Below are 41,853 nucleotides of genomic sequence, written 5' to 3' on the forward strand. Positions count from 1 at the left end.
GCCCAAGCCGGCGCCCAAGCCCGAACCCAAGCCGGCGCCCAAGCCCGATACCCGCTCGGACGACGGCGCGCGGGCCCTGGCCCTGCTGGAAGGACGTCAGGCGCCAGCCGCGTCGGCGCCCGCGCCCAAGCCGGCCGCGAAGGGCAATTTCGTATTGCAGATCGCCTCCTACACCGCGTCCGAGGACGCCCAGTCGCGGCGCAGCAAGCTGCACCAGGCCGGGGTGACCAACGCATTCGTCGAACAGGCCACCGTCAATGGCCAGAAGCAGTATCGTCTGCGGGTGGGGCCGTTCCCCTCGCGCGAGGCGGCGCAGGCGGCCCAGGCGCGGTTGCGCACCCTGGGCTATGACAATGGTTTCATCGCCGCCCAATAGTGACCGGTTTCGACTTCGTCGTGCTGGCCATCCTGGCGGTTTCGGGTGTGCTGGGCCTGGTGCGCGGCCTGCTCAAAGAGGTGCTGTCGCTGGTCGCCTATCTGCTGGCCTTCGTGGCCGCGATATGGTGGGGCCCCACGGTCTATGCCTGGCTGGAGCCCTATATTGAAACGACGCTGCTGCGCATGGGAGTTTCGTACGCCGCGGTGTTCATCATCGTGCTGCTCGGCGTGGGGTTGGTCAACATGACGCTTGCTGCCTTGATCCGCAGCACCGGACTGAGTCCCGCCGACCACGGACTGGGCGGGATGTTCGGGCTGGCCCGTGGCCTGCTGATCGTGCTGGCGCTGGTCGCCGCCGCAGGCTACACGCCGTTGCCGCAAGAGCCGTGGTGGAAGGACGCCATGTTTTCGCATTCGGCCATCGAGGCCATCAAACATATCAAGACGTGGCTGCCGCCGTCCCTGGCGACGTGGCTGCCGTATTGATTAGCTTTAAATCAACCAGGAAATCTCACCATGTGTGGAATCGTAGGGGTCATCGGGCGCGGGCCGGTCAACCAGCTGCTCTATGACAGCTTGCTGCTGTTGCAGCATCGCGGGCAGGACGCCGCGGGCATCGCGACATCGCAAGGCAACCAATTCAATATGTACAAGGCGCACGGCCTGGTGCGCGACGTCTTCCGTACGCGCAACATGCGCTCGCTGCCGGGTACGTCTGGCGTCGGCCAGGTCCGCTATCCCACCGCGGGCTCCAGCGCCAGCGAGGAAGAGGCCCAGCCGTTCTACGTCAACGCGCCGTTCGGCATCATGTTCGCCCACAACGGCAACCTGACCAACTGGCGTGAACTGCGCGAATCGCTCTACCGCGTCGACCGCCGCCATATCAACACCAACTCCGATTCCGAAGTCCTGCTGAACGTTCTGGCGCACGAGCTGCAATCGTCGGCCAACGGCGTGTCGCTGGATGACGACGCCATCTTCCGCGCCGTGTCGGCCCTGCACAAGCGCGTGCGCGGCGCCTACGCCGTGGTGGCGCAAATCTCCGGCTACGGCCTGCTGGCCTTCCGCGATCCCAACGGCATCCGTCCGCTGTGCATCGGCCGCCAGGAAACCGAAGAGGGCGTCGAATGGATGGTGGCCTCGGAATCCGTGGCGCTGGAAGGTAGCGGCTTCGCCTTCGTGCGCGACGTCGAGCCCGGCGAAGCCGTGTTCGTCGACCTGGACGGCCGTTTCGTCAGCCGCCAATGCGCCGACAATCCGCAGCTGGTGCCCTGCATTTTCGAATACGTGTACTTCGCGCGCCCGGATTCGCTGATCGACGGCGTGTCGGTCTATGACGCCCGCCTGCGCATGGGCGAGTACCTGGCCGACAAGGTGGCGCGCAACATGCGCCTGGGCGACATCGACGTCGTCATGCCGATTCCGGATTCCTCGCGCCCCGCCGCCATGCAGCTGGCCGCCCGCCTGAACCTGGATTACCGCGAAGGCCTGATCAAGAACCGCTACGTGGGCCGCACCTTCATCATGCCGGGCCAGGCCGTGCGCCGCAAATCGGTGCGCCAGAAGCTCAATGCCATCGGCATGGAGTTCAAGGGCAAGAACGTGCTGCTGGTGGACGACTCCATCGTGCGTGGCACCACCAGCCGCGAAATCGTGGACATGGCCCGTGCTGCCGGCGCCAACAAGGTCTATTTCGCCTCGGCTGCGCCTCCGGTCCGCTTCCCGAACGTTTACGGCATCGACATGCCCACGCAGAGCGAACTGATCGCCACCGGCCGCAGCGACGAGGAAATCGCTCGCGCGATCGGCGCCGATTCGCTGATCTACCAGGACCTGCATGACATGCAGCAGGCGGTGCGGGACATCAATCCCAAACTGTCGCGCTTCGAGGCTTCGTGCTTTGATGGCGAGTACGTCACGGGCGACATCACCGCCGAGTACTTGGCCCGCCTGGGCCAATCCCGCGCCGAACCCGGCGAGGAAGGCGGCGCCAGCGGCCTGCAGTTCAACATGGGTTACGCCGCCAGCGACGCCTGACCGCGGCACCCGGGTTCGCTGTAGTGAAAATGCCGTCCCTGAGGACGGCATTTTTTTGCCTGGGAGTGTCCGCACACCCCATCCCGTGGAGGAGGGGGCGCGGAGTCATCCCAGGTCAGGGGGCGGGCGTGGCGTCTGCCATCTTGGGTTGGCGCAGACTCCGGACGAAGTTGATGAACTTCCAGACGATCACCAGTCCGATGACGCCGAGGAGGGTGGCGCTGATCGGCCGCGTCACGAAGACGTCGAACGACCCTCGGCTCAGCAGCATTGCGCGGCGGAAATTCTCTTCGAGCATGGGGCCCAGAATGAATCCCAGCATCAGCGGCGCAGCGCCCATGCCCAGCCGCAGGAAGGCGTAGCCGATCAGACCGAACACCGCGGTGATGTAAATGTCATCGAGGCTGTTGTTGATGCTGAACGTGCCGACGATGCAGAAGAACAGGATCGACGGAAACAATACCGTATAGGGAATCTTGAACACGGAGAGCCAGTAGCGCACCAGCGGCACGTTCAGGATCAGCAGGAAGCAGTTGCCGACCCACATGCTGGCCACCAGGCCCCAGAACAGGTCCGGGTGGGTGCCTATCATGTTGGGACCGGGCTGGACCCCCTTGATGATGAAGGCGGCCAGCATCAGGGCCATCACCGCATTCTCGGGAATACCGATGGCCATCAGCGGAATGAAGCTGGTACGGGCGGCGGCTTCGTCAGCGGCAGCCTGGCCGGCCACGCCTTCGATCGCGCCGTTGCCCATCTCATGCTTGTACTTGCTGAAACGCTTGTCGGCCGCGTACGCAGCAAACTGCGCAATCGTGGGACCGCCGCCGGGCAGAATACCCAAGGCCGCGCCGATTGCGCTGCCGCGCAGGGCGCTGGGAATGATCCGCTTGAATTCCGCCCAGGTCGGCATGAGTTTGATCTTGCCGTTGAATGGGGTGAGTTCGTTGCGGTTATCCAGGTTCTTGACGATTTCCGCGATGCCGAAGCAACCCAGCGCAATGCTGATCAGGCCGATTCCGTCCTGCAGGAAGGCGAAATCCATGGTGTAGCGCGCAGTGCCGCTATTGACGTCCGTGCCGATCGACGCCAGCAGAACGCCGACGATCGCCATCGCCAGGCCAGTCAGCATGTTGCCGCTGCTGACGAAACTGACGCAGAAGAAGCCCATCAGCATCAGCGCGGTGTAGTCCGCCGGGCCGAACAGGAAGGCGGCTTCGCCCAGTATCGGCGTCATGGTGGACAGCACCACGATGGCCACCGTGCCCCCGATGAAACTGGAGACGCCTGCCGTGAACAGGGCCAGGCCGGTCTTGCCGTTGAGGTTCATCTGATAACCGTCTATGCAAGCGACGATACTGCTTGCGTGCGGAATCTTCATGGTAATGGCGCTGACACTGTCGCCATACTGCGCGCCATAATAAATGCCGGCCAGCATGATCAGCGCGCCGCCCGTGGGAATGGAATAGGTCAGCGGCAGCAGCAGGCTGATGGTGGAAAGCGGGCCCAATCCGGGCAGCAGTCCGACCAGGGTGCCGATAACGCAGCCCATCGCGCAATAAAGCAGGTTTTGCCAGGTCAAGGCATGCTCGAAACCGAGCATCAGGTTATTTATGATTTCCATCGCGCACTCGCGTCAGAGTAAGGGCAGGTTAAGGCCGAGAAAGCTCTTGAATGCAAAAGCCACGGCAATCAGCCCTCCTGATATTTTCAGGTTTCGCAGAGTTGAATATGAGGTGGCGGCCAGCGAGGCGCAGAAGACCAGGAATATGATGCCGGCGATCATGTTGATCGCGCCGGATATGGCGGCGCAGCCCACCAAGCTCAGCATGATGATGGAAATATTCTTGATGCTGTGGCTCATCGGAACTGGTTCTGTGAAGAACGAGGTTATTGTCGTGATCACGCCAATAATAAACAGCGCCGAACTTGCCATCAGCGGAAAGAGACCCGGTCCGCCTCGGGAAAAAGTTCCAACCTGATATTTGAGTGCAGTAACTCCGAAAACCAGGGCGAACGCCATCATGAAGACGCCCCGGACAAAATTCTGGTTATTCATATGCCTATGAAAACCCCTCTCCACATTTATATTGCTGCTGCTTTCTTGAAGCACCATGCTCTCCTTGTTATTAGGCTTGCGCTTACAAGGAGCTGTAAATTTCTATCCCCTTACAAACGCCTGAGAGAGTCTAATAACGGCCACTTTCAGTCCGCTTTCGCTTGCAGACGATAAATTTGGAATTTCATGCTCGCAAACCCTAGGGGCGTAGAAAATCCTCGCAGATGAATAAAAATATTCAGCTATCGTTAAGAATAAAGTCAGGGAATTTTAAGAAAACAGTCAGAATGAATTCAGATTTTATTCAGAATTCATTCAGGAATTGGATTCAATCGATGGTCGGAAATTAATCTTCTTGTGAAGACCGGCCCGCGGCCGTTGCGGTCGTTTCCGACTTTGGATTCCACAAGGATTGCCGCGTTGCTTCCAGGTGCGTCAGATACAGCCGCAGATCGAACTCATACTGGTGGTAATGCGGCTCCATGCGCAGGCACATGTTGTAGAAGGCCTTGTTGTGGTCCTTCTCCTTCAGGTGGGCCAGCTCATGCACCGTGATCATCTTGAGGAACTCGGCCGGCACCGCCTTGAATAGCGTCGCCACCCGGATTTCATGTTTGGCCCGCAGCTTGCCGCCCTGCACGCGCGAGATATAGGTGTGCTGGCCCAGCGCGTGCTGGATCACATGGATTTTGCTGTCGAAGGCGACTTTATTGATCTGGTCGCCGTTGCGCATATGGGCGTTCTTCAACTCCGTCACGTACTGATAAAGCGCCCGGTCGTTGCGGACGTCGTGCGGGCCGGCGGGGTAGCGCGCCAGCAACGCCGCGCCCAGCTTGCCTTGGTCGAGCAGCTTCTGGGTCTGGGCGAGCAGGGATTCCGGGTATCCGGTCAGGTATTTCAGGGTGGACATGATCAAGGCGGGAGCGGCGGCGGGGCGCGGCCAGGCTTCCTGGAATCTGGCCGCCGCCCGCGAGGCTGCGGGCGGCATCGGGATGGGGCAGTTACTGCGAACCGCCGCGCCGGAACACGACAGGCAGCGCCATGAAGAAAATGACGACGAAGAGCGCCAGGCTCCACAGCGCGTACTCGATGCCCAGCACCGGCACCTTGGCGTCCATGCAGGTGGCAAAGATGCCGAACAGCCACGGCACGGCGCTTTCCAGGCCGATGCCGGTCATGAAGCGGTCGGCGAAGGTCTGGTCGCAGGACAGCATGTTGGCGGCCACGCTGTACTGGTACCAGGCGGCGGCAATGCCGCTCAGGGACAGCAGCGCGGTGAGGGCGCCGCACAGGCGCGTCAGGGCGCGTCCGCCGCCGAATCCGCCGACCAGCGCGATGGCGCCGATCACCAGGTAGATCAGGCGCTGCATGACGCACCAGGCGCAGGGCGGCATGTCGAAGACGTGCTGGGAAACAAGGGCGAGGCCGACGGCGCCAAAGCAAAAAAGGGCGATCAGGCGGAGCAGGCGTTCTGAGCGAGAGGTCATTGTTGCGCGGTAAGGGTTGGATAGGGGCCGGGCGTTGTACCCGGTCAGGCTTAGGCCTTGGGAATCGGAATTGGTTGCATCACCTGCTGCAGCACGCCCAGCAGCAGTTCGCGCGAACCTTCCCAGAAGATCTGCACGCCCAGGCACAGCATGATGAAGGCCGACAGGCGCATGAACACGGCCGTGCCATTGTCGCCCAGGCGGTGCAGCATCTGCGCGGCAAAGCGCAGGCAGATGTAGAGCGTCACCGACACCGCGATGATGCCCGGGATGGAGCCGCCCAGGCGTACCAGACTCAGCACGTGGTTCTGGTCGCGTAGCGACACCCCCACGGTAATGGCCGCGGCGATAGAGCCTGGGCCGCAACTGATGGGAAAGGTCAGGGGATAGAACGCCCGGGCCTTGGCCATTTCGGGGGTGAAGGACTCCGCCATGCGCGCTACGCGTTCGGTGTCGGCGTCGGGCGAATTCACCAGCCGCCAGGCGCTGGCGATCACCAGCATGCCGCCGCCGACCCGCACGATGGACAGGGAGATGCCGAAGAAACTGAGCAGCACGTTGCCCGCCACCATCGCGACGACCAGCATCAGGCAGACGTTGATGGCAACGCGCTTGGCCAGCACCATCCGGGTGGATGAGGACGCGCCTTCGGTCAGCGACAGGAAAATCGGCGCGATCGCGGGCGGGTTCAGGAACGGCAATAGGGTGGCCAGCGCGAAAAAGAAGCTGGTACCGAAAACGCGCAGATAATCGTTTAGCTCCATGGGGAGGGCATCGCCTGGCCGAAAACCGGGATTGTATGCGGTCCCGGCGGCGCTGGCGATGTCGCGATCCGCCTGCTCAGGCGGCGCGCTGCTGGACTTCTTCGCCCGCCAGCGCGTCCAGGATGTCGCGCTCGAACTGCATCTGGCTGCGCGGGCGCGCCAGCGTCGGTCCATCCACGATGAACACGTCCTCGACGCGGTCGCCCAAGGTCATGATCTTGGCCATCAGCAGGTTCACCTCGTGGCGGGCGAAGACGCGCGCCAGGGCGTGCAGCAGGCCGGGGCGGTCGGTGGCTGTCACCGACAGGCGCCAGGAGGTGCTGCGCTCGTCGGGCTGCAGTTCGGCCTGCGGCATGACCGGGAACACGCGCGATACGCGCGACTGGCGGCCGCGGCCATAGTAGCCGCCGCGGGCGGGTTGCTGCTGCGCGGCGGCGTGCGGGTCTTTCAGGCGTTCGGCGAGTTCATGCTCGACCAGGGTGGCCTGGGCGCGCAGGTCGCTGGCGCCTTCCGGCAGCAGCACGATGAAGCTGTCCAGCGCCCAGCCGTGGCGCGTGGTGTGGATGCGGGCATCTTGAATCGAGAGCGATTTGGCGTCGAAGTAGCCGCAGATGGCCACGAACAGGTCGGGCGCATCGCGCGTGTACACCATGATCTGCAGGCCTTCCCCTTGTTCGGTGGGGCGGGCCTTGACGACCGCCTGCGCCGGCGCGACCTGGTGGTACAGGTGGCGCGTGTGCCAGGCGATGTCCGAGGCGTCGTGGCGCAGGAAATACGCGACGTCGAGCTGGTTCCAGAAGGCTTCGCGGGCGTCGTCGCGCAATCCGGCCAGGCGGGTGAGGCGGGCGGCCTCTTCCTTGCGTTCGGTCAGGACGGTGTGGGCGTCGGCATGGGCGCCGCCCAGCGCGGCCAGCGTCAGCTTGTACAGGTCTTCCAGCAGCTTGCCCTTCCAGGCGTTCCAGACCTTGGGGCTGGTGCCGCGGATATCGGCCACCGTCAGCAGGTACAGGGCGGTCAGGTGGCGCTCGTCCTTGACGGTGGCGGCGAAGTCCTGCACCACGGCCGGGTCGGACAGGTCGCGCTTCTGCGCCACGGCCGACATCAGCAGGTGCTGGCGCACCAGGAATTCGACCAGCTTCGTGTCCTCGGGCTCCATGCCGTGGTCTTGCGCGAACTTGCGCACCTCGCGCGCGCCCAGTTCGGAATGGTCGCCGCCGCGGCCCTTGGCGATGTCGTGGAACAGCGCCGCTACGTACAGCAGCCAGTGCCGGTCCAGGCCGGCGATCAGCTGGCTGGCCAGAGGATACTCCTGGGCGTGTTCCGGCATGGTGAAGCGGCGCAGGTTGCGCACCACCGCCAGCGTGTGCTGATCCACCGTGTAGGCGTGGAACAGGTCATGCTGCATCTGGCCGACGATGCGGCGGAACACCGGCAGGTAGCGCGGCAGGATGTTGAGCATGGTCATGCGCCGCAGCTCGTGCACGATGCCGCGCGGCTGCTGCAGGATCTGCAGGAACAGCTTGCGGTTGACCGGGTTGCGGCGGAATTGCGCATCGATGCGGTGGCGCGAATGCCAGATGGCGCGCAGCGTCCGCGCCGACATGCCGGTCAGTTCCGGATGCTGCTGCATTACCAGGAAAGCGCGCAGCAGCAGAGTGGGATTGCGCTCGAAGCCGTCATCGCGAATGATGTCCAGGCGGTCGCGCAGATTGCGGAAATCGTCGTCGATATCGCGCGCGTCGCTGTCCGGGCGCGGGAACAGGCGCTCTTCGATGTTCTGCACCAGGATGCCGTTCAACTGCGTCACCAGCCGGGCGGCCCAGTAGTAGCGCTGCATCAGCAGTTCGCTGCCGCGGCGGGTGGCGGTGGCGTGGATGCCGTAGACCTCGGCCAAGGCCGGCTGCAGGTCGAACAGCACGCGGTCTTCGCGTCGGTTCGCCAACAGGTGCAATTCGATGCGCAGGCGCTTGAAGGCCTGTTCCGCCTTGCGCAGGTCACGCGCCTCGGACGAGGTCAGCAGGCCGGCCTGCGCCACGGAACGCCAGCTATTGCCGAAGCCAGCCGCGCGCGCCATCCACAGGATGACCTGCAGGTCGCGCAGGCCGCCGGGAGATTCCTTGCAGTTCGGTTCCAGCGCGTAGGGGGTGTCGTGGTAGCGCGCGTGGCGCTGCTGCATTTCGACCCGCTTGGCGCGGAAGAATGCGCGCGGGTCCAGGCGGGACTTGGTCGCGGCTTCGAATTGCTTCATCAAGGTGCGGCTGCCGGCCAGCCAGCGGGACTCCAGCAAGGCCGTTTCCACCGTGATGTCGGCGTCGGCCTCGCGTTCGCAGTCCTCGATGGTGCGCACGCTGTGGCCGGGTTCCAGGCCCAGGTCCCAGAGCGAAGCCACCAGCTTCTCGATGGCCGACTCGTCGTCGGGCGTGGGGACATGCGGCAGCAGAATCAGCAGGTCGACGTCCGAGTGCGGGTAAAGCTCGCCCCGGCCGTAGCCGCCCACGGCCGCCAGCGTGGCGCCGGCAGGCAGCGGGCAATGCTTGACCAGGTCGCGCAGCGCGGCGTCGACGATGCGGCGCTGTTCGGACAGCAGGGTGTCCGGCCGCAAGTGCGTGCGGAACTCCGCCACCGCGGTCCGCCGGGCTTCCTGGATGCGTTCGCGCAGGGCGCTGAGGGATGCGGCGGTCATGGTGGCTGGGGCTGGCGCGTTAGACGGTGGGGATAACGAGGGGTTCGGTGATGAAGGCCGGCGGTTGGGGCATGCCTGGCGAAAGGGTCAGGACTTCGTAGCCGGTTTCGGTGACACAGACAGCATGCTCCCATTGCGCCGACAGGCTGTGGTCGCGGGTGACGACCGTCCAGCCGTCGGACAACTGGCGGATCTCGCGGCGCCCGGCGTTGATCATGGGCTCGATGGTGAACAGCATGCCCGTCGTCAGCTTCACGCCGCTGCCCGGTTTGCCGTAGTGCAGCACCTGCGGGTCTTCATGGAAGCGCTGGCCGATGCCGTGGCCGCAGAATTCGCGCACCACCGAAAAGCCGTTGGCCTCGGCATGCTTCTGGATCGCGTTGCCCACGTCACCCAAGGTGGCCCCGTTTTTTACCTGCTGGATGCCTTTCCACATGCATTCGAAGGTGATTTCGGTCAGGCGGCGCGACAATATGGACTGCTCGCCCACCGCGTACATGCGGCTGGTGTCGCCGAACCAGCCATCCTTGATGATGGTGACGTCGATGTTCAGCGAGTCGCCGTTTTTCAGCACCTTGTCGCCCGGGATGCCGTGACAGACCTGGTGGTTGACCGAAGTACAGATCGCGCCGGGGAAGGGCGGGTAGCCCGGGGGCGCATAGCCCACGGTGGCGGACTTCACGCCCAGCTCATCGGTCAGGTATTCCAGGCAGAGACGGTCCAGTTCGCCGGTGGTCACGCCAGGCTTGACGTGAGGGGTGATGAAATCGAGGACTTTGGCCGCGTCCTGGCAGGCGGCGCGCATCTTGGCCAGGTCGGCCTGATTGGTAATTGTGCCCATGGAGTAGCTTCGCGATGTCTCGCTTGAATGTCTGCTTGAAAGAATAGTAGAATTATAGGCTTCCCTAAAATTTTGGGGAGCAATCGGGTTACGGCAAAGGCTGAACCCGGCGGGTGTTGGCAGCGGCTAGCCGCAGGTCAGGCACACCCGGCAGGCACTAGCGGCGGTCCATTCATAGTGATCGGCGGCAGGCCCTGAAGTTTCACCGCAAGCGAAGGTTGTGGAGCGAAATCGGGCAGGTCGTGGATTTTACGAGCGGGACGCGTGCTGGAAGCAAGTCGGGTTGGGCGTGGCGGGCGGCGTGCGGATGCTGGCGCAAGCTGGGACGCGGCGTGCTTGTAAGCCCGGTCATGTTTTAGAGCGGCGATGCAGGCTCAGGGTCTGGACTCAGTATGGATGTCGGCTTAAGTTCTTGAAAACGTTCGCGTTTTCTTAAGAAATGCCCCGATGGTCTGATGCGCGGTCGAACTGAAGCCAGGGCGTAAAACCCCGCGCTTGAACGCGAAGAGCTGGATTTTCCAGAGCTGGATTTCGCCGCCAACAAAACAGGTCCGGGTGCGCTTTCGGGAAACCGCCGGAAACTTCCAGGAAACTCCTGGTGGGTCTGGACAAGCGCCTGCAAGCGTGCGGTGCAAGGCTCTTGGTCGTGGCGGCCGTCTGGGTTTATCGCGGCAGCGTAGTAGAAGGCGCCTCAGGCGTCGTAGTTATTGCGGCAGTGATCGGTCGGCCCGGTTAAAATTTAGTCATCCCGCATAGGCGGGAAATCGCGCGCAACACCACCCAGGGTGTCAGCCAGAGGCTGATGCAGGTGCGGCGCAAGAAATCAACCCTTGGAGAAAGTTATGTCTTTGATGCGCGAAATGCTGGAAGCGGGTGTCCACTTCGGTCACCAGACCCGCTACTGGAACCCCAAGATGGCTCAGTACATCTTCGGCCATCGCAACAAGATTCACATCATCAACCTCGAAAAGACGGTTGATAAGTACCAGGAAGCCACCAAGTTCGTGAAGCAGCTGGCTGCTCGCGGCGGCAACATCCTGTTCGTCGGCACCAAGCGCGCTGCTCGCGAGCTGGTCGCCACCGAAGCCGCCCGTTGCGGCATGCCCTTCGTCGACGCCCGCTGGCTCGGCGGCATGCTGACCAACTTCAAGACGGTCAAGACCTCGGTCAAGCGCCTGAAGGAAATGGAAGCCGTGGTTGCCGAAGGCGGCGCCGAGCGCATGATCAAGAAGGAAGGCCTGCTGTTCCAGCGCGAACTGGACAAGCTGAACAAGTCGATCGGCGGCATCAAGGACATGAACGGTCTGCCTGACGCCATTTTCGTGATCGACGTCGGCTACCACAAGATCGCCATCGCCGAAGCCAAGACGCTGGGCATCCCCGTGGTCGCCGTGGTTGACACCAACCACTCGCCCGACGGCATCGACTACGTCATCCCCGGCAACGACGACTCGGCCAAGGCCATCGCGCTGTACGCCAAGGGCATCGCCGACGCCGTGCTGGAAGGCCGCGAACAGAACCTGAACGGTCTGGTCGAAGAGCTGGGCGAAGGCCAGGAAGAGTTCGTCGAAGTGCAGGACAACCAGGCCTAAGCCTATTGTCATGTCCGGCGGTTAGCGTCTGGGAGCGGTTCCGAATGCGGGTCCGCTCCCGCCTCGCCGGCAATGCGAAGGTGGGCTCCCATCTTCCTGATCCGCTAGTCGCGGATGTCCCATCGAATCAAACCACTGTCCCGGCTTGCCGGGGCATGTTCTAGCAAATTGGAGCAAACATGGCTGAAATTACCGCTGCCCTGGTCAAGGAACTGCGCGAAAAGACCGACGCCCCCATGATGGAGTGCAAGAAGGCCTTGACGGAAGCCGAGGGCGACCTGGCCCGCGCCGAGGAAATCCTGCGCGTCAAGCTGGGCAACAAGGCCAGCAAGGCTGCCGCCCGCGTCACCGCTGAAGGCCTGATCGGTCTGTTCATCTCCGCCGACGCCAAGAAGGGCGCCGTCATCGAAATCAACTGCGAAACCGACTTCGTCGCCAAGAACGACGACTTCGTCGGCTTCGTGAACAAGCTGGCCGAGCTGGTCGCCACGCAGAACCCCGCCACGGTGGAAGTCCTGTCGGCGCTGCCCTACGGCGACGGCACGGTCGAAAGCACCCGCACCGCCCTGATCGGCAAGATCGGCGAAAACATCTCGATCCGCCGCTTCGAGCGCATCGAGACCCCGAACGCGCTGGCCAGCTACGTGCATGGCGGCAAGATCGGCGTGCTGGTCGAATACACCGGCGCGGAAGAAGTGGGCAAGGACCTGGCGATGCACATCGCCGCCACCAAGCCCAAGGCGCTGAACGCCGACGGCGTGAACCCCGCCGACATCGCCGCCGAGCGCTCGGTCGCCGAACAGAAGGCCGCCGAATCCGGCAAGCCGGCTGAAATCGTCGCCAAGATGGTCGAAGGTTCGGTCGCGAAGTTCCTGAAGGAAGTTACCCTGCTGTCGCAGCCGTTCGTCAAGAGCGACAAGCACAGCGTTGAGCAGATGCTCAAGGAAAAGGGCGCTTCGATCAGCAAGTTCGTGCTGTTCGTTGTCGGCGAAGGTATCGAGAAGAAGACCAGCGATTTCGCCGCTGAGGTCGCCGCCGCCGCCGCTGGCCGCGCCTGACCCCAGGGTAGTGCTTAAGGGCCGGCGCTAGATTAAATTCTAGTCCGGCCTATTTCTTGTCTTACACTTTCGTCGGATTGTTCCTCGGGATATCACCTATGAGCAGCAGAGCATACAAACGGGTTCTTCTCAAACTTTCCGGCGAGGCGCTGATGGGCGACGATGCATTCGGCATCAACCGCTCCACCATCGTCCGCATGACCGATGAGATCGCCGAAGTCGCCGCTACTGGCGTCGAACTGGCCATCGTCATCGGCGGAGGCAATATTTTCCGTGGCGTCGCCCCGGGTGCGCAGGGCATGGACCGCGCGACCGCCGACTACATGGGCATGATGGCCACCATCATGAACGCGCTTGCGCTGCAAGACGCGCTCAAGCACAAGGGTATCGACACCCGCGTACAATCGGCCCTGAACATCGATCAGGTCGTCGAGCCCTACATCCGCCCGAAGGCCCTGCGCTACCTCGAAGAGGGCAAGGTCGTCATCTTCGCGGCGGGCACCGGCAATCCCTTCTTCACCACGGACACGGCCGCTGCTTTGCGCGGCGCCGAGATCGGGGCGGAGATCGTGCTGAAGGCCACCAAGGTGGACGGCATCTACAGCGCCGATCCCAACAAGGATCCCACCGCCACGCGTTACGCGCGCATCAGCTTCGACGAAGCGATTGTCCGCCGTCTGGAAGTCATGGACGCCACCGCGTTCGCGCTGTGCCGTGACCAGAAACTGCCGATCAAAGTGTTTTCGATCAATAAGTCCGGTGCCCTCAAGCGGGTGGTCAGCGGCGAAGACGAAGGCACCTTGGTACACGTCTAAAGAAAAGGAAATTCCATGAGCGCCGCAGAAATCCGCAAATCCGCCGAAGCCAGGATGGCCAAGTCGCTTGACACGCTCAAGACCAACCTGGCCAAGATCCGCACGGGCCGCGCCCATACCGGCATCCTGGACCATGTGCAGGTCGAGTACTACGGTTCGCCCGTGCCGATCAGCCAAGTCGGCAACGTGAACCTCGTGGACGCCCGCACCATCAGCGTGCAACCCTACGAGAAGAGCATGGCCGCCGCCATTGAAAAGGCGATCCGCGAATCGGACCTGGGCCTGAATCCCATGTCGATGGGCGACACCATCCGCGTGCCGATGCCCGCCCTGACCGAAGAGCGCCGCCGCGATCTGACCAAGGTGGTCCGCAGCGAGGGCGAAGACGCCAAGGTGGCCGTGCGCAACCTGCGTCGCGAAGCCAACGAAGCGCTGAAGAAGCTGGTCAAGGACAAGGAAATCTCCGAGGACGACGAACGCCGTTCGCAGGATGACATCCAGAAGCTGACCGACCGTAGCGTGGCGGACATCGACAAGATGGTCACGCAGAAAGAAGCGGAAATCATGACCGTATAATTCCTGGATGCCTCCGGGGTGATTCGGCCTGTGGCCGTATCGCCCCGGGGACCAGGGTTTCCTGCCTGAGCGCCGTCCTGTCCATGGTTCCGCAGCATTGCTGCGCAGCGGTGGAACGACGGCGCAGGCTTTTCTTCCCGTATTTCCGATTTCGCCGCTTACCGCGCGCAGCCCCAGACCAATGGCAACCAGTTCGACCCAGGCGGTCCCCGCCACTCGCGACATTCCCGAGCACGTGGCCATCATCATGGATGGCAATGGCCGGTGGGCGACGAGGCGGCTGCTGCCGCGCACCGCGGGCCACGCCAAGGGCGTGCAGGCGGTGCGGCGCGTCGTCGAGGCCTGCGGCCGCGCAGGCGTGCGCTATCTGACCCTGTTCGCCTTCAGTTCCGAGAACTGGCGCCGTCCCGCCGAGGAAGTGTCGCTGCTGATGCGCCTGTTCGTGCAGGCCCTCGAGCGCGAGATCGGCAAGCTGGACGAGCAGGGCGTGCGCTTGCACGTCATTGGCGATCTGTCCGCCTTCGAGCCCCGCCTGCAAGAGCTCATTTTCGCTGCGCAGGAACGCACCGCCCATAACGACCGCCTGCACTTGACCGTTGCGGCCAACTATGGCGGACGCTGGGACATCCTGCAGGCCACCCGCGCCATGCTGGCCGCCGAGCCCGGCTTGGCCGCGCAGCCCCAGATGGTGGACGAGGAGCGCCTGTCCCGGCACCTGTCCATGGCCTGGGCCCCCGAGCCCGATCTGTTCATCCGCACTGGCGGCGAACAGCGCATTTCCAATTTCCTGATCTGGCAGATGGCTTACGCGGAGTTCTACTTCACGGATCGCTACTGGCCGGATTTCGGCGCCGCCGAGCTTGCGGCCGCCTTTGACTGGTACCGCACGCGCGAACGCCGCTTCGGCCGTACCAGCGCGCAACTCAGCGAAGACGGCGCGCAATAAACGGACGACCAGCGCGTCTTTCCAGGCTGTACACGAGGAGACCGTCATATGTTGGGCCAGCGTATCGTTACCGCTGTCGTTCTGTTGGCCGTTCTGGCTGCCGCGATGATCAGCGCGAACCCCTGGTGGTTCGTTGCCTTGTTGGCGCTGGCTGCCGCCTGCGCCAATTGGGAGTGGCTGCGCCTGACGCTGCCGCAACCGCCTTCCCCCCTTATTGCCGTCGGTGTCGCGGTCCTGCTGTTCGCAGGCATGCTGGCCTTGGCCTCGGCCTGGCTGGCAGGCGACAGCGCGGGGATCGCCGATCCCGCCTGGGTGCTGCGCTATCTGGTGCCGGCAGTGGCGGCGGTCTGGCTGTTCGGCGGTCTGGCCGCGGTGATACGCGGCCGCTCCGACGCCCCTCCCGCCAGCCTGGGCTGGTCGGTTTTCTCCGTGCCTGCCGCTTTCGCCGCCTGGGCCGTGCTGGCGCAGATGTTCGTGGCGCACGGCGCCGGTTTCGTGGTGTCGCTGCTGGCGCTGGTCTGGGTCGCCGATATCGCCGCATATTTTGCCGGCAGGGCGTTCGGCAAGCGTAAACTGGCGCCGCGGGTCAGTCCGGGCAAGACGATCGCGGGCGCGGTCGCCGGCGTCCTGGGCGCGGTGGTCTGGATCGGTCTTTCCAGCCTCTGGGAGGGCACTTACGGCCACGCGCTGGTCGAGCGCTGGTCCTTCTGGCTGGCCCTGCCCATCGCTGCGCTTCTGGGCGTGGTGTCGATCGTGGGAGACCTGTTCGAGTCGCTGCTCAAGCGGCGCGCCGGCCGCAAGGATTCCAGCACGCTGCTGCCCGGCCATGGCGGGGTCTATGACCGCATCGACGCGATTCTCCCGGTCGCGCCATTTGCGCTACTTTTGTCTGGAGTGTTGTTTTGACGGCTTTTCAACGCGTCGTCGTGCTGGGATCGACCGGTTCGATCGGTGAAAGCACGCTGGATGTGATCGCTCGCCACCCCGAGCGCTTGGCGGTTTATGCCTTGTCGGCGTACAGCCAGATGGCGCGCCTGGCGGAGCAGGCGCAGGCCAGCCGCGCGGCAGTCGTGGTGGTGCCGGACGCGGCGGCCCGCAAGAAGTTCATTGCCGCCTGGGCCGGCGGCCGGCCCATGCCGGAGATCCGGGTGGGCGCGCAGGCGCTGGCGGATACCGCCGCCGATCCCCAATGCGACTCGGTCATGGCGGCCATCGTGGGCGCCGCCGGACTGCCCGCCGCCCTGGCGGCCGCCCGCAGCGGCAAGCGCGTGCTGCTGGCCAACAAGGAAGCGCTGGTGGCGGCCGGCTCGCTCTTCATGCAGGCCATCCGCGATAACGGCGCCGAACTGCTTCCTATCGACAGCGAACATAACGCTATTTTCCAGTGCCTGCCTCATGGCGGGCGCGCCGTCGCGCCGCAAAGCCCCGCGCCTGGCGTGCGCCGCCTGCTGTTGACCGCTTCCGGCGGCCCTTTCCGCGGACGCGACCTGGAAGACCTGCACGAAGTCACTCCGGCCCAGGCCTGCGCCCACCCCAACTGGAGTATGGGCCGCAAGATTTCGGTGGATTCCGCCACCATGCTCAACAAGGGCCTCGAAGTGATCGAGGCGCATTGGCTGTTCGCCATGCCCGCCAGCCGCATCGAAGTGGTGGTCCACCCCCAGAGCGTGGTGCATTCCATGGTCGAGTACGACGACGGGTCCGTACTGGCGCAACTCGGCCAGCCCGACATGCGCACGCCCATCGCCTATGGCCTAGGCTTTCCCGAACGCCTGGACAGTGGCGTCGGCCCGCTGGATCTGACGCGCCTGGGACGGCTGGACTTCGAGAAGCCAGATCTGGCCCGTTTTCCGTGCCTGGCGCATTCTTTCGCGGCGCTGCGAGCCGGGCAGGGGGCTTGCGTGACCTTGAATGCGGCCAACGAGATCGCCGTAGAGGCGTTCCTGGGCGGTCGCCTGCCGTACACCTGGATTCCGCGGGTTATCGAGGCTTCCCTGGAGTGGCAGGCGCGGCAAGCATCTGTTACGCTCAACAGTCTTGACGACGTGCTCGCGCTTGACTCTGACGCGCGCGTCTTCGCGGGCAGCCTGGGCCTGGCCTGATGCAGGCCATCGTCGCCATCGTTCGCCGGCCTTTGATTTTCTAGATTTCTTCGACCCTGATGCTTTTCACCCTGTTGGCCTTTGCGGTTGCGCTTGGCTCCCTGATCATCTTCCATGAACTGGGGCACTATTGGGTGGCCCGCCTGTGCGGCGTGAAGGTATTGCGCTTTTCTGTGGGCTTCGGCAAGGTCATCCTGCGCCGCACCGACCGCCATGGCACGGAATGGGCTGTTTCGGCCTTGCCGCTGGGCGGCTACGTCAAGATGCAGGACGATCCTCCCGCTGGCGCGAGCCCGGCGGAAGTGGCAGGGGCTTTCAATAGCAAGCCTGTGGGCCAACGCATCGCCATTGTTGCTGCCGGCCCCATTTTCAACCTGATACTCGCGGTCTTCCTGTACGCCGGCCTAAATATGGCCGGCACCGAGGAGCCCGTGGCCGTCATCGCCCAGCCCGCCGCCGGCACGCCGGCCGCGCAGGCCGGCCTGCTCTCGGGCGACCACATCCTTGCCATCGACGGCGTAGAGGTTGCGTCCTGGTCCGATGCGCGCTGGCGCCTGATGGACGTCATGGCTACCGGCGGCAGCGCCCGGATCGAGGTCAAGACCCCCGCAGGCGCGGTGCAGCAGCGCGAGCTGGTGCTGCCGTCCAACACCATGGATCCGGCCGGCGGCGACCCGCTGGCCACGGCCGGAGTCCGGCTGGCCCAGCCCAAGCCCGCGGTTCGTGTCGTCAACGACGGGGGCGAAGGGCAGGCAGCCGGCTTGCGCGCAGGTGACCTGGTGCTCGCCGTGAACGGCGTACCCACGCCGGACACCGGGGCCCTGGTCCGGCAGATCCAGGAAAGCGCCGGCCAGACGCTGGCGCTTACGCTGGCGCGCGATGGCGCCAATATCTCGCTGAACGTCACGCCGCGCGCCGAGACCGTCAACGGCCAGCAGATCGGCCGGCTGGGAGTCCAGCTGGGCGGCGACATTCCCATGGTGACCGTGCGCTATGGCGTGGTCGAGAGCTTGTGGAAAGGTGCGGTCCGTACCTGGGACACAGCCTGGTTCTCCCTGCGCATGATGGGCCGCATGGTGACGGGCGACGTCTCCTGGCGCAATGTCAGCGGTCCCGTAACCATCGCGGATTACGCCGGCCAGACCGCCAGAATCGGAATTGTTGCGTATATCGCTTATATCGCCTTGATCAGCATCAGCCTGGGCGTACTAAATTTGCTGCCTATTCCCATGCTGGACGGTGGCCATCTGCTGTACTATCTCGTCGAAATTGTGCGGGGTAGCCCGCCGCCAGCAAGGTGGATCGATATCGGACAGCGCGCCGGCATAGGTTTATTGGCAAGCCTGATGGGGCTTGCGCTGTTCAATGATTTCACGCGTTTGTTCACTTGAACGCGATTTAGCATAAAATCCCCCGCCATTTGCACGACCGAGGATACTCAAGGATGTCTTTTCGCCGGATGTTTCATCACAAAAAGGGTGTACTGCCGGGTTTGATCGCCGCACTGCTGGTACCGGCCATCGCCCACGCCTTCGACCCTTTTGTCGTGCGGGATATCCGCGTAGAGGGTATTCAACGAACTGACGCCGGTACTGTCTTCGGCTATCTCCCCGTCAAGGTGGGCGAGAAGTTCACCGAAGAAGAAGCGACCGAAGCCATCCGCCGCTTGTACGGCACCGGCTTTTTCACCGATGTGCAGATCCAGACGGACAACAACGTCGTCGTGGTGGTCGTGCAGGAACGCCCCACGATCGCGTCGGTGAACTTCAACGGCATGCGCGAGTTCGACTCCAAGGCCATCACCACATCGCTGGCGCAAGTGGGCTTCGCCGAAGGCCGCATCTTCGACCGCTCCATGCTCGAGCGCGCCGAATACGAACTGAAGCAGCAGTACCTGTCCAAGGGCAAGTACGGCATCGAAGTGACTTCCACCGTGACCCCGCTGCCCCGCAACCGCGTGGGCGTGAGCTTCGACGTGTTCGAAGGCTCGGTCGCGCGCATCCAGGAAATCCGCTTCGTGGGCAACAAGGCTTTCTCCGAAAGCGACTTGCTCGACGAGTTCAAGCTGACCACGCCGGGCTGGCTGACCTGGTACACCGATACCGACAAGTATTCGCGCGAAAAACTAGAGGGCGACCTGGAGCGCCTGCGCTCGTTCTACTTGGACCAAGGCTATCTCGAATTTTCGGTCGAGCCGCCCCAGGTCACGATTTCGCCGGACCGCCAGGACATCCGCATCACGATTACCGTTCACGAAGGCGAGCCCTACAAGGTGCGCAGCGTGAAGCTCGCCGGCAATCTGCTGGGCCTGGACAAGGAAATCAACGCGCTGGTGGAAATCAAGCCGGAAGAGACGTTCTCGGCCGCCAAGGCCAACGGTTCGGCCAAGGCCATTACCGACTACCTGGGCGAACTGGGCTATGCGTTCGCCAACGTCAACCCGAATCCGCAGTTGGACCGCGCCAAGCATGAGGCCGACCTGACGTTCTACGTCGACCCCAGCCGCCGCGTGTACGTGCGCCGCATCCAGATCGGCGGCAATACCCGCACGCGCGACGAAGTCGTGCGCCGCGAAATGCGCCAGCAAGAAGCCGCCTGGTACGACGCCAAGGACATCAAGACCTCGCGCGACCGCGTCGACCGCCTGGGCTATTTCAGCGACGTCAACGTCAAGACCGATCCGGTCCCGGGCTCTCCCGACCAGGTCGACGTTAACGTGGACGTCAAGGAAAAGCCCACCGGCATGATCAACCTGGGCGTGGGTTACGGCTCGTCTGAAAAGGCCATTCTGTCGGCCGGTATCAGTGAAGACAACGTCTTCGGCAGCGGCACCAACCTGACCCTGCAGCTGAACACCAGCAAGACCAACCGCGCCATCGTGCTGTCGCACACCGATCCGTACTGGACCAAGGACGGCATCAGCCGCACCACGTCCGCCTACTATCGCGTGACCGAGCCCTGGAACAACAACGACGGCGACTACCGCGTCAAGGCCATGGGCCTGGGCATGAACTTCGGCGTGCCGATCTCGGAATACGACCGGATCATGCTGGGCGCGAACATCGAACGCAACCAGATCGACCTGTTCAATAACTCGCCGCTCGCCTACGAGAAGTTCGTCAAGGACTACGGCGACGCGACCAACTCGGTGATCTTCACCACCGGCTGGACCAAGGACACGCGCGACAGCGGCCTGGCGCCCACCCGGGGCGGGTACACCCGCCTGAAGGCGGACCTGTCGACCGTTGACCTGCAGTACACGATGTTGACGGCCCAGCAGCAGTACTTCGTGCCGCTGGGCGGTTCCTATACCCTGGCCTTGAACGGCATGGTCGATTGGGGGCAGAGCTACGGCAGCAAGGACTACCCGATCATCAAGAACGTCTATGCCGGCGGTATCGGCACGGTGCGCGGCTACGAGGGTTCGTCGCTGGGTCCGCGCGATACGAAGACGGGCGATTACATGGGCGGTACACGCCGCGTCATCGCCAACGCGCAGCTCTATCTGCCGTTCCCGGGTGCGTCGAAGGACCGCACGTTGCGCTGGTTCATCTTCTCGGACGCCGGCCAGGTGTCGGCGGGCAGCGGCCAGCAGTGCACCAGCGGCAAACCCGGCAGCGAGGTCGAGGATCCCTGCGGCTGGAGGTTCTCGGCCGGTATCGGCCTGTCGTGGCAGTCGCCGATGGGGCCGTTGCAGCTGTCCTATGCCCGTCCGCTCAATTCGAAGTCGGGCGACGACAAGCAGAGCTTCCAGTTCCAGATCGGGACGGGTTTCTAAGCGCGTCGTTACGCTTGAAAACAAGGGAGAGGGGCGCTCAGCCGGCTCCCTTGCTGTTTAGTGGCACAATACACACTTTGGCTTTGCCTTACTGGAAGGTGAGATTTTCATGATGTCTGATTCCGCACTTAAAACCTCGAATTCGCTGCGCGCCAAGCGCCGCGGCAAGCTGGGCGGCTCCATTGCCCTGGTAGGTGCGCTCATTCTCGGTTCGGCTGCAGCGATTCCCGCGCAGGCGCAAGGCACGAAGATCGGTTTCGTCAATACCGAGCGGATCCTGCGCGAGTCGGGTCCGGCCAAGGCAGCGCAAAGCAAGATCGAAGCCGAATTCAAGAAGCGCGACGACGAGCTCCAGCGCCTGAACAACAGCCTGCGTTCGCAAGCCGAGAAGTTCGACAAGGACGCTCCCGTCCTGTCGGAGTCCGACCGCGTCAAGCGCCAGCGCGACCTGTCCAACCTGGATACCGACCTGCAGCGCAAGCGCCGCGAGTTCCAGGAAGACTTCAACCGCCGCCGCAACGAAGAGTTTTCCGGCATCGTGACGAAGGCCAATGACGCCATCAAGCGCATCGCCGAACAGGAAAGCTACGACCTGATCATTCAGGACGCCGTGACGGTCAACCCGCGCATCGACATCACCGACAAGGTGATCCAGAGCCTGGGCAAGTAAGCAGCGCCCGTCAAGCTATGCCGGTTTTACTGGATCTTGCCCGCGCGCCAACGCTGGAAACACTGTTGAGCGCCGCCAACACCCAGGGAATGGACTGGCGTATCAGCACGGTTCCCGGTGCAGACCCCATGCGGGTCTGCGGCATCGGAACCCTATCATCGGCGGGTCGGCAGGAAATCGCTTTCCTGGCCAATCCGCGCTACCAGAGTCAGCTAGGCGCCACGCAGGCAGGGGCGGTCATCGTCTCGCCCGACGTGGCCGAGGCTCTGGAAGCCGAGGGCAACGCCCGGCCGCCGTTCGCGCTGGTCGTCTGTCAGCATCCCTATCTGCTTTACGCTCGCGTCGCACAATGGTTCGATGCCGCCAGGCGTCCCGTGCTGCCCGCGTCCACGCATCCGTCCGCCGTGGTCGCCGCTGACGCCATCATCGAAGAGGGCGTGCGCATCGGCCCGAATTGCGTCGTCGAATCCGGCGCCCGCATCGGCCGCGATACCGTGCTCGGACCGGGCTGCGTCATAGGCGCCGGCTCGTCCGTGGGGCCTGGCAGCCGCCTGTACGCCCATGTCACCCTGTATGACGGGGTCAAGGTGGGCGCGCGCGCGATCATCCATAGCGGCGCCGTGCTTGGCGCGGACGGCTTCGGCTTTGCGCCGGACCCAACGTTGGGCAAGGGCGCCTGGGGCAAGATTCCCCAGCTTGGCGGCGTGACCATCGGTGATGACGTCGAGATCGGCGCCAACACCACCGTAGACCGCGGCGCGCTGGAGGACACCGTCCTGTCGGATGGCGTGAAGCTGGACAACCAGATCATGGTCGCGCACAACTGCCGGATCGGCGCGCATACCGCCGTTGCGGCCTGCGTCGGCGTGGCCGGCTCGACCACCATCGGCGAGCGCTGCACCATAGGCGGCGCGGCCATGCTGTCGGGACACCTGACTCTGGGCGACGATGTGCATATTTCCGGCGGCACCGCGGTGACCTCCAGCATTTCGAAGCCTGGCCGCTATACCGGGGTCTTCCCGTACGCGGAACATGGCGAATGGCAGCGCAACGCCGCCGTGATACAACAGTTGGCGCAATTGCGCCGGCGCGTGCGGACGCTGGAAAAAGACTAGGGCGCATCGCCGCCCCTGGCGCGTCCGCGCCGCACGATTACTTTACTTCGCAGGAACGCATAGAAAAATGGAACTCGACATCAAGGGGATCATGGAGAGGCTGCCGCATCGTTATCCGATGCTGCTGATTGACCGCGTCGTCGAAATGGTGCCTGGCAAGTCCATCGTGGCCATCAAGAACGTCTCGATCAATGAACCGTTTTTCAACGGCCATTTTCCGCACCACCCGGTGATGCCGGGCGTGCTCATCGTGGAAGCCATGGCTCAGGCCTCCGCGCTGTTCTCGTTCACCGACGAGAACGGCGGCCTGAAGTGCGAAGGTGCCAAGACCGCGTATTACCTGGTCGGCATCGACGGCGCGCGTTTCCGCCGTCCCGTGGTGCCGGGCGACCAGTTGCGCATCGAGGTTGAAGCCGAACGCCTGAGCCGCAGCATCTGTAAGTACCAAGCGCGCGCGACGGTGGACGGTCAGGAAGTCGCCTCGGCCAAGCTGATGTGCGCGATTCGCAGCCTGGAAGAGTAAATGGCAGGAAACATTCACCCCACCGCCGTCGTTGATCCGGCGGCAAAGCTCGACCCTACCGTGGTCGTAGGTCCGTTTGCGACCATCGGTCCCAATGTGACCATCGGCGCGGGCACCGAGATCGGCCCTTACTGCATGGTGGACGGGGTGACGACCATCGGGCGCGACAACCGTTTCTATCGCTACTGCTCGGTCGGTGGCATGCCGCAGGACAAGAAGTACCAGGGCGAGCCTACCCGGCTGGAAGTCGGCGACCGCAACACCTTCCGGGAATTCGTCACGCTCAATACCGGCACCGTGCAGGACGGCGGGGTTACGACGCTGGGCGACGACAACTGGATCATGGCGTATGTGCACGTGGCGCATGACTGCCACATCGGCAACAACACCATCCTGGCCAATTCGGTGCAGTTGGGCGGCCACGTCCACGTCGGCGATTGGGCCATCGTGGGCGGCCTGACCGGCGTGCACCAGTTTTCGCGCATCGGCGCGCACAGCATGACGGGCGGCAACAGCTCTCTCATGCAGGACACGCCGCCTTTCGTGCTGGCTGCCGGAAATCCCTGCCGACCGGTGGGTGTCAACGTCGAAGGCCTCAAGCGCCGCGGCTTTACGCCCGCCGATATTGCAGCGCTGCGCGACGCCTACAAGATCATCTACCGCAGGGGGTTGTCCCTGGACACGGCGCGCGCCGAACTGCGTGCGCGCCAGCAGGCGGAGCCCGAGGTCGCGCCGCATCTGCAGACCTTGCTCGACTTCCTGGACGTCGCAAGCCGCGGCATCATCCGCCCATGAACACACGGATCGGCATGGTGGCCGGCGAGCCTTCGGGCGACCTGCTGGCCGGTCGCATCATTGCCGGTCTGCAGGCGCGCGACGCCGGCATCCGCTGCGAGGGTATCGGAGGGCCGCAGATGCAGGCCCGCGGTTTCGAAGCCTGGCATCCCATGCACGCCTTGACGGTGTTCGGCTATGTCGACGCGCTCAAGCGCCTGCCCAGCCTGCTAGGCACCTATCGGGACGTCAAGCGGCGCTGGCTGGCGGAGCCGCCCGCCGTTTTCGTCGGCATCGATGCGCCGGACTTCAACCTGCGCCTGGAGCACCAGTTACGCCAGGCAGGCACGCCCACTGTGCATTTCGTCGGGCCGTCGATCTGGGCCTGGCGCTATGAGCGCATCCATAAGATCCGCGAGTCGGTGTCGCACATGTTGGTGCTGTTCCCGTTCGAGGAAGAGATCTACCGCAAGGAAGGCATTCCGGTCACTTACGTGGGCCACCCGCTGGCCGGGGCCGTGCCCATGCAGCCGGACCGCGCCGCGGCGCGCGAGCGTCTGGGTATCGATCAGGACGCCCGCGTGCTGGCGATCCTGCCAGGCAGCCGTTCGTCCGAGATTCGCCTCTTGGCGCCGCGTTTCCTGCAGGCCGCCCAGATTCTGCTGAAGAAAGATCCGGCGTTGCAATGCGTGGTGCCCATGGTCAATGACCAGCGGCGGGCCGAGTTCCAGGCTATCCTGGCCCAGTACCCCGTGCCCGGACTGCGCTGCATCACCGCGAACGATCTGCACGGCGAGGGCGGAGAGCGCCAGGCGCCCGTGGCCTGGTCCGTCATGGAGGCCGCCACGGCGGTGCTGGTGGCCAGCGGCACCGCCACGTTGGAAACGGCGCTGTACAAGCGGCCCATGGTGATTTCCTACGTGCTGTCGCCCTGGATGCGCCGCATCATGGCCTGGAAATCCGGCCAGCAACGTCCGTACCTGCCCTGGGTGGGCCTGCCGAACGTGCTGCTGCGCGATTTCGCCGTGCCGGAACTGCTGCAAGACGACGCGACGCCCGAGAAACTCGCGCAAGCGACGTGGACATCCCTGACCGACGACGCGGGCCGCGCGCGCATCGAGGCCCGCTTTACCGCCATGCATCAGGAGCTGCTGCGCGACACGCCTGCGCTGGCCGCTCAGGCGATCCTGGAGGTGGCAGGTGGAGCAGCCTGACCTGTTCTTGGCTCCCGAGCAGCCGCCCATGGTCACGGCGGGCGTCGACGAGGCGGGCCGCGGCCCGCTGGCGGGCGCCGTCTACGCGGCTGCCGTCATCCTGAATCCGGCGCGGCCCATTGCCGGCCTGGCGGATTCCAAGGTGCTCAAGGCGGCCACGCGCGAGGCGCTGGCGCTTGAAATCCAGGAATTCGCGCTGGCCTGGTGCATCGCCAGCGCCAGCGTCGCCGAGATCGACAGCATGAACATCCTGCGCGCCACGATGCTGGCGATGCAGCGTGCGGTGCAGGGCTTGTCCACCCTGCCGCAATTGGCGCTGGTGGACGGCAACCAGGCCCCAAAACTGCGCTGCACGGTGCAGACCGTCATCAAGGGCGATGCCCTGGTGCCCGCGATCTCCGCGGCCTCCATCCTCGCCAAGACGGCGCGCGACGCGGACCTGCTGCGTCTGCATGCCCTCTATCCCCAGTACGCGTTCGATCAGCACAAGGGCTATGGCACGCCGCTGCATCTGGAGATGCTGCGCGAGCACGGCCCCTGCGCCGAACACCGGCGCAGCTTCGCACCCATCAAGGCCTTCGGCCTGAACTCATGAAGCACATCAGTTCCCGCGACAATCCGGCAGTCAAGGCGCTGGCCAAGCTTGCCAGCACGGCGGGCAAGCGCGGCGCGCCGGTCCTGTTGGACGGCGTGCACCTGTGCCAGGCCTGGCTGCAGCATCACGGTGCGCCCGATCAGGCGATCTTCGACGTGGAGCGCCTGTCCCAGCCCGATATCGCAGCGCTGGCGGCCTCCGTGCCGGACCGCGACTGCCTGGCCCTGGACGCGCGGCTGATGCAGTCCCTGGCAGCTGTCGAAAGCGGCCAGGGCGTGGCTTTTCAGGTGACGCCGCCGGTCCTGGACCTGCCCGAGACCGTGGACGAGAACTGCGTGCTGTTCGACCGCATCCAGGATCCCGGCAATGTCGGCACGCTGCTGCGCACTTGTGCGGCGGCGGGGGTGAAACGCGTCTTCCTGGCGACGGGCACCGCCGCGGCCTGGTCTCCCAAGGTGCTGCGCAGCGGGCAGGGCGCTCATTTCGCCCTGGCCATCCACGAGCATGTGGATCTGGCCGCCTTGCTGCCGCGTCTGACCGTGCCGCTGGTGGCGACCGCGCTGGAGGGTGCGCGCGACCTGTACGAAGACGGCTTGCCGCAGCGTTGCGCCTGGGTGTTCGGCCACGAAGGCCAGGGCGTGGCCGCGGAGCTGCTTGCGGCCGCGCGCCTCAAGGTCCGCATTCCGCATGACATGGCGGCAGTGGAATCGCTCAATGTGGGCGCCGCAGCCGCGATCTGCCTCTTCGAGCAGCGGCGCCAGGCCTTGCGCGGCAAGCAGGGCTGAGCGCTGATCAGCTCCTGGTTTCGCCGCTTTTCCGCCGATTGAAGGCACCGTCCCCTGTTTATACTGCCCCGTTTGCCCGAGCCACGGGGCCGTGTCAGGGCAGGATTGGATCAAGGACGGGACATGAAAAGCTGGGTCAAATCGGGTATTGCCGCGCTGGGCGCGGCGTTGCTGCTGTCTGCATGCGCCGGCCCTCGCTACGGCGACGTGGCGAACCGCATCCCGGCGCTTGAGGCTGCCGAAGGCCGGATCTACTTCTACCAACCCGTGACCTCCAACGGCGACAAGGTCGCGCAGCCGGCGATCCTGGTCGACGGCCGCAAGGTCGGGCGTTCGAAGCCCGGTCGCTTCTTCTTCGTGGATCGCGCGCCCGGCGAGGTGGAAGTCCTCACCGCCACCGACCGCAAGGAGCGCAGGGACGGGCTCAAGGTTCCGCTCGCTTCCGGACAGACACGGTATGTGCGCGTGGATGTCGCGGGCGGCAGGCAAATCCTGAAGTTGGAGGCGTCGGGCGACGACGCTGTCCAGGCGATGTCGGATCTGCGGTATTGGGGCGCCGGACGGCGCGAGCGAGAACCGCTGCGTTATGAGTAAAATTACAGTTTGTAGTTTTTAGACTCATAAGCACACTTTCTCGCATGGGCCGGTCAATTGCATGGCCAGCGAGGCCGACATCGGAGACGATAGAATGAAGCGCAGGTTCAAGATGGTGGCCGTTGCCGTGCTGGGCGCGGCCTTGTTGGCGGGTTGCGGCGGTCCCCGGTACAAGGACGTCGCCAGCTCCATTCCCATCATGGTGCCGGAAACGGGGCGCATCTATTTCTACCAGCCGGCCGCGCCGGTCGGCGTGGTGTCGGGCCAGCCGTACTTGCGGGTGAACGGCGTGAAGGTCGGCCGTTCCAAGCCGGGCAGTTTCTTCTATGTGAACCGGCCCGCCGGCAATTACGTGGTTGATACCCTGCGCGACGATGAAACGCTGTCGTTCACGCTGGCTCCGGGCCAGACCCGCTACGTACGCCTCAGCATCGAGGGCGTGAGCGGCAATTCGTCCAACATGGGCAGCCAGGAAATGCGCCTGGAAGCGTCCGAATCGACCGCTCAGCAGGAAATGGGGCCGTTGAAATACTGGGGCGCGGGGTCGCGCGAACGCGTCAAGCTACGCCCCTGATCCGGGCGGCATGGGTAACCAGGGCGCGCCATTGGCGCGCCCTTGCCGTTTTCAGCCCCGGTCCAGGCCCACTTCCTGCAACACCGTCGTGGCGATCTCCTCGATCGATTTGGTGGTGCTGGACAGCCAGGAAATGCCTTCGCGGCGCATCATGCGCTCGGCCTCGGCCACTTCGTAGCGGCATTGCTCCAGTTGCGCGTAGCGGCTGTTGGGGCGGCGCTCGTTGCGGACTTCCGCCAGGCGTTCGGGCTGGATCGACAGGCCGAACAACTTGCCGCGATGCGGCGCGATGGTCGAGGGCAGGGTGCCGCGTTCGAAATCGTCCGGGGTCAGCGGGAAGTTGGCCGCCTTGATGGCGTACTGCATGGCCAGGTACAGGCTGGTGGGCGTCTTGCCGCAGCGGGACACGCCGACCAGGATCACGTCCGCCTGGTCCAGCTGGTTGACGAATTGGCCGTCGTCATGCGCCAGGCTGAAATTGATGGCGTCGATGCGGTTGCGGTACTTTTCCGAATTGGCCTGCATATGCGAGCGGCCGATGGAATGGCTGGACTTGAGGCCCAGCGCCTGCTCGATATGGCTGACGAAGGTACCGAACAGATCCAGGAAAATCCCGTTCGCCTGGCGAACGCGCGCCAGGATGTCCGGATTGACGAGGGTGCTGAACACGATCGGGGGGACGCCGGCTTCCAAGGCGCTGCGGTCGATCCGCATGGCCACTTCGGCGGCCTTTTCCAGCGTGTCGACGAACGGCAGCCGGACAGGCTTGAAATTGACCTCTTCAAACTGCGAAAGCACTGACTGGCTGAAGGTTTCTGCGGTGATGCCGGTACTGTCGGAAACGATGTATACCGTGCGTACGATCGGGGTAGATGTCATGTGTAAAAAATTCCAACCAGGCAGATGGCCGGATGCACTCCACCGAGTACAATCAGGCCCCTATAAGTCACCCCAAGGGCGGTCCAAGGCCAGTTTGGTCAGCGCGTAAATTGGGGCTGTGATCCGACTGTGATCCAGCTTCCTGATGCATTGACCAAACTCGCTTTCATTCCATTGTAAAAGGTGACTTCAATGTCGTACGTTGTTTTGTTCGAGCAGCTCCGCATGACGGACGTGGACTCGGTAGGAGGCAAGAACGCATCACTAGGCGAAATGATCAGCCAGCTGTCTGGAGCGGGTGTCCGCGTGCCGGGCGGCTTTGCCACGACCGCTGACGCCTTCCGCGACTTCCTCAAGGCCTCCGGCCTGGACAAGCGCATCGCCGAACGCCTGACCACGCTCAACCCCGAAGACGTGCGCGAACTGGCTAACGCCGGCTCGCAGATCCGCCAATGGATCATCGACGCGCCGTTCTCGTCCGAATTCGAATCGCAAATCCGCACCGCCTTCGCCAAGCTCGACGCTGACGGCAAGGGCTCGTTCGCCGTGCGTTCTTCCGCCACCGCCGAAGACCTGCCCGACGCCTCGTTCGCCGGCCAGCAGGAAACCTTCCTCAACGTCGTCGGCATCGATGACGTGCTGGACAAGATCCGCCACGTGTTCGCGTCGCTGTACAACGACCGCGCCATCTCCTATCGCGTGCACAAGGGCTATGCCCACGCCGACGTCGCCTTGTCGGCCGGCATCCAGCGCATGGTGCGTTCCGACAAGGGCAGCGCCGGCGTCATGTTCACCATCGACACCGAATCGGGCTTCCAGGACGTGGTGTTCATCACCTCGTCCTACGGACTGGGCGAAACCGTGGTGCAGGGCGCGGTCAACCCCGACGAGTTCTACGTCTTCAAGCCGACGCTGGCCCAGGGTCACTACCCGATCGTGGGCCGCCGCATCGGCTCCAAGCTGATCAAGATGGAGTTCGACCCCGAACGTCCCGAAGGCCGCGCCGTGCGCACGGTCGACGTGCCGGTGTCCGAGCGCAACCGCTACTCGCTGACCGACGACGAGGTCAACGAGCTGGCCCGCTACGCCGTCATCATTGAAAAGCACTACGACCGCCCGATGGACATCGAGTGGGGCCGCGACGGCATCGACGGCAAGATCTACATCCTGCAGGCGCGTCCGGAAACGGTGAAGTCGCAGCAGGGCGTCAACGACGTGCAGCAGCGCTATCGCCTGAAGGCCACCGGCCAGGTCCTGATCACCGGCCGCGCGATCGGCCAGAAGATCGGCGCGGGTCCGGTGCGCGTGGTTGGCGACATCTCCGACATGGACCTGGTCCAGCCGGGCGACGTGCTGGTCACCGACATGACGGATCCCAACTGGGAACCCGTGATGAAGCGCGCGTCCGCCATCGTCACCAACCGCGGCGGCCGCACCTGCCACGCGGCGATCATCGCGCGCGAACTGGGCATTCCGGCTGTCGTGGGTTGCGGCAACGCGACCGACATCCTGAAGCAAGGCCAGGCCGTGACCGTGTCTTGCGCCGAAGGTGACGAAGGCCGCATCTATGATGGCCTGATCGAGACCGAAGTCGAAGAAGTGCGCCGCGGCGACATGCCCGCCATCGATCTGAAGATCATGATGAACGTGGGCAACCCGCAGCTGGCCTTCGACTTCGCCCAGATCCCCAACGGCGGCGTCGGCCTGGCGCGCCTGGAATTCATCATCAACAACAACATCGGCATCCACCCCAAGGCGGTGTTGGACTACCCGAACGTCGACGGCGAACTGAAGAAGGCCGTGGAATCGGCGGCCCGCGGCCATGCCAGCCCGCGCGCGTTCTTCGTCGAGAAGATGGCCGAAGGCGTGGCCACCATCGCCGCCGCCTTCTATCCCAAGCCCGTCATCGTGCGCATGTCGGACTTCAAGTCCAACGAGTACCGCAAGCTGGTCGGCGGTTCGCGCTACGAGCCCGAGGAAGAGAACCCCATGCTGGGCTTCCGCGGCGCGTCGCGCTACATCGCCGAGGACTTCGCCGAGTGCTTCCGCATGGAATGCGAAGCGCTGAAGAAGGTGCGCGATGAAATGGGCCTGACCAACGTCGAGATCATGGTGCCCTTCGTGCGCACCCTGGGTCAGGCCTCCAAGGTGGTGGACCTGCTCGCCAAGCGCGGCCTGGCGCGCGGCGAGAACGGCCTGAAGCTCATCATGATGTGCGAGGTTCCGTCCAACGCCATCCTGGCCGACGAGTTCCTGCAGTACTTCGACGGCTTCTCGATCGGTTCGAACGACATGACCCAGCTGACGCTGGGCCTGGACCGCGATTCCGGCATGGAACTGCTGGCCGCCGACTTCGACGAACGCGACGAGGCCGTGAAGTTCATGCTGCGCCGCGCGATCAAGGCTTGCCTGGCCGCCAACAAGTACGTGGGCATCTGCGGCCAAGGCCCCAGCGACCACCCGGACTTCGCGCAATGGCTGAAGGACGAGGGCATCCTGTCGATGTCGCTCAACCCGGATACCGTTGTCGATACCTGGCAGCGCCTGGCCAAGAACTGATAGCCTTGCTGATGAGAAAACCCCGCGCCTGCAAGGGCGCGGGGTTTTTTTTGTATGCGTTACCCGGGAAGGGCTAGGCCGCCAGGGCTTCGCGCGCAATCAATTCGCGCTTGCGGTCTATGCCCCAGCGGTAGCCGGCGAGCGAGCCGTCGGTGCGTACCACGCGGTGGCAGGGGATGGCCAGCGCAATGTTGTTGGTGGCGCAGGCGCGCGCCACGGCGCGCACGGCGCGAGGCGAGCCTATGCGTTCGGCGATGTCGGTGTAGGTCGCGGTTTCGCCCACCGGGATCTCGCGCAGCGCTTGCCAGACTTGGCGCTGGAAGGCTGTGCCGCGCACGTCCAGCGGCAGGTCCAGGCCGCGCGAGGGGTCTTCGACGAAGCCGACCACGGCCGCCACCCAACCTTCGAACTGCGCGTCGGCGCCGATCAGGCGGGCGGCCTTGAAGCGGTCCTGCAGGTTGCGCACCAATTGCTCGGGATCTTCATGCAGGGCGATTTCGCAGATGCCGGTGTCGCTGGCCGCCACCAGCAGCGCGCCCAGCGAGCATTGCGCCACCGCGAAGCGGATCTCCACGCCCTGCCCATTCTTGCGGAAAGCGGTGGGCGTCATGCCCAGGATGGCGGGTGCGGCTTCGTAGAAGCGGCCGCTGGAATTGAAGCCGGCGTCATACATGGCGTCCGTGACGCTGGCGCTCTGCTTGAGCTGCTGGCGGGCGCGGCCGGCGCGCAGGGCGTCGGCGTAGGCCTTGGGGGTGATGCCGGTGGCCGCCTTGAAGACGCGGTGGAAATGGAAGCGGCTCATGCCGGCCTGTTCGGCCAGCGCGGACAGATCGGGCGGCTGCTCGGCTTCCAGTGCGCGGCAGGCGCGTTCGATGGCGGCGGCGTGCTGTTTGCTCAGGGCGGCGGCTTGGTTCATGGAAAAGCTCCTGTTGCGGGCGGATTCGCGCGCTTGGATCCATCGTCGCAAAAGTCTCCCGCCGCCGCACTCCGGATATTGCGCGGCGGCCGCGCGGGTCGCTATGCAGGCGCGTAGGCGTCGAGGAAGCGCCGCAACAGGCCGCCCGCCACGGGGGTGGCGCGGACGTTGGCGGACAGCCCCGGGACGTCCAGGTTCTCGGCGGCATAGCGGCGGCCGAAACGTTCCAGATGCGCGCGGATGAAGTCGGGGCCGAATTCGGGGTGGAACTGGGTCGAGAAGACGTTGCGGCCGATGCGGATCATCTGGTGTTCATCCAGGTCCGAGCGCGCCAGCACGGCGGCGCCGGGCGGCGGTTGCAGCACGGTCTGCGCGTGCAGCATCTGGGCAGGAAAGGTGGGCGGCAATCCGGCCAGCAGCTTGTCGCCGGCGGCGGGCGGCAGCAGTTCGACCGTCTGGGTGCCGACCTCGCGTCCGGCGGGGTTGTAGCCGACCTTGCCGCCCAGCGCGTAGGCCAGAAGCTGGTGGCCGTAGCACACGCCGAACATGGGCAGGCCGGCTGCGGCGGCTTCGCGCAGCCAGGCGGCGGTGTCCTCGCTCCAGGGTTCCTTGTCGGTCACCATGGCGGGCGAGCCCGTGATCAGGGCGGCGCGATAGCTGGCGGGGGCCTGCGGCCGCCTGCCTTCATGCACGGGCACGATTTCCATGGCCTCGGCGGTCAGGCCGGCGGCCTGCGCGAGTTGTTCGGCATAGCCGCCGAACTGGCTTTTGAGCGTGTCGTCCGGATCGCCGGTATGCAGGATCAGGACGGGGAGAGCGGAGGGTATTGCAGCGGTCATTGGGGCTTTTGCGTAAAGGATGCGGGCGCCGGGTTCCAGAGGGATTTCCACCGCCAGCGCACATCATAATCCAGCGCTCCAGTCCGCGACTGAAGCGCCTTTCCCGTTCCGTCCCGGAAATACGTACAATTCCGCTCACATACTCATCCTTTCGGGCGAATAGAAACTATGTGGATCTGGCTGGGACTGGCCGCGCTGGCCCTGATCGGGGAACTGGCGACGGGGACTTTCTATCTGCTGCTGGTGGCCCTGGGCCTGGCGGCAGGCGGCGTGGCGGCATGGTTGGGCGCGGGCCTGGAATGGCAGCTGGTGGGCTGCGGCATCGTGCTGCTGCTGGGCCTGCTGGTCCTGCGCAAGACCCGTGTGCTGAAGAAGCGCGAGGTCGATTCCGCCCGCAATGCCGATGTCAACCTGGATATCGGCCAGACGGTGTCGGTCGAGGCCTGGTCCGACCAGGGCACCGCGCGCGTCTGGTACCGCGGCGCGCACTGGCAGGCGGAATTGGCCCAGGGCCAGGCGCCGGTGGCCGGCGAACAAACCATCATCGAAATGCGCGGCTCGATCCTGGTGCTGGCCCCCAAGGGCACGCCCGGTTCGGTCTGATCAGCGCCGGCCCGCCGCGGGCGGGGCCGGCAGCGGGCGTCCGTGCGGTTCGGGCGATTCCCGCGAATGTACTTACCAGAAGGAGAGGCACCGAATCATGATGATCGATACATCCACCATCGTCCTGCTCGTCATCGTCGCGCTGGCGATACTGATAGTCATCAAGGCGATCGCCATCGTGCCCCAGCAGCACGCCTGGGTGGTCGAACGCCTGGGCAAGTTCGATCGGGTCCTGTCTCCCGGCGCGGGCTTCGTCATTCCGTTCATCGAGCGTGTGTCGTACAAGCATTCGCTCAAGGAAATCCCGCTGGACGTGCCCAGCCAGGTTTGCATCACGCGCGACAATACGCAGCTGCAGGTCGACGGCGTGCTGTATTTCCAGGTGACGGATCCCATGCGGGCGTCGTATGGCTCGTCGAACTACATCTCGGCCATCACGCAGCTGGCGCAGACCACGCTGCGTTCCGTCATCGGCAAGATGGAACTGGACCGTACCTTCGAAGAGCGCGACTCCATCAACAGCAACATCGTCTCTTCGCTGGACGAGGCCGCGCTGAACTGGGGCGTGAAGGTGCTGCGCTACGAGATCAAGGACTTGACCCCGCCCAACGAGATCCTGCGTTCGATGCAGGCGCAGATCACCGCCGAGCGTGAAAAGCGCGCCCTGATCGCGGCCTCCGAAGGCCGCCGCCAGGAGCAGATCAACATCGCCACCGGCGAGCGCGAAGCCGCGATCGCCCGTTCGGAAGGCGAGAAGCAGGCGCAGATCAACCAGGCGCAGGGCGAGGCCGCCGCGGTGCTGGCGATCGCCGAGGCCACCGCCAAGGCCATCACCCAGGTGGCCGACGCCGTGCGCCAGCCGGGCGGCATGGAAGCCGTGAACCTGAAGGTGGCCGAGCGCTACGTCGAGGCATTCGGCAACGTCGCCAAGGAAGGCAACACGCTGATCCTGCCGGCGAACCTGGCGGATGTGGGCGGCATGATCGCTTCCGCCATGACCATCGTGAAGTCCACCCGCAACAGCTGATAACCGCGTCTGGCGGCGCCTGGCGATGATCGCTCCCGTTAACTTGCTTTTGATAGCAGCATTGGCGGGAGTGCTTGCGCTGTGCGTGCTGGGCTCCCTGGCCCGCAGCGGCATGGCGGGCATCAAGGAAGCGATACGCGCCAATCTGCTGACGCTGGCGGGGTTCGGGCTCTACGCCTTCCAGGTCACCGAGGCGCCGTTGTGGGTGTCGGTGATCGCCGCCAATACCGCCGTGGTCCTGGCGCTGTGCGCGTACTACACGGGATTGCGCCGGTTGGTGGGCCAGACCGTGCCCAGGCGCCTCATGGCCCTGGCTTCCACCGCAACGCTGCTGGCGCTGGCGTTCTACACCTACATCGAGCCCCAGGTTGGACCGCGCATGGTGGTCATGTCCGGGCTGATGTTCGGGTTCATGGCCGCCATCGCCATGACGGTCAAGCGCGGCATGCCGATGAACCGGTCCCGCTACAGCTATCATTTCGTGCGCGTGGTGGCGCTGGTGTCCGCGGCGGTGTGCGCGGCGCGCGCAGCCGTCTACCTGTTCGACATCGCGACGGCGCAAGCCCTGCTGCAGCCCACGGCGTGGAACATCGCGTTCATGACGCTGGGGGTGTTGACGATGCCATGCCTGACCCTGGGCACCATCATGATCATCCACGACCGGATGCTGGCCGACCGCGAACAGGAGGCCAGCACCGATTTCCTGACGGGCCTGATGTCGCGCAAGGCGTGGTGGCTGCAGGCCGAGCGCTATTGCGCCCAGGCCCTGCGCACGCGCCGGCCGCTGACGCTGCTGTTGCTGGACATCGACTATTTCAAGCGCATCAACGACACCCACGGCCATGCGGCCGGCGACGCGGTGCTGCGTCATTTCGGCCTGCTGGCCACCGCCACGCTGCGCACCGGGGATCACGTCGGGCGGGTGGGCGGCGAGGAATTCGCGGTGCTGTTTCCCGACATGCGCAGCGACGCGGTGATGGATGTGGCGGAGCGGCTGCTGGACTCGGTCCGGCGCACGCCCTGTGCGCACGGTGGCAGCACCATCTCCTATACCTTCAGCGCCGGCGTGGCCGACTGGATGCCCGGGGAGAGCCTGCAGGCGTTTTTCGAGCGCGCCGATCGCAAGCTGTATGCGGCCAAGGCGGCGGGGCGCAACCGCATCATGGGCCCGGGGCAGGAGGCCGAACGCCAGCCGCTGCCCGAGGCCGCCTGAATCAGTCGTCCTTGCTCTTGCGCGGGGCGCGGGTGTCGTGCTTCATGATGCGTTCTTTCTCGCGCTGCCAGTCTTTTTCGCGCGCGGTGTCGCGCTTGTCGAACATCTTCTTGCCGCGGCCCAGCGCGAAGTCCAGCTTGATGCGCCCGTTCTTGTAGTGCAGGTTGAGCGGCACCAGCGTGTAGCCGCGCTGCTCGACCTTGCCGATGAGCTTGCTGATTTCCTCGGCCTTGAGCAGCAGCTTGCGCGTGCGCATGGCATCGGGGTGGATATGGGTGGAGGCCGTGGGCAGGGGGCTGACGTGCATGCCCAGCAGGTACAGCTCGCCGTCGCGCACGATGACGTAGCTTTCCTTGAGCTGCACGCGGCCATCGCGGATCGCCTTGACTTCCCAGCCTTGCAGCACCAGGCCGGCCTCGTAGCGGTCTTCGATGAAATAGTCGTGCGTGGCCTTGCGATTGTCGATAATGCTCATAAAGCCCTTGTGCCTGGGTGCCGCAGCCTGCCGCGAGGCGTGTTCTGGCCCCAGGTCGTGTTGTGCCGGTAAAATCGTGCCATTCTAGCCATTTGCGATAGTCGATGCACAAAGTACAACGATCCGTCCTGGTGCCTTACAGCGCCGCCCAGATGTTCGATCTGGTCGCCGACGTGGAGAAGTACCCCGAGTTCATGCCCTGGTGCGGCGGCGCCGAGGTGCAGACCCGCGACGAGCACGGCATGCAGGCCTCCATCCTGATCAGCTTCGCGGGCATGAAGCAGCGCTTCACCACCCGCAACACCCATGTCTATCCCGACCGGATCGACCTGGAACTGGTCGATGGCCCGTTCTCCAGCCTGGTGGGGCACTGGGAGTTCCAGCCCTTGGCCGAGGATGCCTGCAAGGTCCTGTTCACCATGGAGTACGCGTTTTCCAACCGGGCGCTGGAAATGGTGGTGGGCCCGGTCTTCAACCGCATCGCCACCAGTTTCATCGATTCCTTCACCAAGCGCGCGCAGGCCAAGTATGGCGAATGAGCCGTCCGCGGCGCAGATCGGCGTAAGCGTCTGTTATGCCTTGTCGGGCCACGTCTGGCTGCGTGAATTGCGTCTGCCCGATGGCGCCACCGTGGCCGACGCGCTGGCGGCCAGCGGCTTTGCCCAGGCCTTTCCCGTGGTACAGCCCTGGATCCGGGGCGTGGGCATATTCGGGCGGGCCACCGAGCCGCAGGCCAGGCTGGCCGACGGCGACCGCGTGGAAATCTACCGCGGCCTGAGTTTCGATCCCAAGGAATCGCGGCGCCGCCGCGCCGAACACCGCCGCGCCAAGACGGCGAAGAATGGCAGGGTTCGCCCCGCCGGGCTGCTGTAGGGAACTGTCTTCGGGGCTGGCTCGCTGCCCCGCACAATGTCATAAATAGGACAAATTCCATCGCCGCTTCCGGCGTAACATAAGCATCGTCACGCATTTACGTTTACGTCAACGTCATGTCAAAATCGGTGGGCTGGCGTTCACGAGACGGCAGCAACGCCAACAGACAATACTCAGTACAACAGGAGACAGGCTGTGGACTTGGAACTGACCGACGAGCAACGCGCTTTTGCGCAGGCGGCGCGCGACTACGCCGAGGGTGAACTGGCGCCCAACGCGGCGCGCTGGGACGCCGAGGGCATCTTCCCGCGCGAAGCTTTCGCGCGGGCCGGCGAGATGGGCTTTTGCGCCATCTACGCCAGCGAGGACATCGGCGGCCTGGGGCTGCCGCGCCTGGACGCCACCCTGGTGTTCGAGGAAATGGCGGCGGTGGACCCATCGACCACGGCCTTCCTCACGATCCACAACATGGCCACCTGGATGGTCGGCAACTGGGGCCAGCCCGCGCTGCGCGAGGCCTGGGGGCCGTTGCTGGCCAGCGGCCAGAAGCTGGCGTCGTACTGCCTGACCGAGCCGGGCGCGGGTTCGGACGCAGCTTCCTTGTCGACCCGGGCGCAACGCCAGGGCGATGACTACATCATCAACGGCGCCAAGGCATTCATTTCGGGCGGCGGCGACACGGACCTGCTGGTGGTCATGGCGCGCACCGGCGGCGAGGGCGCGGGCGGCATCAGCGCGTTCGCCATCCCGGCCGACAGCGAGGGCATCAGCTACGGCCGCAAGGAAGAGAAGATGGGCTGGAACAGCCAGTCCACCCGTCCCATCACCTTCGAAAACGTGCGCGTGCCGGCGGCCAACATGCTGGGCCAGGAAGGCGAGGGCTTCAAGATCGCCATGAAGGGCCTGGACGGCGGCCGCATCAATATCGGCACCTGCTCGGTGGGCGCGGCGCAGGGCGCGCTGGACGCCGCCCGGCGCTACATGGACGAGCGCCGCCAGTTCAACCGCCGCCTGGCCGAGTTCCAGGCCCTGCAGTTCAAGCTGGCCGACATGGCGACCCACCTGGTGGCGGCCCGCCAGATGGTGCGCCTGGCGGCCTGCAAGCTGGACGGCGGGGCGCCCGACGCGGCGACCTACTGCGCCATGGCCAAGCGCTTCGCCACCGACATGGGTTTCCAGATCTGCCTGGATGCGCAACAAATCCACGGCGGCTACGGATACCTGCGGGACTATCCCTTGGAGCGTCTGGTGCGCGATACTCGCGTTCATCAGATTCTGGAAGGGACCAACGAGATCATGCGCGTGATCATCGCCCGCCAATTGTTGGAAAAAGGAGCCGACATAAGATGAATGCACCGGTGTTGTTCGAAGAAAAAACCGCTGCCAATGGAGTTCGGTTCGGGATCGCGACGCTGAATTCGCCGCAGACCCTGAACGGCCTGTCGCTGGAAATGGTGGACCTGCTGGCCGAGCGGCTGGACGCCTGGGCACGCGATCCCGGCGTGGCCCTGGTGGTGCTGCAGGGCGCGGGCGAAAAAGCCTTCTGCGCGGGCGGCGACCTGCACGGCCTGTACCGCAGCATGACCGAAAATGCCGGCAAGCCGGGCTGGAGCAACGCCTACGCGCGCCGCTTCTTCGAGCATGAGTACCGCCTGGACTACCGCATCCACACCTATCCCAAGCCGGTGCTGTGCTGGGGCCATGGCATCGTCATGGGCGGCGGCATCGGCCTGATGATGGGCGCCAGCCACCGCGTGGTCAGCGAGAGCTCCCGGCTGGCAATGCCGGAGGTCACCATAGGCCTGTTCCCGGACGTCGGCGGCAGCTGGTTGCTGAACCGCATGTCGGGCCGCCTCGGCCTGTTCCTGGCGCTGACCGGCGCGCAGCTGGGCACGTCGGATGCGATTTTTGCCGGCCTGGCGGACTTCCGCCTGGACCACGCGGATTGGCCCAAGTTGCTGGCCTCGCTCGAGGAGCAGCCTTGGGCCGGCCAGGGGGCGGACGCGGCGGAGGACGCCATCCCGCCGCGCGCGATCAACGACGGCCTGCTGCGCCGCGCCCTGACGGCGCTGGAGCCCAAGACGCCGCTCGCGCCGGGCAATTTGCGCCATCACTCGTTCCTGATCAACAGCCTGTGCAATGGCAACCGCCTGGACGACATCTACGAAGAACTGGCGGCGCTGAAAGACCACGAAGATCCGTGGCTGGCGCGCGCGGCGCAGACGATGCTGGCCGGCTCGCCCGGATCGGTGCGCCTGTCGTTCGCGCTGCAGCAGCGGCTGCGCCTGCGCTCGCTGGACGACGTGTTCCGCGCCGAGTACATCGCGGCGCTGGCCTGCACCGGCCATGGCGATTTCGCCGAAGGCATCCGCGCCTTGCTGATCGACAAGGACAAGAAGCCGCGCTGGAACCCCGCCGCCATCGACATGGCGACCGACGCCTGGGTGCAGAAATTCTTTGACGAGCCCTGGCCCGAGGGCGAGCCGCATCCGCTGGCGGACCTGGGACAGGAAGGGCGCTAGCGCCCCGCGGCGGCGGATCCACCGCCGCCGGCCGGCGCGGCAACGCAGTACACGATGGTTTCACACCTATAGCAATAGCAACAGGAGACAAGACATCATGAGCAGCATCGCGTTTATCGGTTTGGGCAATATGGGCGCGCCCATGGCATTGAATCTGGTCAAGGCCGGCCATAGTGTGACGGTCTTCGACCTGGTGCCGGCGGCCGTGAAGATCCTGACGGACGCAGGCGCCAAGGCCGCCGCGTCCGCTTCGGAAGCGGTCAAGGGCGCCGAGGTGGTGGTCTCGATGCTGCCGGCCAGCAAGCACGTCGAAGGGCTGTACCTGGGCGAGGACCTGCTGGGCAAGATCCCGTCGAGCGCGCTGGTCATCGAGTGCAGCACCATTGCGCCGGACTCGGCGCGCAAGGTGGCGCAGGCGGCCGAGGTGCGCGGCATCGCCATGATCGACGCCCCGGTTTCCGGCGGCACGGGCGGGGCGGCCGCCGGCACGCTGACCTTCATCGTCGGCGGCCAGGCGGCGGCGCTGGAACGCGCCCGTCCTGTCCTCGAAAAGATGGGCAAGAACATTTTCCACGCGGGCCCGGCCGGCGCGGGCCAGGTGGCCAAGATCTGCAACAACATGCTGTTGGGCATCCTGATGGCGGGCACCTCGGAAGCGTTGGCGCTGGGCGTGGCCAACGGCCTGGATCCCAAGGTGCTGTCGGACATCATCGCCAAAAGCTCCGGCCGCAACTGGGCGACGGAACTCTACAACCCCTGGCCCGGCGTGATGGAGCACGCGCCGGCCTCCAAGGGCTACGCGGGCGGTTTCGGCGTGGACCTGATGCTGAAGGACCTCGGCCTGGCGGCCGAGGCCGCCTTGTCGGCGCGGGCCTCGATTCCGCTGGGCGAACTGGCGCGCAATCTGTATTCGCTGCACAGTTCGGGCGGTTCGGGCAAGCTGGACTTCTCCAGCATCGTCAACCTGGTCAAGCGCGAGCAGGACTGACATGGCGCCATCGCAAGCGCAGGACCCTGCCGCGCGCGTTCAGGAGAGCTTCTCCCGGCAGAGTGTCATGGCCCTGCTGGGGGCGCAGCTGGACGTGGTGGAGCCGGGCAGGGTGGACATCGTGCTGCCTTACCGGGCAGACCTGTGCCAGCAGAACGGCTTTCTGCATGCGGGCATTTCCACCACCATCGCCGACAGCGCCGGCGGCTATGCCGCCTATACCTTGTTCGCGCCGGGCGAGGACGTGCTGACCTCCGAGTTCAAGATGAACTTCCTGGCGCCCGCCAAGGGTAGCCGCTACGTCGCCAGCGGCCGCGTGGTCAAGCCTGGCAAACGCCTGTCTGTCTGCCAGGTGGAAATGCATGCCTACGACGGCGAGCAGGCCACGCTTTGCGTGATAGGCTTGCTCACCGCGGTGCGCGTGACGCCGCGTTGAATTCCGCGCGCCGCGGATCCGGCCTGATCGGCGGATCCGCGGCGCGTTCATCGCGCGGTGCACGGGTTTCTGGCAATGCCTTCAAAAGAACACCATCGGATTTTCCGCAGCAACTGGCTGCGCGCGGCCGTGCTGGGCGCAAACGACGGCATCGTGTCCACGGCCAGTCTCATTACCGGCGTGGCGGCGGCCCAGGCCACGCATGGCGCCATCCTGACCTCGGGCGTGGCCGGGCTGGTGGCGGGGGCGCTGTCGATGGCGGCGGGCGAGTACGTGTCGGTGCGGTCGCAGGCCGACACCGAGGCCGCGGACCTGCGCCTGGAGCAGCGCTCGCTCAAGCGCAACTCCGGCGAGGAACTGGCCGAGCTCATCGACATCTACGTGGCGCGCGGCTTGACCCGCGAGCTGGCCGAGCAGGTGGCGCGGCAATTGACCAGCCACGATGCGCTCGACGCGCATGCCCGCGACGAGCTGGGCATATCCATGCATAACCGCGCCCGTCCGGTGCAGGCCGCGGTGGCGTCCGCGGCATCGTTTGCAGGCGGCGCGGCGCTGCCGCTGGC

At 64.9% G+C, this 41,853-nt stretch carries 43 protein-coding genes; 32 read left to right on the forward strand and 11 right to left on the reverse strand.

Annotated elements, in window-relative coordinates:
* The 3 genes from WBB14_RS25010 to purF form a co-directional block, all read left to right on the forward strand.
* Positions 1-376 (forward strand): SPOR domain-containing protein (locus WBB14_RS25010; protein WP_424242153.1); only part of this gene is annotated, 376 nt, incomplete at its 5' end.
* Positions 376-864: a CvpA family protein gene (locus WBB14_RS25015; RefSeq protein WP_424242154.1), complete on the forward strand. Its 489-nt coding sequence runs from the start codon at positions 376-378 to the stop codon at positions 862-864. The genes WBB14_RS25010 and WBB14_RS25015, both read left to right, overlap by 1 nt.
* Before the next feature lie 30 nt (positions 865-894).
* The gene (gene purF, locus WBB14_RS25020; RefSeq protein ID WP_424242155.1) at positions 895-2,415 is read left to right on the forward strand and encodes an amidophosphoribosyltransferase; all 1,521 of its coding nucleotides are present in this window, start codon (positions 895-897) and stop codon (positions 2,413-2,415) included.
* A gap of 115 nt (positions 2,416-2,530) precedes the next feature.
* Here the strand turns inward: purF and WBB14_RS25025 are convergent, their stop codons facing one another.
* From WBB14_RS25025 to map, 7 genes are all read right to left on the reverse strand, one after another.
* Positions 2,531-4,039 (reverse strand): tripartite tricarboxylate transporter permease, encoded by a 1,509-nt coding sequence (locus tag WBB14_RS25025; protein WP_424242156.1) that lies wholly within the window; start codon positions 4,037-4,039, stop codon positions 2,531-2,533.
* Between the two features lie 12 nt (positions 4,040-4,051).
* Positions 4,052-4,474: a tripartite tricarboxylate transporter TctB family protein gene (locus WBB14_RS25030; RefSeq protein ID WP_424242189.1), complete on the reverse strand. Its 423-nt coding sequence runs from the start codon at positions 4,472-4,474 to the stop codon at positions 4,052-4,054.
* Positions 4,475-4,820: 346 nt separating this feature from the next.
* The gene (locus WBB14_RS25035) at positions 4,821-5,384 is read right to left on the reverse strand and encodes a M48 family metallopeptidase (RefSeq protein WP_424242157.1); all 564 of its coding nucleotides are present in this window, start codon (positions 5,382-5,384) and stop codon (positions 4,821-4,823) included.
* Between the two features lie 91 nt (positions 5,385-5,475).
* Entirely contained in the window at positions 5,476-5,961 is a 486-nt protein-coding gene (locus tag WBB14_RS25040) for a disulfide bond formation protein B (protein ID WP_424242158.1), read from the reverse strand.
* Between the two features lie 50 nt (positions 5,962-6,011).
* On the reverse strand, positions 6,012-6,725 hold the full coding sequence (locus WBB14_RS25045; protein WP_424242159.1) for a MarC family protein: 714 nt from the start codon (positions 6,723-6,725) through the stop codon (positions 6,012-6,014).
* Positions 6,726-6,801: 76 nt separating this feature from the next.
* Positions 6,802-9,408: a [protein-PII] uridylyltransferase gene (locus tag WBB14_RS25050; RefSeq protein WP_424242160.1), complete on the reverse strand. Its 2,607-nt coding sequence runs from the start codon at positions 9,406-9,408 to the stop codon at positions 6,802-6,804.
* A gap of 19 nt (positions 9,409-9,427) precedes the next feature.
* Positions 9,428-10,249: a type I methionyl aminopeptidase gene (gene map, locus WBB14_RS25055; RefSeq protein ID WP_424242161.1), complete on the reverse strand. Its 822-nt coding sequence runs from the start codon at positions 10,247-10,249 to the stop codon at positions 9,428-9,430.
* Positions 10,250-11,091: 842 nt separating this feature from the next.
* On the opposite strand from map, the gene rpsB reads away from it, so the two are divergent.
* From rpsB to WBB14_RS25145, 18 genes are all read left to right on the forward strand, one after another.
* A complete protein-coding gene (gene rpsB / locus WBB14_RS25060; protein WP_424242162.1) occupies positions 11,092-11,841 on the forward strand; it encodes a 30S ribosomal protein S2 in 750 nt (249 codons plus the stop codon).
* A gap of 179 nt (positions 11,842-12,020) precedes the next feature.
* Positions 12,021-12,899 carry a translation elongation factor Ts gene (tsf, locus tag WBB14_RS25065; protein ID WP_424242163.1) on the forward strand — a complete coding sequence of 293 codons (879 nt, stop codon included), beginning with the start codon at positions 12,021-12,023 and terminating at the stop codon, positions 12,897-12,899.
* 98 nt (positions 12,900-12,997) lie between these two features.
* On the forward strand, positions 12,998-13,714 hold the full coding sequence (gene pyrH / locus WBB14_RS25070) for a UMP kinase (protein ID WP_054425864.1): 717 nt from the start codon (positions 12,998-13,000) through the stop codon (positions 13,712-13,714).
* A gap of 15 nt (positions 13,715-13,729) precedes the next feature.
* A complete protein-coding gene (gene frr, locus WBB14_RS25075; RefSeq protein WP_424242164.1) occupies positions 13,730-14,290 on the forward strand; it encodes a ribosome recycling factor in 561 nt (186 codons plus the stop codon).
* Positions 14,291-14,471: 181 nt separating this feature from the next.
* A complete protein-coding gene (gene uppS / locus WBB14_RS25080) occupies positions 14,472-15,236 on the forward strand; it encodes a polyprenyl diphosphate synthase (protein WP_424242165.1) in 765 nt (254 codons plus the stop codon).
* A 48-nt stretch (positions 15,237-15,284) separates the two neighbouring features.
* The gene (locus WBB14_RS25085) at positions 15,285-16,142 is read left to right on the forward strand and encodes a phosphatidate cytidylyltransferase (protein WP_424242166.1); all 858 of its coding nucleotides are present in this window, start codon (positions 15,285-15,287) and stop codon (positions 16,140-16,142) included.
* Positions 16,139-17,338, forward strand: coding sequence for a 1-deoxy-D-xylulose-5-phosphate reductoisomerase (locus tag WBB14_RS25090; protein WP_424242167.1), 1,200 nt, complete (start codon positions 16,139-16,141; stop codon positions 17,336-17,338). The genes WBB14_RS25085 and WBB14_RS25090 overlap by 4 nt, the downstream gene beginning before the upstream one ends.
* Before the next feature lie 59 nt (positions 17,339-17,397).
* Positions 17,398-18,729, forward strand: a complete 1,332-nt coding sequence (rseP, locus tag WBB14_RS25095) for an RIP metalloprotease RseP (RefSeq protein WP_424242168.1) — start codon at positions 17,398-17,400, stop codon at positions 18,727-18,729.
* Positions 18,730-18,782: 53 nt separating this feature from the next.
* A complete protein-coding gene (gene bamA, locus WBB14_RS25100) occupies positions 18,783-21,116 on the forward strand; it encodes an outer membrane protein assembly factor BamA (RefSeq protein ID WP_424242169.1) in 2,334 nt (777 codons plus the stop codon).
* Between the two features lie 109 nt (positions 21,117-21,225).
* On the forward strand, positions 21,226-21,786 hold the full coding sequence (locus WBB14_RS25105; RefSeq protein ID WP_424242170.1) for an OmpH family outer membrane protein: 561 nt from the start codon (positions 21,226-21,228) through the stop codon (positions 21,784-21,786).
* A gap of 17 nt (positions 21,787-21,803) precedes the next feature.
* Positions 21,804-22,901 (forward strand): UDP-3-O-(3-hydroxymyristoyl)glucosamine N-acyltransferase, encoded by a 1,098-nt coding sequence (lpxD, locus tag WBB14_RS25110; RefSeq protein ID WP_424242171.1) that lies wholly within the window; start codon positions 21,804-21,806, stop codon positions 22,899-22,901.
* A gap of 67 nt (positions 22,902-22,968) precedes the next feature.
* On the forward strand, positions 22,969-23,424 hold the full coding sequence (gene fabZ / locus WBB14_RS25115; RefSeq protein ID WP_006385190.1) for a 3-hydroxyacyl-ACP dehydratase FabZ: 456 nt from the start codon (positions 22,969-22,971) through the stop codon (positions 23,422-23,424).
* Positions 23,425-24,219: an acyl-ACP--UDP-N-acetylglucosamine O-acyltransferase gene (lpxA, locus tag WBB14_RS25120; protein WP_424242172.1), complete on the forward strand. Its 795-nt coding sequence runs from the start codon at positions 23,425-23,427 to the stop codon at positions 24,217-24,219. It begins immediately after the preceding gene.
* Positions 24,216-25,412, forward strand: a complete 1,197-nt coding sequence (gene lpxB / locus WBB14_RS25125; protein WP_424242173.1) for a lipid-A-disaccharide synthase — start codon at positions 24,216-24,218, stop codon at positions 25,410-25,412. Before lpxA ends, lpxB begins: the two co-directional genes overlap by 4 nt.
* The gene (gene rnhB, locus WBB14_RS25130) at positions 25,399-26,007 is read left to right on the forward strand and encodes a ribonuclease HII (protein ID WP_424242174.1); all 609 of its coding nucleotides are present in this window, start codon (positions 25,399-25,401) and stop codon (positions 26,005-26,007) included. Before lpxB ends, rnhB begins: the two co-directional genes overlap by 14 nt.
* Entirely contained in the window at positions 26,004-26,792 is a 789-nt protein-coding gene (locus WBB14_RS25135; RefSeq protein ID WP_424242175.1) for a TrmH family RNA methyltransferase, read from the forward strand. The genes rnhB and WBB14_RS25135 overlap by 4 nt, the downstream gene beginning before the upstream one ends.
* A 123-nt stretch (positions 26,793-26,915) precedes the next feature.
* Positions 26,916-27,386, forward strand: a complete 471-nt coding sequence (locus tag WBB14_RS25140) for a DUF2846 domain-containing protein (protein ID WP_424242176.1) — start codon at positions 26,916-26,918, stop codon at positions 27,384-27,386.
* 94 nt (positions 27,387-27,480) lie between these two features.
* A complete protein-coding gene (locus WBB14_RS25145; protein ID WP_424242177.1) occupies positions 27,481-27,960 on the forward strand; it encodes a DUF2846 domain-containing protein in 480 nt (159 codons plus the stop codon).
* A gap of 51 nt (positions 27,961-28,011) precedes the next feature.
* On the opposite strand, the gene ppsR is transcribed toward WBB14_RS25145, so the two are convergent.
* Positions 28,012-28,839, reverse strand: a complete 828-nt coding sequence (ppsR, locus tag WBB14_RS25150; protein ID WP_424242178.1) for a posphoenolpyruvate synthetase regulatory kinase/phosphorylase PpsR — start codon at positions 28,837-28,839, stop codon at positions 28,012-28,014.
* Between the two features lie 192 nt (positions 28,840-29,031).
* On the opposite strand from ppsR, the gene ppsA reads away from it, so the two are divergent.
* Positions 29,032-31,398, forward strand: coding sequence for a phosphoenolpyruvate synthase (gene ppsA, locus WBB14_RS25155; RefSeq protein WP_424242179.1), 2,367 nt, complete (start codon positions 29,032-29,034; stop codon positions 31,396-31,398).
* 73 nt (positions 31,399-31,471) lie between these two features.
* Here the strand turns inward: ppsA and WBB14_RS25160 are convergent, their stop codons facing one another.
* Positions 31,472-32,314 carry a bifunctional transcriptional activator/DNA repair enzyme AdaA gene (locus WBB14_RS25160; protein WP_424242180.1) on the reverse strand — a complete coding sequence of 281 codons (843 nt, stop codon included), beginning with the start codon at positions 32,312-32,314 and terminating at the stop codon, positions 31,472-31,474.
* A gap of 101 nt (positions 32,315-32,415) precedes the next feature.
* Positions 32,416-33,153 carry a glutamine amidotransferase gene (locus WBB14_RS25165; protein ID WP_424242181.1) on the reverse strand — a complete coding sequence of 246 codons (738 nt, stop codon included), beginning with the start codon at positions 33,151-33,153 and terminating at the stop codon, positions 32,416-32,418.
* Between the two features lie 168 nt (positions 33,154-33,321).
* Between WBB14_RS25165 and WBB14_RS25170 the strand changes: the two genes are divergently transcribed.
* The 3 genes from WBB14_RS25170 (at position 33,322) to WBB14_RS25180 (ending at position 35,996) form a co-directional block, all read left to right on the forward strand.
* Positions 33,322-33,756: an NfeD family protein gene (locus tag WBB14_RS25170; RefSeq protein WP_424242182.1), complete on the forward strand. Its 435-nt coding sequence runs from the start codon at positions 33,322-33,324 to the stop codon at positions 33,754-33,756.
* 100 nt (positions 33,757-33,856) lie between these two features.
* On the forward strand, positions 33,857-34,783 hold the full coding sequence (locus WBB14_RS25175; protein ID WP_424242190.1) for an SPFH domain-containing protein: 927 nt from the start codon (positions 33,857-33,859) through the stop codon (positions 34,781-34,783).
* 25 nt (positions 34,784-34,808) lie between these two features.
* Positions 34,809-35,996: a GGDEF domain-containing protein gene (locus WBB14_RS25180; RefSeq protein WP_424242183.1), complete on the forward strand. Its 1,188-nt coding sequence runs from the start codon at positions 34,809-34,811 to the stop codon at positions 35,994-35,996.
* Between the two features lies 1 nt (position 35,997).
* Here WBB14_RS25180 and smpB read toward each other — a convergent pair whose 3' ends face one another.
* Positions 35,998-36,471 (reverse strand): SsrA-binding protein SmpB, encoded by a 474-nt coding sequence (smpB, locus tag WBB14_RS25185; protein ID WP_013393463.1) that lies wholly within the window; start codon positions 36,469-36,471, stop codon positions 35,998-36,000.
* A 104-nt stretch (positions 36,472-36,575) separates the two neighbouring features.
* Here smpB and WBB14_RS25190 point away from each other — a divergent pair, with 104 nt between their 5' ends.
* From WBB14_RS25190 to WBB14_RS25220, 7 genes are all read left to right on the forward strand, one after another.
* The gene (locus WBB14_RS25190) at positions 36,576-37,010 is read left to right on the forward strand and encodes a type II toxin-antitoxin system RatA family toxin (protein ID WP_006223413.1); all 435 of its coding nucleotides are present in this window, start codon (positions 36,576-36,578) and stop codon (positions 37,008-37,010) included.
* Complete coding sequence (locus WBB14_RS25195) at positions 37,000-37,344, forward strand: RnfH family protein (protein WP_424242184.1); 345 nt, start codon at positions 37,000-37,002, stop codon at positions 37,342-37,344. Before WBB14_RS25190 ends, WBB14_RS25195 begins: the two co-directional genes overlap by 11 nt.
* Positions 37,345-37,539: 195 nt before the next feature.
* Positions 37,540-38,694 carry an acyl-CoA dehydrogenase family protein gene (locus WBB14_RS25200; protein WP_424242185.1) on the forward strand — a complete coding sequence of 385 codons (1,155 nt, stop codon included), beginning with the start codon at positions 37,540-37,542 and terminating at the stop codon, positions 38,692-38,694.
* Positions 38,691-39,866, forward strand: a complete 1,176-nt coding sequence (locus WBB14_RS25205; protein ID WP_207467511.1) for an enoyl-CoA hydratase/isomerase family protein — start codon at positions 38,691-38,693, stop codon at positions 39,864-39,866. Before WBB14_RS25200 ends, WBB14_RS25205 begins: the two co-directional genes overlap by 4 nt.
* Complete coding sequence (gene mmsB, locus WBB14_RS25210) at positions 39,802-40,854, forward strand: 3-hydroxyisobutyrate dehydrogenase (RefSeq protein ID WP_424242186.1); 1,053 nt, start codon at positions 39,802-39,804, stop codon at positions 40,852-40,854. The genes WBB14_RS25205 and mmsB overlap by 65 nt, the downstream gene beginning before the upstream one ends.
* A 1-nt stretch (position 40,855) precedes the next feature.
* Positions 40,856-41,290 carry a PaaI family thioesterase gene (locus WBB14_RS25215; protein ID WP_424242187.1) on the forward strand — a complete coding sequence of 145 codons (435 nt, stop codon included), beginning with the start codon at positions 40,856-40,858 and terminating at the stop codon, positions 41,288-41,290.
* A 75-nt stretch (positions 41,291-41,365) separates the two neighbouring features.
* Positions 41,366-41,853, forward strand: a 488-nt coding sequence (locus tag WBB14_RS25220) for a VIT1/CCC1 transporter family protein (RefSeq protein ID WP_424242188.1), incomplete at its 3' end; no start/stop codon positions are given.

It is taken from the genome of Achromobacter sp., from assembly GCF_049647645.1.
Classification (GTDB): domain Bacteria; phylum Pseudomonadota; class Gammaproteobacteria; order Burkholderiales; family Burkholderiaceae_B; genus Achromobacter.

Coding starts and splice junctions, on each gene's coding strand:
- WBB14_RS25175 (WP_424242190.1), top strand. CDS start 33,857: ATGATCGATACATCCACCATCGTCCTGCTCGTCATCGTCGCGCTGGCG.
- WBB14_RS25160 (WP_424242180.1), bottom strand. CDS start 32,314: ATGAACCAAGCCGCCGCCCTGAGCAAACAGCACGCCGCCGCCATCGAA.
- tsf (WP_424242163.1), top strand. CDS start 12,021: ATGGCTGAAATTACCGCTGCCCTGGTCAAGGAACTGCGCGAAAAGACC.
- WBB14_RS25105 (WP_424242170.1), top strand. CDS start 21,226: ATGATGTCTGATTCCGCACTTAAAACCTCGAATTCGCTGCGCGCCAAG.
- rseP (WP_424242168.1), top strand. CDS start 17,398: ATGCTTTTCACCCTGTTGGCCTTTGCGGTTGCGCTTGGCTCCCTGATC.
- WBB14_RS25085 (WP_424242166.1), top strand. CDS start 15,285: ATGTTGGGCCAGCGTATCGTTACCGCTGTCGTTCTGTTGGCCGTTCTG.
- WBB14_RS25135 (WP_424242175.1), top strand. CDS start 26,004: ATGAAGCACATCAGTTCCCGCGACAATCCGGCAGTCAAGGCGCTGGCC.
- bamA (WP_424242169.1), top strand. CDS start 18,783: ATGTCTTTTCGCCGGATGTTTCATCACAAAAAGGGTGTACTGCCGGGT.
- WBB14_RS25180 (WP_424242183.1), top strand. CDS start 34,809: ATGATCGCTCCCGTTAACTTGCTTTTGATAGCAGCATTGGCGGGAGTG.
- pyrH (WP_054425864.1), top strand. CDS start 12,998: ATGAGCAGCAGAGCATACAAACGGGTTCTTCTCAAACTTTCCGGCGAG.
- WBB14_RS25195 (WP_424242184.1), top strand. CDS start 37,000: ATGGCGAATGAGCCGTCCGCGGCGCAGATCGGCGTAAGCGTCTGTTAT.
- WBB14_RS25035 (WP_424242157.1), bottom strand. CDS start 5,384: ATGTCCACCCTGAAATACCTGACCGGATACCCGGAATCCCTGCTCGCC.
- uppS (WP_424242165.1), top strand. CDS start 14,472: ATGGCAACCAGTTCGACCCAGGCGGTCCCCGCCACTCGCGACATTCCC.
- purF (WP_424242155.1), top strand. CDS start 895: ATGTGTGGAATCGTAGGGGTCATCGGGCGCGGGCCGGTCAACCAGCTG.
- WBB14_RS25025 (WP_424242156.1), bottom strand. CDS start 4,039: ATGGAAATCATAAATAACCTGATGCTCGGTTTCGAGCATGCCTTGACC.
- WBB14_RS25050 (WP_424242160.1), bottom strand. CDS start 9,408: ATGACCGCCGCATCCCTCAGCGCCCTGCGCGAACGCATCCAGGAAGCC.
- WBB14_RS25190 (WP_006223413.1), top strand. CDS start 36,576: ATGCACAAAGTACAACGATCCGTCCTGGTGCCTTACAGCGCCGCCCAG.
- WBB14_RS25215 (WP_424242187.1), top strand. CDS start 40,856: ATGGCGCCATCGCAAGCGCAGGACCCTGCCGCGCGCGTTCAGGAGAGC.
- map (WP_424242161.1), bottom strand. CDS start 10,249: ATGGGCACAATTACCAATCAGGCCGACCTGGCCAAGATGCGCGCCGCC.
- lpxD (WP_424242171.1), top strand. CDS start 21,804: ATGCCGGTTTTACTGGATCTTGCCCGCGCGCCAACGCTGGAAACACTG.
- lpxB (WP_424242173.1), top strand. CDS start 24,216: ATGAACACACGGATCGGCATGGTGGCCGGCGAGCCTTCGGGCGACCTG.
- ppsA (WP_424242179.1), top strand. CDS start 29,032: ATGTCGTACGTTGTTTTGTTCGAGCAGCTCCGCATGACGGACGTGGAC.
- lpxA (WP_424242172.1), top strand. CDS start 23,425: ATGGCAGGAAACATTCACCCCACCGCCGTCGTTGATCCGGCGGCAAAG.
- WBB14_RS25145 (WP_424242177.1), top strand. CDS start 27,481: ATGAAGCGCAGGTTCAAGATGGTGGCCGTTGCCGTGCTGGGCGCGGCC.
- WBB14_RS25170 (WP_424242182.1), top strand. CDS start 33,322: ATGTGGATCTGGCTGGGACTGGCCGCGCTGGCCCTGATCGGGGAACTG.
- WBB14_RS25045 (WP_424242159.1), bottom strand. CDS start 6,725: ATGGAGCTAAACGATTATCTGCGCGTTTTCGGTACCAGCTTCTTTTTC.
- WBB14_RS25140 (WP_424242176.1), top strand. CDS start 26,916: ATGAAAAGCTGGGTCAAATCGGGTATTGCCGCGCTGGGCGCGGCGTTG.
- WBB14_RS25205 (WP_207467511.1), top strand. CDS start 38,691: ATGAATGCACCGGTGTTGTTCGAAGAAAAAACCGCTGCCAATGGAGTT.
- fabZ (WP_006385190.1), top strand. CDS start 22,969: ATGGAACTCGACATCAAGGGGATCATGGAGAGGCTGCCGCATCGTTAT.
- smpB (WP_013393463.1), bottom strand. CDS start 36,471: ATGAGCATTATCGACAATCGCAAGGCCACGCACGACTATTTCATCGAA.
- rpsB (WP_424242162.1), top strand. CDS start 11,092: ATGTCTTTGATGCGCGAAATGCTGGAAGCGGGTGTCCACTTCGGTCAC.
- ppsR (WP_424242178.1), bottom strand. CDS start 28,839: ATGACATCTACCCCGATCGTACGCACGGTATACATCGTTTCCGACAGT.
- WBB14_RS25030 (WP_424242189.1), bottom strand. CDS start 4,474: ATGAATAACCAGAATTTTGTCCGGGGCGTCTTCATGATGGCGTTCGCC.
- frr (WP_424242164.1), top strand. CDS start 13,730: ATGAGCGCCGCAGAAATCCGCAAATCCGCCGAAGCCAGGATGGCCAAG.
- WBB14_RS25165 (WP_424242181.1), bottom strand. CDS start 33,153: ATGACCGCTGCAATACCCTCCGCTCTCCCCGTCCTGATCCTGCATACC.
- WBB14_RS25040 (WP_424242158.1), bottom strand. CDS start 5,961: ATGACCTCTCGCTCAGAACGCCTGCTCCGCCTGATCGCCCTTTTTTGC.